This window comes from Parasphingorhabdus sp., from assembly GCF_039939955.1.
GTDB lineage: Bacteria > Pseudomonadota > Alphaproteobacteria > Sphingomonadales > Sphingomonadaceae > Parasphingorhabdus.
The window spans coordinates 345,395-403,065 of record NZ_JBDVHS010000006.1; the positions used below are offsets into that span (position 1 = coordinate 345,395).

A 57,671-nucleotide genomic window follows, 5' to 3' on the forward strand; every position below is an offset into this window, starting at 1 on the left:
AGTCACTGCGCCAGGTGATCGAGAGCGAAATGCTCGGCTCCGGTCCATTTTTCACATGATGCGGGGCCATGACCGGCACGAAGATCGCTTTGCCGGGCGTCAGATGATGGCGCGTGCCATCGGCGGCAAAATCATCCTGCCAGACCAGATTGCGCGGGCCGCCCAGATGATAGCCTTCGTGAATTTCATCAGCAGCAAATCGAGTTTCGCCAGCCGGGAACGTGGTCATCCATTTTTCGCCGCGCAGCTGCAGCAGGATATTATGCTCCGGATCGAAATGATAAGGCGTCACGGCATCGGGTGAAGATACGAAGATAAATCCCTGTGGCATCAGCATCTTACCGGTCTTGGCTTCCAAGATCGGCCGGATTTCGGCGAGTAGCGAGAGCAACAATGCTTCATATTCCGGCATCTGCTCGATATTCTTGAGCACCGCCCAGCTTGACGATTGATCGATCATCCGGATCGTGTCGCCAATGGTCATACCATTGTCTGGAACGTCTTCGGGCTTGATCCCAACCGGCAGGTTGCCGGGATTATATTCGACGCTCTTTGCCGGAAGCGCTTCACCCAGCTGTGCCAGTGCATCCAGCGTTAACAGTTCATGCGACGCCATCGCATGATCGAGCAATCGGGCTTGTTCAGGATAGCAGCTATCGAAATTCTGCCGCGTCTGTTCACCAAAAATCTGTGACTGGAAGTCATTCTGGCCGGATATCTGGTTCATTGCTGCGCCTCCATCGGGTCAACGATCTTGCGCCCTTTGACTTTGCCCATCAACGCCTCCGCAAATCGGACAAGCCGGAAACGCGCGCGCCTTGGCAAGCCGTTCAGTGCTATTGAAAAACGACCAATATGCCGCCGGTCGGTCCACAAGCCATCAATCATCGGATGGCCCTCGGACGCACAGCTATCAACCCAGTCGAGCGTCTCCCTGTCGAGACAGTCGAGATTTTCAATCTGCAGCAAAACGCCGGGTGAATAGCGCGAATAGCTTTCATCAAATGCGGTTTTAAACCCGAAACCGCCCCGCCCCGACAGTAGATTGATCAGCATCGTGATCGGCTTTCCGTCCAGACGCATATCCCGCCGTTCAAGCTGCCCACTTTCCGCAGCCCCGTGCATGGCGCTGCGAAAAAACGCACGGGTGGCATCGGTGCAGTCCAATGCCGAACCGACCTTCCCTTTCCATCCATCGCGCTCCAGCGCCAGAAACTCGTCAATCCAATCATCCAGACCGGTCATATCCTGATGCTGTGAGAATTGGAGGTCACCGGTTTCGCCCAAACGCCTCTGCTTGCGGAGCAGCTCTTTCCGTTTTTTCTTCCGGATTTTGGTGCGATAATATTCCTCCGAGCTACATTCTCCTTCTAGCAAGGCCCGCGCCTTGCTGTGCACCAGATCGCAATGACGCTTTTGCGCACCACAAACTGCTCTTAAGGCCTGATCCAATGGTCCGCCAACTGTCATGCCATTGATATGCAGAAAACCCGGCCAATCGCTGCGATCGAGCGCACGGAGTAACTGTTCCCAGAACAGCCGCTCAAAACCCGTCCGAACCAGCGGCGTCCCGAGGAAACAATTGTGATGCATCCAATTCTGGACATGCGCCACCGGCAAGCGCCCGAAACGATTGATGACACCAAGGGGCAGCAGACCAAGCAATTGCGACTGTCCGGGCTCTCCGGCCCATAGAAGGAATAATTTTATATCGGGATCTTGACCAAATTGGGTCAGTCCAGGACGCAGGAACCAACGCTCGTAGAATATATTCGGTTCGCTCGCCTGCTCGGCAAGGTCGGTCCATGCCTCAACGAGATTGGCGTCAATTTCGGACACCGGATGCAAGATCGCCCGAGGGTCGGATGCAGACGGACCATCACGCATATCGTCGCTTTTGATATCCTTGCCGTCCAACTGTCAGAGCCCCCATCTGTCCATCAATATTGCCATGCTTATACTGATTTCCCGTCTAGCATCCAAATTAGCGCAGAAGAGGTAAAATGTGATTAACAGGGTGCGGTGCACTCTCCACGGGCCATCACCATAAAAAACCCCGCCGAAATCGCTTCCGGCGGGGTCTTGTTTCAAACCAATAAGATCGATGTTCTAGTGAACGCCGCCTTGTGCCGCATAGAGCGCTGCGAGAAGCAGCAGTGCGACAATATTGGTGATCTTGATCATCGGGTTCACGGCTGGACCCGCGGTATCCTTGTAAGGATCACCAACGGTATCGCCGGTCACTGCAGCTTTATGGGCTTCTGAACCCTTGCCGCCGTGATTGCCGTCTTCGATATATTTCTTGGCATTGTCCCAAGCGCCGCCACCTGCTGTCATAGACAGGGCAACGAACAGACCGGAGACGATCACACCAAGCAGCAAGGCACCAAGAGCCGCAAAGCCATTGGCTTGCCCAGCAACCGCCGTGATCGCGAAATATACCACGATTGGAGCGAGTACCGGCAGCAGAGATGGCAGAACCATTTCTTTAATCGCAGCCTTGGTCACCAGATCCACGGTCCGGGCATAGTCCGGACGCGACGTGCCATCCATGATGCCTTTGTCAGCAGCAAATTGTGCGCGAACGTCTTTCACAACGTCACCCGCAGCGCGGCCCACAGCGGTCATGCCCATGGCTCCGAAGAGATATGGCAAGAGCGCGCCGAGCAACAGACCGACAATCACATAAGGATTTTCAAGGCTAAAGCTGACTTCGAGGTTCGGGAAGAACTCCTTCAGATCAGCGGTATAAGCCGAGAACAATACCAGTGCCGCCAGACCGGCAGAACCAATGGCATAGCCCTTGGTCACAGCCTTGGTCGTGTTACCAACAGCATCCAGCGCATCGGTTTTATCCCGCACGCTGTCTTCCAGACCGGACATTTCAGCAATGCCGCCCGCGTTGTCGGTTACCGGACCATAAGCATCCAGCGCCACAACCATACCGGCCAGTGCCAGCATCGAGGTTGCACCAAAGGCGATACCGATCAAACCAGCAAGCTGATAAGCGACGACGATACCAACCACGATGACCAGCGTCGGCAAGGCCGTTGCTTCCATCGAAATTGCCAGTCCCTGGATCACGTTCGTGCCGTGGCCGGTTTCTGATGATTTGGCGATCGACCGCACCGGACGATATTCCGTACCGGTATAATATTCGGTGATCCAGATGATCAGGCCGGTAACAGCCAGACCAACCATCATCGACCAGAACAAGGCCATGCCGGTAAAGCCACCAGAACCATCAAGCGCGGTTCCGATAGGCGTATCCATGTCACCCAACGTCCGCATGGTGACATAATAGATGGCCGGGATCGAAAGGATCGCCGTGGTCAGGAAGCCCTTGTACAGCGCGCCCATGATGTTTGTGCCGCTACCCAGACGGACCATATAGGTGCCGATGATCGACGTAATGATGCAAGCACCACCGACGATAAGAGGCAGAGACATAAGGTCATAGAGCATTGCGCTACCGACGAGGTCACCAAAGAGCAGTGCCAGCAGCACCATCGTGGCACCAACGGTCACAACATAGGTTTCGAACAAGTCAGCCGCCATGCCAGCACAATCGCCAACATTGTCGCCCACGTTATCCGCGATCGTTGCAGGGTTGCGTGGATCATCCTCCGGGATGCCCGCTTCAACCTTGCCGACCAGATCAGCGCCAACGTCAGCCGCTTTGGTAAAGATACCGCCGCCCAAACGCGCAAAGATCGAAATCAGCGAAGCACCGAAGGCCAGAGCAACCAAAGCGTCAATAACCGTACGGTCATTGGCAGCCATGCCCATCTGGGTCGTCAGCACGTAGAAGAAGATCGAGATCGCCAACAGAGCGAGACCGGCAACCAGCATGCCGGTGACTGCACCAGCGCGGAACGCGACGGTGAGACCGGTTTGTAAGCTGTCGCTAGCACCCTGTGCCGTGCGGACATTGGCGCGAACCGAAATGTTCATACCGATATAGCCCGCGACGCCCGAAAGAATGGCGCCCAACAAGAAGCCAACCGTCGAGATCGCCCCCAAGAATATGTAGACCAGAACCGCGACAACGATACCGACGATACCAATTGCGCGATATTGGCGGTTCAAATAGGCTTGTGCACCTTCTTGAATTGCGCCCGCTATAGATTGCATTTTTTCATTGCCGGCAGGTGCATTGAGCACTTGGCGGCTGGTTATAAAGCCATAAACAATGGCGATAAACCCGCATAAAATTGAAATGGTGACAACGGTCATCGCTTCAAATCCCCTCCGTTTGTTATAGTAGAACGCCCCATCAAACGCAGGGCTGTCCCTGTTGGCTATAGGGCGGGGAACGCAAATCGTGCAAGTCTTGATTTTAGCGGTTTTGCCAGTCGCCATTGCGACCGCGCGGAAGATCCAAATCGGAGTGATCAGTCGTGTACAAATCCCAAATTGTCCGGAAGCGTCAACCGCTCGCCATGGCTGTGCAATGACAGCCCCTCTCCCGCACGGCAAATCCCCACGCAAGTGAGCGGAACCGGCAAGACGGTCTCGGGACTGGCGGTGAGCAGAAGCTGATAATCATCGCCACCGGTTGCCGCCTTGAGCCGCGCCGGCTGATCATCACCGACCAGCGATTGAAACGGGCCCGACAGCGGCACTTCCGCCAGATCAATTTCAATATGTACGCCGCTGGCCGCTGCGATCCGCGAAGCGTCGAGCAACAACCCGTCGGAAACATCCATCATCGAGCCAACCAAATTGGAAAGCGCGCGCCCCTCGTCCACCCGCGGGGTTGGACGATTATGGGCTTTGAGCAGCGACGCCGAAATATCAATGTCGGACGCATGCAGCACACCTGTGGCAATTTGTAGTCCCGCCCAAGCATCTCCAATGGTGCCGGTGACATAGACCGCATGACCGGGCTTCGCGTCGCATCGGGTCGGAACAATATGGCCTTTTGCCTCTCCGATAGCGGTCAGGCCAAAAGTTCTGGGTGCAGGGTCGCCCATCGCCACCGTATCGCCGCCAAGCAGAGGTACGGAAAACTCGTCAATCGCCTGCTTCAACCCGTCAACAAAAGCTGCATCCCATGCATCGCCCGCCGTCCGGCCATAGCCAAGAAGAATGCCGAGCGGCTTTGCGCCCTTGGCCGCCAGATCGGAGAGATTCACCGCAACCAGCTTCCACGCCACATCGGCGGGATCGGCGTCGGTTAGAAAATGCACCCCCTCGACCATCATGTCATGGGTCATCACCAGCTTGTGCCGGCCGAAGGGCATCATTGCGACATCGTCCGCTAGACCACGCGCCGCCGGGTGGGTGGTGATGGCTTTCAGCCGGTCAATAAATCCCAATTCGTTCAAGACAGGGCGTGCTCCAGTGCCATTCTGATAGAAGCGTTGGCGCGCTTGCTGACCGCTGCCTGAGGGGCAAATCCATTAAATCCATGCGGTGCGCCAGGGTAGATAGCAAGTTCAACAGAAACGCCCGATGAACGCAGACGATTGGCATAGGCAATATCTTCGTCGAGAAACAGATCGAGGTCGCCGCACATGATATAGGCGGGCGGCAAGCCGGCAAGGTCCTCGGCACGAGCTGCGGCGGCATAGGGGCTGGCCCCATTTTCCTCGGCATAGACCGACCAAGCATGCAGCGAGGTGCTGCGGGTCCATGTCGTTGGCGGGATATCCATATGCCCGGAAGGCGTGTCATGCTGATCATCGAGCATCGGGTAGACCAGCAACTGGAAAGCGATATCGGGACCACCCCGGTCGCGGTTCATCAGCGCGGCGCTTGCCGCCAGCCCGCCGCCAGCGCTCTGACCCGCAAGGATGATCTTGCGCGGATTGCGATTTTTCGCGACCCGTTCGATCACGGCGCAAACGTCCCGGGCCGCAGCCGGTGCGCGATGTTCCGGCGCCATCCGGTAATCGACCGATACCACCGGCGCGAGAGAGGAAAAGTTCTGCGCCGAAAAATCATCGGCGCTGCCCATTACATAGCCGCCACCGTGCAGCCAGATAATCACGCAATCGGGATAGAGAACATCGCGGGCACGATACTCGATCACCGCTACATCCGGATCGTCTTCCAATCCCGGCATATGATATTCGTCTTTTTGGCCGTCATATTCCGGCAGATCGGCCGCCATTTGCGCAAATAGCGCATCCAGCGCGGCGCGGGCGGCCAATATATCGCTTTTCAGAATCTCGAAAAGATAAGGCCCGTCCGCCTCGATCATGTCTCGGAAGGCGGGATCCAGACGGTCTAGAAAATCGGACATTATTTTTCCCCGTAGTGGCCGGGGCTATTGTTCAGCCCCGAACCTGCTTCGCGATGCTATCCAGAAGCCCGTTTACGAAACCGGCATCTTTTTTGCTGAAAAAGGCATGGGCCACATCCAGATATTCGTCAATCACCGTTGCGATTGGTACATCTTCCTGTGCGATCAGTTCAAAACTGCCACAGCGCAATATCTGGACCATCGTCTTGTCGAGACGCCCCAATGTCCAACCGGAGGCCAGTTTCGAGGCAACCAGTTCGTCGATTTCCTGCTGGCGCGATGTTACCCCGATGACGATATCGTCAAAAAAGTCGCGCTCTGCGGGATGATATTGATCATCCTCGATTTCTTGACCGAGCCGGTGGTCGTGGAATTCCTTCAGCAGTTTCGGAACCGGCGTCTTCTCCATCTGGTGCTGGAAAAGTGCCTGAACGGCCGCCAGCCGAGCAGCAGACCGGGATGTCGATTTCGCGGTCATGCTCTTTTCATCCGTGGCGTGCCCAGGAAGTCACCCTTGCCAATCTGGAATCCGCGCTCACGCAACAGATCATAGGCCGTCGTGGCGTGGAAATAGAAATTGGGCTGTGCAAAGCTCAGCAGAAAATTCTCAGCCGTGAAAGGCATCACCATTTCACCGAAGCGGAATTCCATTGGCTGACCGATAAAGCCCGCCATCTCTGCCTCCGTAACCGCTTCCAGTCCGGCTTTGGCTTCATCAAGTTTTGCGTACAAGCCTTCCCAATCGCTTGGTGGTGCTACGAGACTTGGCGTAAACACGCCCTCTCTCACCGCTTCAATCGCGCCAAGAGAATGTTCACGACAGCTTTTCACCTGGTAAGAAAAAGGCTGCATATCTTCGATCAGCCGGGCGCCGATAATCTCTTCCGCTGCTGTGCCTTCATTCTCGCAATGGGCCTTGGCTTTGTCGACCAACGCGCGGACAGAAGCAATGATCTGAAGCTGGCTGGGAATTACGGCATCATATAGAGAAATGGTCATAGGAATTTTCTTTCTGTTATTTTTCAGCGCTGGTCGAGCCGCTTTGCGATACTGGCGGCATGTGCGGGCAAGCCCTCGGCCTCCGCCAAAGCAACTGCCGCCGGACCAATATTGCGCAAAGCTTGTTCATCGCAACGGATGAAGCTGGTTCGTTTCATAAAGTCGGTCACCGAAAGGCCGGACGAAAAACGCGCCCGCCGACCGGTGGGTAGAACATGGTTCGGGCCGGCAACATAGTCACCGACCGCTTCGGGCGTGTGCCGACCCAGAAAGACCGAGCCAGCATGGCGGACCTTTCTAAACAGGGCATCCGGATCGTCGATTGCCAGCTCCAGATGTTCGGCGGCCAGCCGGTCAACAAGGGGCACCGCCTGATCCAGCCGGTCGAGAATGATGATCGCGCCATTGTCATCCCAGCTGGTGGTTGCGGTTGCCGATGTCGCTAGAATTCTCAGCTGTTCAGTTATTTTTTCAGATACTTGATCTGCAAACTTCTGATCATCTGTGAATAATATAGACTGGCTGGTCGGATCATGTTCCGCCTGACTGAGCAGATCGGCGGCGATCCAGTCGGGATCGTTCTTTCCATCAGCCACCACCACAATTTCCGAAGGACCGGCGACCATATCGATACCGACCACACCGAAAACCTGACGCTTCGCCTCAGCTACCCAAGCATTACCAGGGCCGGTGATGACGTCGACCGGTTTGATCTTTTCCGTGCCATAAGCCAAAGCAGCCACGGCCTGCGCGCCGCCAATCCGCCAGATTTCGTCCACTCCAGCCAATTCCGCCGCCGCCAGCACGAGAGGATTAATCTCTCCGCCGGTCGCGGGCGTCATCATGACCAGATGATCAACGCCTGCAGCCTTGGCCGGAATGGCATTCATCAATACCGACGATGGATAGGCTGCCCTGCCTCCGGGAATATAGATGCCCGCGCGCTGAACCGCGTTCCATCGAGCACCAATCTGGACACCTGCGTCGTCAATATAATCCCTATTATCAGGTATTTGCCCTTCATGGTAATCACGAATTCTTAAGGCTGAGAGTTCCAGCGCCACCCGTAAAGGTGCTTCCAACCCTTCCAATGCAGCAGCGGATTCAGTCTTATCCACGCGCCAGCCGGTCTGCTCCAGATCATGCCGGTCAAACTTGCTGGTCAGCCGCAACAGCGCTTCATCGCCATGATCCCGGACATCCTGAATGATCGCCTTCACATCGGCAGAAACATCAGCATCTGCCTCGCGTCTGGCATTGACCAAAGCGTCAAAGGATCCGGCAAAACCGGGATCGCTGATGGCAATGCGCAAGGGCATCAGACCTGCTCCGCCAGCTCGCGGAACCTCTGCACCAATGGCGTCAACTCGGCGCTGCGCATTTTGAACGCTGCGCGGTTGACCACCAACCTGCCGGAAATATCCAATATCCTGTCCGTTTCGACCAGATTATTGGCTTTCAGCGTGCTGCCGGATTCGACCAGATCGACGATATGCCGCGACAGGCCGAGCGAAGGTGCCAGTTCCATCGCGCCATTCAGCTTCACGCATTCCGCCTGAATGCCTTTGCCTTCAAAATAGCGGCTGGTGAGATTGGGATATTTGGTCGCGACCCGAAGATGGGAGATGTTCGCCACTTCTTCGGCATCGTCCTTCGGCTGCGCAACCGACAGGCGGCAGCGGCCAATTCCCAGGTCTACAGGCGCGTATAATTCGCTATAGCCAAATTCTTCGATCACATCAGAACCGACGATGCCGATCTGCGCCGCGCCATGGGCCACGAAGGTCGCAACGTCGAATGCCCGCACCCGAATGATCGACATATGGGGCAGATTCGTCGCGAATTGCAGGCTGCGGTTGGACTTGTCAAAAAAGGCGTCCTCTGGCACAATTCCCGCCTGCTCCAAGAGCGGCAAAGCATCGTCCAGAATCCTCCCTTTCGGAATTGCAAAGATAAGTGGTTTGGCCATGATGGCCGCGGCTTTACGGGTTCGCAGATGAAAGGGCAACGAGTTATGGACATTTTGGACGTTGAAGATATCGCGCAAGGAATGCGTGGTCAGGCGGAACATTGCCTGCGCAATGACGCACCGGTTACAGCCTCTGTCATCATCGCCCAATTGGCGCTCATCGACGGCCCAACCCTCTGCGGTCAGAAAATCGCAAATTGGCGCGGAAAACCGCTGGAAGACGCCATGCCGTTGCGCCTTACCGGTGGCCTCCATCATCTCTATCTAAGCGGCAAAGAACCGCGCCTTGCGGATATATACGAAGGCCGCATTTCCGATCAGGACCAAATCGACGACCTGATCGGTCAGGTCGTCGCCGACCATGACGCCGACCTGCTGCCTTGGTTCGACAGCCCGCCCCAGACCAATGAATCGGGCCGATCGTCCAGTTTCATGGGCGGACTCATGTGGCTGTCGGGTCATGTCGGTCCGCGATTCGAACTGCTCGAACTAGGCGCCAGCGCCGGCGTGAATACGATGATGGGCCGCTATCATTATGATCTAAATGGCATTCAGGCGGGGCCGGAAGACTCCCCGATGCGGATCAAGCCCGAATGGCGCGGTCCCCCTCCCCCGCAGGCGCCGGTCGAGATTGTCAGCGCTCGCGGTTGCGACCAAAATCCTATTGACCTTACCGATGACGAAACCGCTGCACGGCTCAAGGGCTATATCTGGCCGGAAATGCCGGCGCGTTTCGAACGGATGGAAGCCTCGATAGCGCTCGCAAAGCAGAATGCGCCCGATGTTGCCAAAGCCGATGGCGCCGACTGGGTCGAAGATCAGTTGCTTCTGCCCCAGCAAAGCGGCGTCACCCGGGTGTTGATGCATTCGATCGTCTGGCAATATCTGCCGCAGGAAACCAAAGACCGGATCACCGCGGCGATGGAGACTGCTGGCAAAGAAGCGACGACAGACAAGCCGCTGGCATGGATGTCACTGGAAACCAACCGCAAGACCTTCAGCCATGAGCTGATCATCCGCTACTGGCCGGGCGGCCACGAGCCCGCCCTGCTGGGCCGCGCCCACGCCCATGGCGCTTGGGTGGAATGGTTTGAAAACTAGGAAATTGCGCTAAACAATCTAGATTCTGTCCAGTTCTCTGACGGTCTTGTCGGTTTCCACATTGCCGGTATTCAATATCGATTTTGGTTCCAGCAAAAGCACATGGCATTCGCCGTCCAGAGCTTCCGGACAATGTTCGACGCCTTTGGGAACAACGATAAACTCCCCTGCCCCGACATCAACAATGCCGGTACGCAGGCCCATGCGCATCGTGCCTTTGACGACCAGAAACAGCTCGTCTTCTTCATCATGATGATGCCAGTCAAACTTGCCCTCAAATTTGGCGAGCTTCACCTGTGCATCATTGATATCACCGGCGATTTTCGGGGACCAGTGATCGGAGAAGCTGGCAAAGGCATCGGAAAGATTGACCTTCTCGATCACTCGCCGGGCGCCCTCGCCTTGATCGCCATAGCGTGCACCTTGTCGCGCATCAGATCGCCCAGCGCCTTGTTGACCATCCGCTGACGGTTCAGCCGCGAAAGGCCGGCAAATTCGGCGCATTCAATCTCGACTGTGAAATGCGATTCCCCGCTACCATCATCGCCAGCGTGGCCGTGATGACTGGCGCTGTCGTTGATCACGTTCAGCGATATTGGCGCGAGTTCGGCGGTGAGCCTTTTTTCTATCTCGCTGTGGACTGGACCTTTGGGCATCGAATCTCCATATTGCTCGTTCGCCATCGCTATAACCGCTCGCCCCGAGCCTGTCGAAGGGCGTTTCTCGACAAAGGAAAGACGGGCTTCAATAGGCTCAGCTCTCACGGATTTGACAGACACTCCCCCCAAAAGAAAACCCAACCGCTTTCATGGCCGCGTCGAAACCGACGGGCAGCCTTGCGCCATAGAGGGGTGCGAGCAAGACGGGGAATTTCGTGCGCCACCTATCTACGGGGCCCGCGCGCATTATGACGGGCCCGCCGAATATCGATGGCTTTGCCTCGACCATGTGCGCGAGTTTAACCAGAGTTATGACTATTTCGACGGCATGGATCAGGAGCAGATTTTCGACGCCCAACATCCCGTGCGCGGGTGGGACTCGGAACGGCGAATCTATGGTGCTGGGCCCAGCGTGCCACCAGCATGGTCCGATTTTACCGATCCACTGGATGCGATTGGCGCACGATTTGCGGCTGGCATCCAGCGCAATCAACCCTCCGGACCCGCCATCTCTGGCGCGGACCAAAAAGCGCTTAAGACGCTAGGGCTTGGCGACGATGGCTCTCGGTCCATCGGTCGTGGCGATATCCGCCGCGCCTATTCTGCACTGGTCCGCAAATATCATCCCGACCGCAACGGCGGTGATCGCAGCCACGAGAAACAGTTGGCAAAAGTGATTGAGGCCTATACGCAGCTTAAGGAATCACCAGATTTTAGATAGTGGCTTGCGCCTTTTGCATTTCTTAAGGCAACCGAGATTTTTGAAGGACGACGATGACCGACATACCCAATACCGACGGCAGCAACGAAACTGTTTTGAGCGCACCGGACATGACCGTCGATGCACGCGAAGTCTTTGGTGTGGATGTGGATATGCAAATTCCGGCGTTCAGCGAAAAGGACGAACGGGTTCCCGATCTCGATCCATCCTATGTTTTCGACCCGGAAACCACCACGGCCATTCTCGCTGGCTTTGCCTTCAATCGCCGAGTGATGGTCCAGGGCTATCACGGCACCGGAAAATCGACCCATATTGAACAGGTTGCAGCGCGCCTCAACTGGCCCTGTATCCGGATCAACCTCGATGCGCATATCAGCCGTATCGATCTGGTCGGGCGGGATGCCATTGTTTTGAAAGATGGCCAGCAGGTCACCGAATTCCGCGAAGGTCTTCTGCCTTGGGCATTGCAAACGCCTACCGCATTGGTGTTTGACGAATATGATGCCGGTCGCCCGGATGTGATGTTCGTGATCCAGCGGATCTTGGAAGCAGAAGGCAAGCTGACCCTGCTCGACCAAAACCGCGTCATTCGTCCCAACCCGCATTTCCGTCTGTTCGCAACCGCCAATACGGTTGGCCTAGGCGACACCAGCGGACTTTATCATGGCACGCAGCAGATCAACCAGGGCCAGATGGATCGCTGGAATATCGTTGTGACGCTAAACTATCTGCCCGCTGCGACCGAAGCAAAAGTGATCCTGTCCAAGGTTCCGGATGCCGGCGACGAGACCGTAGAAAATATGATCAAGGTCGCAGATTTGACGCGGCAGGGTTTCGTCAATGGCGACATTTCCACGGTGATGAGTCCACGGACCGTGATCAGCTGGGCCCAAAATGCTGCGATCTTCAAAAATATCGGCTTTGCCTTCCGCCTGTCCTTCCTCAACAAATGTGATGAAGCAGAACGGATGCTGGTAGCGGAATATTATCAGCGGGTATTTGGCGAGGACCTGCCGGAAAGCGTGATGGGCAGCTAGTCAGACCGCGGATTTTCCGCGCGCTCCGAAAATTCAGTCAAGATCGCCAATGCGCCCCAGACGGTGAGTGTCGGCAGGACGCGATCGGGGAAATCCACGAGTCCGTCGCTGCTGTCGCTTTCTAGATACCAAGCGATCAGCAGGAAGCCGACCAACATGATGCTGTTCCAGATTCGGCGATGGGTATAGGTCGCCAGCAGGATGCTGCTCACCAACGCCGCGATGACGACTAGCAGAACGACATATTCATCCATCGGAATTTCTGTGATATTGCCGAGGCTGACCCCGATGATCGCGCCGAAGAAAATATTCAGCGCGTTGATTGTCGCTTCATATTCGCGCTGGGTCAGCTTGAACGGATTTCCAATTTTGAACAATTTATCGAGCATCATTCATCCTCCGGAAATATCGGATGACTAGCAAATTATTCATGCTTTCCAAAATTCTTTCTCGTCAAAGCCGTATTATTAATATAATACAGCTGTGGTGAACGAGCAGTCCCCCCTCCCCGAAAGACGACGCCGTCGTTGGTACTGGCCCTTTGGTCAGAACAATGCCGCCGAAACGGCCTTCTACGAACCTTATGGCGATGCCACCCCGCCTCGCTTCGACGAACCCGTCGCACCGCTCAAAAAGCCGCGTGGCAAATGGTGGTGGATCAGCCGCGCTATGGCTACGGGACTATTGGCCGTCATTCTATTGATTGCCTATCTTGCGATTACCGCGCCTCTATCCAAATCACTGCAACCCATCGTGCCACCGCAAATCACTTTATTGACGTCCGATGGCCAACCCTTCGCCCGCAACGGTGCAGTTGTCGACAAGCCTGTCGAGGTCGCAGAGCTTCCCGATCATGTGATGGAAGCCTTCATGGCCATTGAAGACCGGCGCTTCTATTCGCACTGGGGCATCGATCCGCGTGGCCTGGCACGGGCGCTTTGGAGCAATATGACCGGCAACGGCATCACTCAGGGTGGTAGCACCATCACGCAGCAGCTGGCCAAAACCACATTTCTGACCCCGGAACGCAGCCTGACCCGCAAGGCACGGGAAATGCTGATTGCCTTCTGGCTCGAATCCTGGCTCACCAAGGACGAGATATTGGAACGCTATCTGTCGAACGTCTATTTTGGCGACAATGTTTACGGCCTGCGCGCGGCGTCGCTCCATTATTATTACCGACAACCGGAAAATCTGAAGCTGGAGCAAGCGATCATGCTGGCTGGTCTGGTGCAGGCCCCGTCGCGCCTCGCCCCGACACGCAATCCGGAATTGGCCGAAAAGAGAGCCAATCTGGTCAAATCCGCGATGGTCAGTGCAGGCTATCTAAGCCAGAGGGAAGTCGATGAACTCGGCCCCGCAAAGCTCGACGTTCGGGCCAAAAATACTTTGCCCACGGGTACTTATTTTGCCGATTGGGCGATGCCGCAAGCGCGGGCTTTGACCGATTTGAGCTACGAAAAGCTCAACCTGACAACAACCCTTGATGCGTGGTTACAGGATATCGCGCGCCGCGCCGTCTCCCGCGCACCACTCGGCCAAGCACAGGTCGCCTTGGTAGCCATGCGCCCCGATGGAAAGATTGTGGCTATGATCGGCGGCAAGGATTACGCAAAGTCCGCCTTTAACCGGGTCACGCAGGCGAAGCGTCAGCCGGGTTCCACCTTCAAGCTATTCGTGTGGCTAGCAGCATTGCGCGCAGGCATGGATCCGGACGACATGGTCGATGACACACCCATCACCAAGGGCGGCTATCTCCCCAAAAATTCTGGCGAAAAATATCGCGGAAAAATCAGCTTGAAAGAGGCTTTCGGCCGGTCGAGCAATGTCGCGGCCGTTCGGCTTTTCGGACAATTGGGCGACAAAGCCGTAATCCGCGAAGCCCGTAATTTGGGAATTGATTCAGATCTCGCCGAAGATGATCCCAGCCTGGCACTCGGCACCTCCACGATGGACCTGTTGGAACTTACCGCAGCCTATGCAGGCGTCGCGGGCAACCGCTGGCCGGTGCAGCCCTATGCGTTCGAGAAAGCAGAGCAGAGCTGGACCGAATGGCTATTTGATTGGCCAGGACGCTATGATTCCACCACCCACGAAAATATGGAAGCGCTGCTGCGGTCAGCGGTCAACAACGGCACGGGCCGCCAAGCCATGCTGTCGATCCCCAACTATGGCAAAACCGGTACGACCCAGAACAATCGAGATGCCCTGTTTGTCGGCTATGCCGGAGAGGGCGAGAAGCAGTTGGTGGTCGGCGTGTGGATCGGCAATGATGACAATAGCCCACTAAAGGGCATTAGCGGCGGCGGTCTACCTGCACGCATTTGGAAAGACTTCATGCTGCAAGCCGTGCAGGCTAAGAAACCGGTCGGCCGCACCAAGCCCGTGGAGAGGCCCGATCCTGAAGGCCCGATCATTCCGCTCGACCTGCCGGAAGTTCCGGAAATCCCGATTGACATCGGAGATACCGAGGTCCGGATAGACGGAAATTCCACCGTCCGGGTGGGCACGGAAATTGGCGGCATAGCGGTCGATTTCAGGATCGATGGTGACGGTGTCGCGCTTGAACGACGCCGGGAAGAAAATCCTTCGGGGCAGAATCCCTAACGGCATTGCTCTGCCTAACAAAAAAGCGGGAAATTAGGCCTTTGATTCCCCTCACCTTTCCGCTTAATGCTGTTCCCTTCCATGGTTGATCGTTCCAAACTTGATGACTTGAAAGACGTGCTCGGCGGCACGGCGCGGGCTGTTGCTCAAGCGCCAGACGTGGAACTGGCCTATACCGCCGAAGCCCCGTCTCAATCTGGCGAGCATTTCAAAGTGCCAATGCCGGCACGCGACCTACCACCTGCGCAAGTTGCAGAAGCGCGGGGCTTTGCCGACAGTTTCTCGCTGAAATTGCGCCATCATGACGAAGCGACACACCGCAAGAACGCGCCACAGGAAGCGGTAGCGCGCGCCTGTTTCGACGCACTCGAACAGGTTCGCACCGACGCGCTGGGATCGCGCAACATGGCGGGCGCGAAAGATAATTTGGACGCGGCACTGGAAATGCGCATGCGATCCGATCCCATTGCGCGCGCGCAGAATCGCGATGAAGTACCGATTTCTACCGCCCTCGCCCTGCTTGCACGGGAAAAGCTGACCGGACAGGCGCCACCACAAGCCACGGTCAAGGGTATCGACATGCTGCGTGCATGGATTGAGGAAAGCGCCGGCGCTGACCTAGACGGCCTCAACCTGACACTCGACGACCAGAATAGTTTCGCCCAATTGTCGACGCAGCTGTTGCAACATCTTGATCTGATCAAAAGCGACGATGAATCCGAAGCCGACGACAGCGAAGATGATAGCGAAGACGAAAGTGACGATAGCCAGGATGACGGCGCTGACGAAGAAGCGACCGGCGATCAGGGCGAGTCCGAAATGCGCTCTGAACCATCAGACGATGATAGCCAGGACGGCGAAAGCGAACAAAATGCCGAAGAGCTGGAAGAAGGCGCCGAAGAGGAAATGGGAGACGCCGGCGACGATGGCATGATGCCGGTGCGTCCAAACCGGGCGATGTCGGACCTGCCCCCCGGCTTCAACTATGCGCCATGGACCGAAAAATATGACGAGGTCGTCAGCGCCACCGAACTGTGCGACGAAGAGGAACTGACACGACTCCGCGCCTTTCTCGACCAGCAGCTGACCAATTTGCAGGGCGCGGTGACCAAGCTCGCCAACCGCCTGCAACGCCGTCTGATGGCACAACAAAACCGCAGCTGGGATTTCGATCAGGAAGAAGGCATGCTGGATGCCGCCCGGCTCGCCCGCGTGGTCAGTAATCCTTCGCACAGCCTGTCTTACAAGATCGAACGCGAGACCGATTTCCGCGACACGGTCGTGACTCTGCTGATCGATAACAGCGGTTCGATGCGCGGACGGCCGATTTCAATTGCCGCGATATCCGCCGATATCATGGCCCGGACGCTGGAACGCTGCGGCGTCAAAACCGAGATACTCGGCTTCACCACCCGCGCCTGGAAAGGCGGCCAGACCCGTGAGGACTGGCTCGCGGCGGATCGCCCGGCCAATCCCGGACGGCTCAACGACCTGCGCCATATCGTTTACAAGAAAGCCGACGAGCCTTGGCGCCACGCCAAGAAAAATCTTGGTCTGATGATGCGCGAAGGCCTGCTCAAGGAAAATATCGACGGCGAAGCCTTGCTTTGGGCGCATAACCGCTTGATCGCCCGCCCCGAAGAACGCCGCATATTGATGGTGATCTCAGATGGCGCGCCGGTTGATGACAGCACCCTCTCGGTCAATCACGGCGCTTATCTGGAAAACCATCTGCGCAAGGTGATCGAATGGATCGAAAGCCGTTCGCCAGTACAGCTGGTCGCCATTGGCATCGGCCATGATGTGACGCGCTATTATAAAAGAGCCGTGACCATCATGGACGCCGAACAACTGGGTGGCACGATGGTCGAGCAATTGGCCGGACTATTTGACGAGGATTGAGCGAATGAACGTAACCGAAGCCGTCACCTCCCGCCGGTCCGTCCGCCAGTTTCTGGATAAGCCGGTCGACCAGTCGACTCTCGAACGCGTTCTAGAGACGGCACAGCGGGCACCTTCCGGCGGCAATACCCAGCCGTGGAGCGCGGTTGTCGTTGGCGGCGATGCGCTCAAGGAGATCACCGCCAAGATCAAGGAGAAAGCCAAAGCCGCGCCCATGGGCGAGAATTTGGAATATGCCATCTATCCCAAGGATATCGACGGTCGCTACGAAGAGCAACGCCGCGCGGTCGGCAAGGGGATGTTTGACGCCGTCGGTCTGGAGCGGGGCGACACCGCCGGACGGGTTGCCCAAATGGCGAAAAACTGGGATAGCTTCGGCGCGCCGGTGCAATTGTTCACCTATACCAAGAAATATATGGGCCCGCCGCAATGGTCGGACATGGGCATGTGGCTGCAAACCGTGATGCTGTTGCTACGCGAAGAGGGACTGGATAGCTGCGCGCAGGAAATTTGGGCGATGTACGGCACCTATATGCGGGAATTGCTCGGCATCGATGACGATCATATCTTCTTTTGCGGCATGGCCATTGGCTATCGGGATCCGGACGCGCCGATCAACAATTTCGATGTGCCTCGTATTTCGATCGGCGAGGCGATAAAGTTTCAAGGTTTTTAACCAGAGAAACCCCTGTTTTTCAGAGAATATTTCCAAAAACGTCCCGCAATGTGACAACAGTCACTGAATTTGCGTGCTAAGTTGATAATTTGCTTTCGCAGACTCGGACTCTCGCGCTAACCGATACAGCCATAGGAATGTTCTGAGTCGCAAACGTCGCTGTTCTGGCCTGAGGAGTCCGGACAACACAGAAACATTTTGGGGGAAAACATCGTGCGCCGACCAGGGCTTAGCACTACATTAATTGCACTGGGCTTGTTATCAAGTCCGGTGACAGCTTTGGCGCAAGACACTTCCATTTCATTACGCGACAGCTTCCCAATCGGAAACAGCGAAGGCGTTCTATGTCAGGTGCAAGACCGCAGTATCGAAAACAAGGCCAAAGCCGGCATGTTCGACCGCAGCTGGGCAGTGGTTTGTCGCGATTCAGCTAAGCCGGTTGGATTTGTCTATTCGTCCCGTTCGTCTGAGCAGAAGCTGCTCGACCGTATCACACCCAATCGCGACGAACCGATAAACTGCGCTGACAATCCATCACAAGCATCGCTAAGCGGCTTTCGTCACACCGAATGCCGACTCTCGACGGAACCGGTCGCTTATTCGCTGATCCGCGGTCAGCAAGATGGTGTTTCCTATGTCGCCGAAGGTCTGGCCGCATATGACAGTGCAACATTGCTAGCCCTCCAATCGATTTTGAATGACTCGATTGCCGAAGGAAGAATAGATGTCGCATCGACATCGGTCGAAGATCCCTTCGCTTTTGCGCGGGTGCAAGCCGCTACGCTCAAGCCTTATCAGGCCTTATCGGAAGGCTACCGCCGGAATCTTAGTGGCGACTATGCGGAAGCGGCAGCCTTTTTTGAAACATTACAACAACGCACATCCGGCATGGAAGGGGAGGAAATCAACCCCGACGAATATTTGATGAATAGAGCGTTGCAAAAGTCCAATTTGGGTGAATTTGCCGAAGCAGATGAACTATTTGAACAAGCCAGAACATTGGGTAGCGAAGACCCGCAAATCGAGAGGCTTCTAAGAAATTTTGAAGCCATGCATCTGCTCAATCAAGGCCGGTTCAATGCTGCAATTGATCGTCTAAACACCCCGCTTAAGACATCCCTTGTCGAGCAAATCGCGCGCTCCGACGGTTTAGAAATTACCGCTCCGATTTCTAGCCGGATCAATGGCAGCGTCCATACTCGCGGCTTGCTGAGCTTTGTCGATGAACAGAAATTGAGTGCTCCGGAACGGACCGAGATTATCGATGCCCAGGCGCTACAACTTTTAGGCACGGCGCAGCGCATAAATGGAGATTCTCCGGCCGCGCGTATTTCGCTGGTCTCGGCCTACAACCGCGCTATCGCTGTTCGGGACGGACGGGTCACATCAACGACCCGTATGAGAGCCCAAATACTCGCCGAGCTGGCTTTGATTTCGGAAGCCAAGGGTGATTTCGGCGAGGCGGAACAATTGCTCCGCGATGGATTGAACTTGTTGAGCATCCAATATCCTGCAACACGCGCCGTAAATGGTGCCAAGGCTCGTCTCGCGGCCTTTTTGTTGCGGCGCGGACAAGAAGCTGAAGCGCGCCAACTCTATGATCAAGTTGTGGACAGTTCCCTGGGCAAGCGCAGCGCGATTTCCGGCATGACCAATCAACTGGCGCCCTATTTTGCAATGTTGGCCGCAGATGAAACGGCTGCAGATCAATTTTTCAAAGCCGCGCAGATATTGATCCGTCCGGGCGTTGCCGAAACCCAAGCCATGCTTTCACGTGAGCTTAGCGGGGGCACTAACGAAGCCGCGCGCCTATTCCGTCAATCCACCAATCTAACTCGCAGTATCGAGCGATTGCGGATCCGTTTTTCGGCACTGAACCAAAGCGAGCAGACGCCTTCCATCAGAAAACAAAGCGATGATCTTGCAACAGAAATTGAAGCACTCGAAAAAGACCAGCAGTTAACGCTGGTCCGGCTTTCGGAATTCCCGCAATATCGGGCAGTTTCAGATAGTTTCCTTAGCCTCGACGAATTGCGCGCCGCCATGCAACCGGACGAAGCCTATATGCGCATGGCAATTGTCGGCAGTGATATTTTCATGTTCTATACGGATCAAGCGGAGGCAAAAACCTATCGGGTTCCTTTGAAAGCACAAGCGCTTGACGGAAGGGTCGACACAATCCGCGCTTCAGTATCGGTTTTCGAAAACGGGCAATATGTCACCTATCCGTTCGATATTGAGGCAGCGCGCGCGCTATATTCAGATCTGTTCACGCCGGTATCCAACCAGCTTGCGAGCAAAGACCATCTGATATTCGAACCCGATGGCGCGATGCTCAGATTGCCGATTAATCTGCTCGTGACCGATGATGCATCGGTTTCGCAATATCTTGTTAGGACCGAATCCATTGATGCCGACTTCTTTGATTTTTCCGATGTCAAATGGCTTGGAAGAGATGTAGATATCAGCACTGCCGTATCCGCCCGATCATTCGCGGATGCTCGCAAAGCTCCTCAATCCAAAGCTTCACGGCAATATTTAGGGCTCGGCAAAAACCAGTCGATATTTGCAAGCACCACGATCTCGGGAATCCGGGGTAGTTCCCAGAATATGAGCGCCAATTGCGAATGGCCTCTGAACCAGTGGAACAATCCGATATCTGATAGCGAGCTGCAGGAAGCACGATCCCTCATCGGAGCAGAAAATTCGAATGTAATAACCGGATCGGCCTTTACCGATACTGCAATATTGGCGAACGAGAATATTCGTGATTATCGCATTTTGCACTTTGCGACCCATGGTCTCGTCACCGCGCCGAATCCGTCCTGTCCGGCAAAACCCGCGCTGCTGACGTCCTTCGGAGAGCAGGGCTCGGACGGCCTCTTGGCCTTTGACGAAATTTTTGACCTCAAGCTGGATGCGGATATCGTCATCCTCTCGGCCTGTGATACCGCCGGCAAAGCCAGCATCGCAGCAACGCGCGAAGCTGGTGTCAGCAGTGGCGGCGGGACCGCTCTTGATGGTCTGGTTCGATCATTCATCGGAGCGGGCGGTCGATCAGTGCTGGCCAGCCACTGGCCAGCCCCAGATGATTTCCGCGCGACGGAAAGGCTGATCAACGGCCTGTTTAGTGACGGTCGAGGCCGTTCGATTACCGGAGCGCTCAGGAATTCCCAACGGGATTTGATGAATGATCCGGCCACGTCGCATCCCTATTATTGGGCTGGTTTCTCGTTAATCGGTGACGGTGCCCGGCCATTTTTGCCAGGCGTCAATGAATTGATGTCGGAGACAGAAAGCTCCGTCCCGACGACGCAAGCGGCTCTGAAATAATGACAGAGGTCACCACGTCAACGGACCCGGTAGCCAATAACCGCGATGTCAAAGAGGAAGCCAAAGGCGTTCTGCAATCGATGCGACGCCTTTTCGATCAGCTCGGCCCGATCCGCATCGGATCCACGGTCTTGTTCATGATCCTCGCGCTGCTGGTTGCTCGCTACAGTTGGGGCACACCCCTGATCCAGGAAGCCGAACGCGCGCTATATGATTTGCGCGCCTCTGTCTTCGCGCCAGAAGTTGAAAAAGACGAAAATATCGTCATGATCGTCTATAATGAAGACACGTTGAAGCTGACGGGCCAGCGCTCTCCAGTCGATCGAACGATTTTAGCGCAGGCGCTCGAGACCATCGACGCGGCGAACCCCAAATCCATCGGTATCGATATTCTGTTCACCATGCCGCAGGATGATGATGACCAGCTCATCTCAACCTTCAAGAGCATGAAGACACCCACGTTTCTCGCTTATGCCGATCCGATTGAAAATCCTGAGATTACTTATGCTGAGCATGAGTTTCTTCAGCAATTTTTTGACAATGCCCGCACCGAAAACGTACAGCCCACCAATATCAAGCTCGAGACCGACAGCGATGGCGTCCAGCGCCGGTGGACCCCGCATAAACCCGGTGCGCCGCCGTTCATGGCCATTGCACTGACCAGTCCCAACCCGAAATTTGCGGAAAATGACGGTTCCATTCGTTATCATGTACCGGCAACAACGGACGTGCCAGTCTTCGACAAATTCCCGATCGAAAGTTTCGCTGATCCAGCCATTGCAGACATGCTTGGTGCTTTCATCGCTGACAAACACGTACTGATTGGCGGCGACTTTATCGATCGCGACCGTTTTGAAACTCCTGTTGGTGGCTTGGCAGACATCCAGGGGGATGACGGCAAGATGATCGGGCTGGAAGTGCACGCGCATATGCTTGCCCAGTTGATCAATGATGATCTTCCGACCCCCATTCCAACTTGGACCTTGTGGCTGGGCGCTCTGATCGTTGCGATATGCGGCGGTATTTCTGCTCTCATTGTAGGAAATGCCGCGAAGGTTGGCTTTATCCTCCTTGGCCAGTTCGTGTTTTTCCTTGTCTTTCCCTTTCTGTTGCAAAATATCGGCATCGACACACTTTCCTTGCCTGCCTTTGGTTGGGGAGTCGGCTGGATTCTCGGCTATGCGTCCGTCGGTTCGGCCGCGCGAACGATCAATTCCAAGCAGCGAGCATTTGCGCAAAGCGCGCTCGGCAAATATCTACCCAAATCAATCGCGAGCGAGATACTCAAAGATCCTGAAAAGCTGGCGCTTCATGGCGAAAAGCGGAAGATTTTCGCGGTATTCACCGATCTTGAAGGCTTTACCAAACTCACTCACGCGATCGAACCGGAAATGGTCGCCTTTTTGCTCAACGACTATCTCGACCGGCTGAGCGAAGTCGCACTGGAATATGGTGGCACGATCGACAAATTTGTTGGCGACGCTCTCGTCACGTTCTGGGGGGCGCCCCTTGCCTATCCGGATGATGGAGAACGAGCGGTCAAGGCAGCCTATGCATTATACGAAGCGGGCGAAGAATTTCGCAAAAACGTCCCTGAAGGCGTGCCTCCCATCGGCAGGACGCGAGTAGGCATGCACTATGGTGATGCCATTGTCGGTAATTTCGGCGGTGAAGGCAGAATCCAATATACGGCACTGGGCGACGCGATGAATACGGCAGCACGGTTGGAAGCGGCCAACAAAGCGCTGGATACAAAGGTCTTGCTGAGCCGGGAAGCAATGGAGCGGACCGGGCTCGATTGGTACCGCCCAATGGGCCGGATCACGCTGCGCGGGCGCTCTACACCGGTAGACGTATTCGAACCGGTACCCGACTGGAAAGAGGAAGACCGTGCCGCAGTGACCGCAGTCATAGCAGCCCATGAAAAGGGTGATACAGATTCCACTCAGGCACTGGATGCCATGACCAAGCAATATGACGAGGACGATGGCCTCGCCAATTTGCTCAAACGACTGAAGAAGACAAAAAATGGAGAAAGCTATGCACTTGGATAAACATCGTCCGGCAAGTTCCGGCAGAACCCTCTCCCGCTTCGCGAAAGCGGCTCTTGGCACGCTTCTACTGATCGGCGCTGGTGGCGCTGCGATCGCGCAGAATATGGTGGTGCGCTCGACTGGGCCGTCGGCCAGCAGCTATCCAGCCGGCAAAAAAATGGCAAATGACGCAAAAATTTCGTTGAGAGCCCAAGATCAGGTGACCATCCTGACCAAATCCGGCACGCGGGTTCTCAAAGGGCCCGGAACCTTTTCGCTTGCGCAAGGTAGCAGTTCCACATCGAGTGCATCGCGCCGACTGTCGAGATTCATTACCAATCGCGGCAGTAGCCGGGCAAGAACCGGAGCGGTTCGAGCGGCAGGAAGCGTTGCAGTTACAACCCCGAACAATCCCAATCTCTGGTTTCTTGATATGACCAAGGGAGGCAAATTCTGTGTCGCCAATCCCAATGGACTGGTCGTCTGGCGACCTGACTATACCGGTTCTGCAACCGCTTCGATTGTCGAACCGACAAATGGCAATGTCACCGAAATCGCTTGGAGAAAAGGCAATCCGCTGAAGGCGTGGCCAAAGGCCGTTCTGCCCGTCACCGACGGTGCCAGCTATCGACTGCTGGGATCAAATATCTCGCAATCTGTTGAGGTGAATTTTGTGGTCCTGAAGAACCAGCCGACGGACCTTGATGATGCAGCGTCTATGCTGATCGAAAATGGCTGCACTGGTCAATTGGATCTGCTGGTCGAAACACTCAACTTGAACAACGAAGAAACAGAAGATCAGGGTTAGCTTTTGCTTCTTGTCCGCCTCCGGGAATAACCATGGGCGGCAGAAAACGATAAAGCGATGATTCCGCGGTGCACGTCGGGATCATCGCAAAACGGGGATATATATGGCGCACATAGGAACTATGTTTCGGACGGCTGTCTTGGCGGCAGGCATTGCCATGCTCGCGTCAAGCCTTCCGGCCTGGGGACAATCGTCCGTCGCTACCCCAACCAGAGAAGAAATCCAACGTGGCGTCATTGATGAGGCGCTAAAAGGCGAAGCCCGATCATTGACCATTGATGGGCAAATCGAACGATCCGCCTGCCCTCTAGCGGGACCAGAATTTTCCGACGTTCGTTTCACGTTGAAGTCGGTTGATTTTACCGGCTTGTCTTCCGTCGATCCCGCATCCCTAAACTCGTCTTACAATGCTTATATCGGGCAAGAAGTTCCTGTTGCCGTCGTGTGCGATATCCGCGACCGGGCAGCGACCCTATTGCGTAGCAAAGGCTATTTGGCAGCTGTACAAGTGCCGCCTCAGACAATTGATCAAGGCATCGTCCGTTTCGATGTGTTGATGGCCCGCATGACGTCCGTACAGGTTCGGGGCGATGCCGGGCCCTCCGAAGGCCTCCTGCAAAAATATATCGAAAAACTTGCCAAGCAACCGCTTTTCAATATCAATGATGCGGACCGCTATCTGCTGCTCGCACGCGATATACCCGGGCTGGATGTGCGGCTTTCACTCCGGCCGGTTTCAGCTGAATCCGGCGGGCAGCCGGGTGACGTGGTCGGCGAGTTTAATGTTGTGCGCACACCGGTCTATGCCGACATCAATATCCAAAATTTCGGATCTGAAACCGTTGGCCGTTTCGGCGGACTGGCTCGCCTCAGGTTCAACGGGATCACGGGACTGGGCGATGAAACCGTGATCAGCGGCTACTCTACTCCGGATTTCAAAGAACAGCAGGTTTTGCAGGCCAGTCACGAATTCCGCGTTGGCAGCGAAGGCCTGAAGTTTGGTGCCAATTTCACCTATGCGTGGACAAAGCCGGATATTCTAGGCGGGGTAGACATCCAGTCCGAAACGCTAGTTGCCGGGGGCTATGCGAGCTATCCGTTCATCCGCAAACAGTCCCGCAATATCTTCGGGACAATCGGACTCGACTATATCAAGCAGCGGACCGATATTTTGGGAATCCGCACCAATGAAGACCGATTGAGCGTCGCCTATGCGCGCATGGACTTCAACCAGATCGAACCGGGAAGCATTTCCGGACGCGGCGGCTATTCGGCTTTTGAACCCAAATGGGGCATCGGCGGCTCGCTGAAAATCCGGCAAGGGCTCGATATCTTGGGTGCCAGCCAAGGCTGCGGTCCGGCCTTCGTCAACTGCATCGGGCAAACGGTCTTTCCGACCCGCGCTGACGGCGATCCGACCGCCTTTGTCGTCAGGGGCCAGGCAAAAATCGATTACCGCCCCACCCCGCAACTGGCATTCACACTGAAACCCCGGCTACAATATTCACCGGACGCGCTATTCTCCTATGAAGAAATGTCGGGAGGCAACTATACCACCGGCCGTGGCTATGATCCCGGAACGATCATCGGCGACAGCGGCTATGGTTTGCAGACCGAAGTCAGCTATGGCTCATTGCTGCCCAGTTCACCTGATGGTATCGCAATTCAACCCTATCTGTTTTTTGATATGATGGGCGTCTGGAACAAAAATTTTCCGGGTGATCCCCAGACACTATATTCGGCCGGTGGCGGGTTACGCGCGACCATTGGTCGGCAGGCCAGCCTGGACCTGACTGCCGTTGTACCTCTGAAACGGGCTGCATTTCAAACCCGCCGCGATAGCGCCCGGGCCTTGCTGACGTTGACCGTGCAGCTCGCGCCGTGGAAGCCCAGATGATCACACCAATTTTCGCCCCAAGGACATCATCATGATGATCGAAACGCAAACCGGAAGTCAGAAACCGGTCCCAAGCATCGCCGGAAAAATGCGGTGGCTGTCAGGCAGTTCGATGGCCGCAGCCGCATTCCTGCTGGCGTCGACGGCGCAACCAGCGCACGGCCAAGCCATTGCGCCCATTGACGGCCAAGCATTTCAGGCTGGTGCCACCAGTCCGACCGGAGGCGTGGTATTTTCCAGTCCGCGCACAACCAATCTCGATCAACTCGATATCTCGCTGAGCGAAGTGGTCATAAACTGGACGCCGCTTGATACGGCTTCACCGAGCTTCGATGCTAACGGGCTGGTCAACAATCCGATCAACATATTGCCAAGCGGCCGAACGCTTCGATTCACCTCCAATGGCTTAGACTATACGGTTCTAAACCGTATATTACCGGCTGCATCCGCAGATGGCAGGCCGGTGCAGTTCAATGGCATCGTTGAGAGTTTTATCGACACGGCGGCGACCACGGCGGGCGGGAATGTCTGGTTCTATAGTCCAGGCGGTATCATTGCCGGCGCTACCAGCCGTTTTGATGTCGGCAGTCTGGTCTTAACGACCAACGATATCGATACCGACAGAGGCCTTTTTGGCTCCAACGACGAGATCCGGTTCCGTGGCGTTGCAGATAGCAAATCACGCGTAGAAATCATGGCAGGCGCGCAGATAAACGCGCTCAACAATGGCAGCAGCTATGTTGCCATGGTGGCACCACGGGTCGTTCAGGGCGGCACCGTCACGGTCGACGGATCGGTAGCCTATGTCGCTGCCGAGCAGGCAGACCTGACGATCAACAACGGGCTGTTCGATATTTCGATCGGCATGGGAACATCAGATGCCAATGGCGTCGTTCACAGCGGGACCACCACCGGCCCTTCTTCAAGCCCGACTTCCGACGGCCGTGGCAATATCACCAATGCCGATGCACAGGCCATCTATGCGGTTGCCATAGCCAAAAATGATGCACTGACCATGTTGGTCGGCGGCAACATCGGCTATCAGCCCGCTGCCAGCGCCTCGGTCGTCAATGGCACCATAGTGCTAAGCGCGGGCGCCAACGTGGCGACTACCGGTGACCAGACCGCTGCCGGTTTTGCTTTTGACAAAACAGCAGTGGATTCCGATTCAAATATTCAAATAGAAAATGCTGCTTTCGGTTCATCCACCTCCGCCTTTGCCACCAATGGCATCAGCGCAGTCACGACCTCCGCGACCGATTCCATCGTCACCAACAACATAGTCGGCACGCAGGATCTTTCCCTCGAAGCGAGAAAGCGGATCGATATCGACGCCCTTGGTGGCGGTATGATCAGCACTAGCGGCAATGTGACCTTGCGCGCCGGAGCCGATGGTACCGGCGGCGCAATCAATATCAATGTCGATCAGGCAGGAGCCGCCAGCACAACATCGAACGGATTTCTGACGACCGGCAATCTCATCGTGGATACGAGCGCCACCGGATTGGATGACCATGGCTCCACCCGCAATAATGGCGGCACCGGAATCGGACAGGACGCAGTCGCTGGCGATATCAATATGGAAATCGGCAGCGCCGGTAATTTTGTCGTCAGTGGGACTGCGGAATTTACCGCTAACGCCCAGGGCGGCAAAGGAGACGTCCAAAACGGAACCGCTTGGGGCGGAGATATCAATCTGATCGCCCGGAATGGCGGTACATTTACGTCCAGCCAGACCTCATTTTCCACAAAAGCCGTAGGCAATACCAGCAATGCGAGCAACGCGGCCGGCGGTGATGCTTTTCTTCATGTCGATGATGCTACCATCAATATCACCGGCCTGACATCCATCAACACCGCCGCAATCGGCGGAAATGGCACCGGTTTGACCGGCACCGGAAGCGCGCAAGGCGGCGCGATTGACTTCCGAGTGGAAGGCTCCGGCGGCGTGCTGGCGCTGGCCGATGTCGACATCGATGCGAGCGGTACAATTGCGTCCGACAGCAACAATGTCATCGGTACGGGCGGCAGCGGTTCCGGTGGCGATGTTGGTTTTGATATGCGCGACGGCTCGTTCACGACCGGAGACATTTCCATCCATCTCGATGGCTCAGGCGGCAGCGGCGGAGCTTTAACCAGCTCGCCAGCTCCGGCGATATCGACATTCTCAAGCTTACGAGCCGCACCCGCTGCTTTTGCTGCACCTGCTGCTTTTTCAGCGCTTGCTGCCACCGTATCGGCTGGCGACGGCGGCGACGGGCAAGGCGGAAACGTTGCCTTCGATCTAAACGGTGGCAATACAACGGTTGCCAATCTCGATGTTACAGCCAACGGCTTCGGCGGTGACGGAACCGATGGTGATATTGCCGACGGCACTTCGGGTGGGGCGGGTGGCACGGGGACCGGTGGTACGGCTACATTTAACGGCACAAGTGGCACTTTAAACGTCACCGAAACCTTGACCGTGTCCGCGTTCGGCAACAATCAAGATCTGGCTCCATTCGGCGCCACCGGGGCGGGCGGTGACGGTACCGGCTCCGATGGCGGCGCTGGTGGTGCCGGAATCGGAGGGACCGCCATCTTCAACTTGGACGGGACCGCAACCATTACAGCGGACACGATTATTGTCAGCGCAAGCGCTGACGGCGGTTCGGGCGGTACCTCGACCTCTACAATCGATGGACTTGGCGCATTAATTCCGGCGGGCGTTGGCGGTGTCGGAGGGAACGCCACGGGCGGCGATGCTACGTTTAACAATACAGCTGGCACGCTTAATTTTGCTCAACTTTCCGTAACATCGGTGGGAACTGGCGGTGGTGGCGGCAATGTTGGCTTAACAATCGGCGACGCGGACAATACTGGCGGGGCGGGTGGCATCGGAACCGGTGGCAATGCCACCATCAACATCAATCAGAACGATCTCAATGATGCAGCCTATGTAGTTGATGCCAGCGGCATTGGCGGCGCGGGTGGAGATGGCCTGGACGGCGGAAACGGCGGTGCAGCTTTTGGCGGAGTCGCTGTAATCAATATCAATAACGTTAGCGCCCAGCTGGACGATCCGACGATCGTTGCCAATGCAACAGGCGGTGCGGGTAGTGCGGGAAGTCGGAACTTCGACAGTAATATAGTCGGTAACAGCGGAAATGGCGGCAACGCAACGGCTGGGACAGCGCGCTTGGAAGTCACAGGTGCTAACGGGAACATCGATTTGGATGTGCTGACGCTCGAGGCCAACGCAACGGGTGGAGGCGGTGCCGTTGGCTACTACATAATTGGGCCCGGAATTGACGGAGGTGATGGCGGATCAGGTGGCGATGCAACGGGCGGGACGGTGGAAATCGTTGCAAGGACGGGAGCGGTTGTAAATATCACCAACGGCACTTTTGCGCTGACCAGCACCGGCACGGCAGGCAATGCTGGTGCGGGCGGAAACTCCTATGATAGCACCGCTGGCGATGGCGGAAGTGGCGGCGACGCTACCGGAGGAACGGCTCGTCTATTGGCCCAAGGCGCCACGATTACGGGCAATGATATCTCAATCACCACCACGGGGCAGGCAACCAATGGCGGTGACGGTGGAATTTTTGGCGCCTCCGGTACCCTCGGTCTCAGCGGAGCTAGCGGTAGCGGAATCGGCGGCACCGGCGTTATCGAAGTGCAAGAGGGTAGTCCTGGCATAATCACCGTTGGCGATGTTAGCGTGTTGGCGGGTGGCTATAATGGAGGAGATGTTCTCGGCACTCCAACCGGTTCCGGCGGGCGCTTCGAAATTACAGACACGTCGATCGACCCTGCAGGTTTGATCACGCTGGCGTCACTCAATGTGCAGGCAACAAGCACTTCCGGTCTACCGATTAGCGGATTTTTCGCGACCGGCAACAGCGGTGCCATCGCCATTACCGGTGATCTGACGGTCAATGTCGGCGGCAATATCGAATATGATTTCGATGGCGATGGCCAGATGACGGTCGGCGGCAATGCTAGCCTGACCAGCGATCAAAATATCCTCATCGATCACACAAATAACACGATACCGGTAAATTCCATCGACGTCACAGGCAGTTTCGATGCCACCGCGCAAGGCGATTTCATCAGCACCGCCGGTTCTATGATCAACGCCGCAAATACGGTCTTTGTGCGTGCAGAGCAAAATGCCACCATTGCCGATATCGCGGGCGTGGAGTCTGTGAATATTTCTGCCCAATTTGCTGTAAATGTGAATAATGCGGCGGTGACCGGAACGCCGACCACATTGTCAACGTTCGTCCTCGGACCGGAAATGCTGATTGATGCCGGGTTCGATTCACTGGGCACTTACGACCCGAACTATAATGCTACCATAACGGGCGAAGTGACCTCCACGGGATTCATCACAATAAATGCCGGCGGAAGCGCGATATTCTCGTCTGGTAGCAACACGGTTTCGGACCATGGCCTAACGGTACAGACCGGAGATGACATCATCATCCAGACCGGCGCGAGCCTTGTTGCGGGTGACAATGCCGCGGTAGCGCCTAACGCTGCCATGCCGTTTCTGGACTCCAATAATCTCTTCTTGCAAGCGGGCAGCCTGACGCAGCTCACGACCGTCACAAATACGCCAATCGCGTCTATTGTTGCCGCTGGCGATATTGATGCCAATGATTTCGCGGTCGTGATGACGGCAAATGCAATTGATGGCCTGGGCGGTACAATCACCGCCAGCTCGATCAGCGCGGATATCAACGATGCACCTGCCAATGGTGTAACCCCGAGCGACGACAACGCCCTGCTGAGCGCACAATGTGTCGAGGGTAATATTTGTCTCGGAACGCTCAACGCGGCCAATCTTGTCTACGTTGGTCAAGTGAGTAACAATGATGTGATCCAGGCAGTGGTAGAGAGCGGCTCCGTTGCAGCCGACCAGATATTGGTAACGACCCGCCGCGATATTGTCATGGGAACGACCGGCATAGCAACAACGCTGGACGCTACAACCGTGCTCGCTCTGCAAAGCAGTGAAGGCAATGTAGACCTCGCCGACGTTTCCACGACAAGCGATGCCATAACCATAGAAGCCGCTGGCAGCCTGCTCGGGACAGCCGCCCTCGACAGTAGCAATGACATCGGCATCACAGTCGGTATCAATATTAATGCAGACTCGATCACCACCGACGGACAATTGACGCAAGTCGCAACCGTGGGTGGGGCGAATGAAACAAATTATGCCGTGCCCGGTAGCATCACCGTCGGCACTTATACGCAGGGTGCCGCGGTCCGTTTTCAGGTGACGGCGGGCAATGATATAAGTTTCAATCAGATCACCGTAGCTAATCAGGATATCAATCTGATCGCTGGCGATACGGACCCAGGCGATGTGTTCCTCGGCACCACTACGGGTGCCAATGCCATTCTTCTAACCGGCGACAATGTCGGCTTCCAGTCTCTGACATCCAGCCTCGGTACGACATTAACCGCCAGCGATGGTGACGTTTCCGGCGGGTCTGTTGATGCCGGAACATTCATTGATATCGATTCTATCGGAGGGGCTATAAACGCAACCGGAGCGCTCGATGCACCGGTGATCAATCTCAATGCTCTTCTGGATGTGACAGCTACCAGCTTAGCCGGTGATATGATTGATGTGCAGGGCGCCATCGTTTCCGTACAGAGTGCCGGTGCAACGGGCGATCTGACGATCTTGGGTGATGATGTCTTTGTCGCGACTGCCACAGCGGGCGCTATAGACCTGACCGCAAACATCCAAGATGTCCGGTTTGGATCGTTAAATGCAACAAATGATGTGAATATCTTCGCCTCTAGCGGCAACATAATCCAACAATCCGGGCCAGGCGATATCACCGCCGGTGGCAATATTGATCTTTTCGGACTGACCTCCGTTCAAACCGGAGACCTTGATGCAGGCGGTGATATCAGCGGCGGCGGCGGCGATATTAGCCTTTTGTCAGCGAACGCAACCGGATCTCTCGATCTAACGTCCGATTTGGGTATTGAACTATCTGGTGATTCCTCTGCCGGTGGCGCGATGACACTGACTGCCGATGGCAACGATATTACAGCTACGGCCCTAACCGCCGGTGCTGCCATGACGCTTGATGCAAGCGGCGACATATCCTTTGCGGAAGCAACAAGCTCTACCACCATCGATATGGATGCAGGTGGCAACATAAATGGCGGCGATCTGGATGGGGCCGATGCGCTCAATATCACTGGTGATACTATCACGATTGGCGATGCACAATCGGACGATATTAATTTGGTCAGCAACAGCGACATATTGTTCGACAGCATCACTTCCCCCAATGCCATTTCTCTGACCGCAGCCAACGGCACCATCGGTACAGGCACCGGCGGTGCAGGCGATATTGAAAGCGAAGATAATATTGATCTGACCGCGCAGACGATTGACGTTGGTGATATAATATCGGGTGGTTCCGTGACCGCCGAAACGACCGCAGGTAACGCCAGCTTCGGCACGGTGGATGCCACCAATGACATTAGCGTGACAACCGCCGGAACCTCGACAATGGCGAACAGCATCAGCGGCGGTGACACCAGCATCACAGGCACATCCGTCACCCTGAACAATAGCAGCGTTGGCGGCGATCTGGCCCTCGACGCCACGGCGGGTAACGTCGAAGTCACTTCTGCGGCTACGGTTGGCGGCGCGATTGATCTGGAGGCCGCCGGCGATGTCGGCTTTGCCGATCTCAATGCACAGGGTGGCACGTTCACTGTCGATGCAGGGGGCAATATCACCTTTACCGACGCCGCTAGCAGCGGTGACATGACATTCAACGCCGACGGCAACATGAATGGCGGATCGGCAACAACAGCCGCCTCCCTCACAATAGACGCCGGCGGCTCGGTAGACTTAGACGACGCCAATGGCGATGACGAACTGTCCATCACCGGCAACACCATCGCGCTTAACTCAGCAAGTGGCGGGGACATTGATATCGATAGTGATGGCACAATCACCTTCGCCTCACTGGATACATCGGGAAGCGTCGAGATGAGCAGTAATGCTGGCGCTCTTACCGGCGGCGACATTGACGCAGACGGCGCGGTTTCAATCGAGACCAATGATGACATTGTCCTTGATGCTGTTTCAAGCGGCGACAATATTGAAATTACAGCAAATGGCGGTGGTGACATAACCGTCGGGTCGCTGGACAGCGCCACCAATGTCAGCGCCCAGACGCAAGGAGCATTTACCGCTGACGCCGTGACTGCATCGCAGACGGGTCAGGGCCAAGTCGACATCGCTGCCGACAGTGGAATTGAAATCGATGACGTTTCCGGCAATGATATTTTCCTGACGGCCGCCAACGGCTTGGTCGATGTGACAAATAACGTTGACGCCGCCAATGTCATCGTCGCCTCCGGTGAGGGCGTTTCGCTTGTGTCACAGCAAGATATGGCCGTCATTGCAGAAGCCACCGATGGCGACATCGCTTTGAGCTCATCGGGAAATCTGGATGTTCAAGATGCGCAAGCTAATGGTGATATTGTCATTGCGGCGGGCGGTTCGGCAACCATCAACACGATATCCAACGTCCCTGCCCCAGCCCCTATCAGCTTCGTTTCACAGCAAAATGCGATAGCATTGACCGTTGCGGTCGGCGGCGACATTTTCATCAGCGCGGTGGATGACGTGATCATAAACAGCTTAGTCGATGCGGCCAATGATCTGCAAATTACCGCCGGTGGTTTGATCGATATTCAAGCACCGACGCTGGGCACCAATATTCTGACAGAGAGCGCTGATCTGAACATAGGTCCGGACGGTGGCTTGGGCCAGACCAACCGGACCGGCGACATTCAGATATTCTCGGATGGCACGACACAGATGGTGTTGGGCGGTGCCAATGACCCGACCGGTGTTTTCTCTATTAGCAACGATCAGTTCAGCCGCATCCATTCGGGCGGCGATCTCACGATCACCGCCTTGTCGACCGGACTGGGCGGATTCGATATGATTGTGCAGGATCTCAACATCCTCGTTGCCGACAATATCAGCGGTATCCAACCAGCCAATGTTGGACCAAACAACAGTCTGAATCTGCTATCCAACCAATCTATGACCGTTACCGGGCTAGTTGATTTCAGCAATGCCAACAGCAATTCCGGTCTGAATTTATCCGCCAGCCAGGATCTGTATATCGACGCCGCAACTGCTATCATCCAGATGACCGATGCAAACGGCAGCTTCTCGGGCAGTGGTAGTCTCTCAATCTCTGCATTCAATATCTATGCCATGACCAATCTGGCGCTGGATGCCATTGCCGGTCTCAGCACCGCCGATATCGACAGTCGTCTGGCCGACAATGATGGGGTCAATCTTCCGGATGGTTTGATCCGGGCCGACAATGTCCAAATTGACGTTGCCGACAACCTGTTGATCCAGAACACGGGCAATGGGACCGACTTTGCCGATCGCCGCGGGATCAACGCTGGCAGCCTGTTGATTTCAGGACAGTCAACAGGCGTCGCCAATATTGTCATAAATGCCGTTGTTGGCGGTGCAAGCGGCGTGGATACACTGCCGGCCACCGATGTTGCGATTGACTTTGATCCCGCTTCCACAATCAATGGCTGTGCCATCAATAACCCGGCCAGTTGCGGGCCACTGCCTCCCACTCCGCCGACTGAACCAGAACCTGGCGTTGATACATCCCAGCCGAACAATCCGGTGCAGGATGTGATTGACGAAGAGATCACACCGGAACGCTATCCGGTAGACCCGCTCGCAACCGATTTGATCATACTCAAAGATATTGAGGACCGGGTGGACGAACCGCTGATCGACGAACCGGTTACCGGCGCAGGCAATGATGATCTGTGGGTTGGCGGAGAGGCAGAAGAAGAGGACGAGGAAGATAAAGAACTCGAACCGGCAGAATGATCCCGATGATCAATTGATCTGTTGACCTTTTGCGCGGAAAGCCATTAGGCGATGGATGATGAATGATACCGCCGCACATCCGCTGAAACTGTTCAACAGCCTGACTCGCCAAATGGAAGAGTTCGTGCCCGTCCATGAAGGCGAAGCGCGCGTCTATACCTGCGGCCCGACCGTCTATAACTTTCAGCATATCGGCAATATGCGCGCCTATATTTTCGCTGATCTACTGGGTCGGACGCTCAGCTGGAAGGGCTATAAGCTCACCCATATCATCAATATCACCGATGTCGGCCATCTGACCTCCGACGCCGACGCTGGCGACGACAAGATGGAAAAGGCCGCTGCGCAATCCGGAAAGTCCGCTTGGGACATCGCCAAATATTATACCGATGCCTATTGGCAGGATATCGATCGCCTCAACATCCGGCAGCCAGCAAAATGGGCGATTGCCACCGATCATGTCGAAGAGATGATCGCCTTCGGCAAAAGCATCGCCGACAAACATTGCTATAAGCTGGATAGCGGACTTTATTTTGATGTCAGCACCGTGCCCGATTATGGTCGGCTCGCTGGGACGCAAAGCGATGATATTGAAGGTCGGATCGACACGGTCGAAGGCAAACGCAATCCACAGGATTTTGCCATCTGGCGCAAGACGCCCGCCGGCGAAACCCGGCAGATGGAATGGGATAGCCCTTGGGGCAAGGGGGCTCCAGGCTGGCATCTCGAATGCTCGCAGATGAGCATCAAATATCTCGGCGAAACATTTGATATTCACACTGGCGGTATCGACCATCGCGAGATTCACCACCCCAATGAAATCGCGCAAAACCAGGCCCATAATTGCTCGGAACATAGCGGTGCCAATATCTGGATGCACAATAATTTCCTGATCGATCGGGCTGGCAAGATGTCCAAATCCAGCGGTGATTTTCTGCGCCTTCAGGTTCTGATCGACCGGAGCTTCCATCCCCTCGCCTATCGCATGATGTGCCTGCAGGCGCATTACCGGAGCGAGCTGGAATTCAGCTGGGACAATCTGGTTGCGGCATTGACCCGGTTGAAGCGTATCGTGATGGGCGTGGAACGGCTGCTGGAGAAAGCAGACGGCCAGTCGGCGGTGATAGAACATCCTGCCCTTGTCGAGTTGCGGGACAAATTCGATGCCGCACTCAGCGAAGATTTGAACAGTTCGAAATCATTGCCGCTGCTGGAAGACTTGCTCACTCGCAAGAAACTGCCTGCTGATCAAAGGGTCACCTTGCTCTCCGATATGGATGCAATTTTGGGTCTGGAACTCAACAGCTTGACGCGTACCGCATTGCGCGTTCGCCCCAAAGATGCTGCACTTGATGAAGCGAACATCGAGGCAAAACTCGACCAGCGCCAGAAAGCCAAAGCGGAGAAAGATTTCGCGGCAGCTGATGCCATTCGCGATGAACTTACTGCACAAGGCGTGGAATTGATGGACGGCGACGCACTGCGCTGGGACTGGAAGATATAAACTTTTGCTTTGGTACCCGCGCGCAGACGCGGGACCGGCATTGCAACGCTTAGATCGGAGTGTGGTTTCCGGTCATTGCACGAATGACTTTTTAGGAGACCGATCTATGAGCACCAAACCAAAAGCCGCTATGGCTTCCCTCGTTCGCCCTATGGTCGAACCGCATTGCGGCGATCTCGATGTCACATGGTTCACCAGCACCGAAGAAGCAATGGAGATCGCGCCGCATGCCGACATTGGTTGGTTTGACATGTATGACAAGGATAAGATGGCAGCGATCATTGGCGCAGCAACCAACTTAAAATGGCTCAACAGCATCTATGCGGGCGTCGAACATTTCCCGCTCGATCAGCTTAAGGCACAGGGCACAATCCTGACCAACGGCGCCGGCCTGAACAGCGCGCCCATTGCTGAATTTGCGGTGATGCAAATGCTGATGGCGGCCAAGCGCAGCGATATTATCATCGACAATCAGCGCCAGCACAATTGGCTGGAGACACCACCGGGCACCACCGAGATTGACGGCAGCAAGGCGCTGATCATCGGCTATGGCGGCATCGGGCAGCAGATTGCGAAGAAGCTCTCCGGCTTTGAGGTCGAGGTGACCGCTGTCCGGCGCACCGCCACAGGAGAACCCAATGTCATCGGGCTCGACGACTGGCGCGACCGGCTTGGCGAGTTTGACTGGGTCTTTATCTCCGCGCCGGCAACGGGCGAAACCAAACATTTGATGGGCGCGGCCGAATTTGCAGCGATGAAGTCATCGGCATGGCTGGTGAATGTCGCGCGTGGATCATTGGTTGATCAGGATGCGCTGCTCGAAGCCTTGAACAGCAAAGCCATCGGCGGGGCAGCGCTCGACGTTGCCGATCCGGAGCCCTTGCCAGCCGATCATCCGCTCTGGGATGCTCCCAATTGCATCATTACCATGCATCTGTCCGGCCAGGCACAAACCCTGATGTTTCAACGGGCTGCGGCACGATTTGTGGAGAATCTAAAACGCTTTCAAAATGGCGAAAAGATGATTGCCGTTGCCGATTTTGATCGTGGATATTGAGGCGTGACTTGCAGCCATATTTAGCATATCAAACAATAATATAGGGGTAAGGGTGAGTCTCTTTCTTGAGGAGAAAGAAACCAGCTCTGGGGTCGCTACCGTTCCATCGTAGACCAACTGATCATGACGATCAGGGAAGGACCCATATGACCAAAGCATCCGATCTCTTTGTAGAATGTCTGGAAAACGAAGGCGTTGAATATCTGTTCGGCGTTCCCGGTGAAGAAAATCTCGACATGCTCGACAGCCTTTCGCGGTCGAAGAAAATCCAACTCATTCTCACCCGGCACGAACAGGGCGCTGGCTTCATGGCCGCGACCTATGGCCGCCATACCGGCAAGACCGGCGTGTGCATGGCGACGTTGGGGCCCGGCGCGACCAATCTGGTGACCGCAGCGGCCTATGCACAATTGGGCGGCATGCCGATCCTGATGGTGACCGGCCAGAAACCAATCAAGAAATCCAAACAGGGCCGTTTCCAGATTCTCGACGTCGTTGACATGATGGGCCCGATTACCAAATTCACGCATCAGCTGGCCTCTGCGGATAATATCCCGAGCCGCGTGCGCGAAGCCATTCGTCTCGCCGAAGAAGAAAAGCCCGGCGCGACCCATATCGAGTTTCCGGAAGATATTGCCGATGAGGAAACCGATTCCACTCCGATCACGCCTAGCCTGACCCGACGCCCCGTCGCCGAGGCAAAGGCCGTGCGCGCGGCAACCAAGAAAATCGAAAATGCCAAATCTCCGATCATCGTCATCGGCGGCGGGGCCAACCGGACAACCACCGGCCGGATGCTCACGCAATTTATCGAAAAAACCGGCATCCCCTTTGTCACCACTCAACTGGGCAAGGGCGTGGTTGACGAAACCCACAAGGAATTCATGGGCTGTGCGGCGCTATCGGCGAATGATTTCGTCCACCGGGCAATTGAATCCGCCGACCTGATCATCAATGTTGGTCATGATGTCATAGAAAAACCACCGTTTTTCATGGCTCCAGGCGGCACGGAAGTCATCCATGTATCGATGAACAGCGCCGAAGTGGATCCGGTCTATTTCCCGCAGATCGAAGTGATCGGCGATATCGGCAACGCCATCTGGCAAATGAAGGAAGACATTGTCCCATCCGGCAGCTGGAATTTCGACGCCATGTACAAGGCGCGGCGGGCTGAGGAAGAGCATACAGCATCAATGGATGACGATATGCGTTACCCCATCTATCCCCCCCATTTGGTAAAGGAAGTGCGCGAGGCGATGCCGGCCGACGGGATTATCTGTCTCGACAATGGTGTTTATAAAATCTGGTTTGCCCGCAACTACAATGCGCGTGAAGCCAATACGGTATTGCTCGACAATGCATTGGCCACGATGGGCGCCGGCCTGCCCTCTGCCATGGCATCGGCCATGGTCTATCCCGACCGCAAGGTGATGGCGATATGCGGTGACGGCGGCTTCATGATGAACAGCCAGGAAATGGAAACCGCTGTTCGGTTAAAGCTCAATATCACCGTGCTCATTCTCAATGACAGCAGCTACGGCATGATCCGTTGGAAACAGGCGAATATGGGCTTTAAGGACTGGGGTTTGACCTATGGCAACCCTGATTTTGTCAAATATGCGGAAAGCTACGGGGCCAATGGCCATCGTATCACCAGCGCCAAAAATCTAACGGAAACGATAGACCAATGTCTGAATAGCGAAGGTGTTCATCTGATTGATTGCCCCGTCGATTATTCTGACAATGATCGCATTTTGAATCACGAGATTAAGGAACTCAGCGCCAAGGCTTGAGTGAGGCACCTATGACCAAGTTACAAGACGTCTACCCGCTTTATCTAAACAATGAAGCGGCACAGCCCAATACGGACCTGGAGGTCACCGACAAATATACCAATGAAGTCGCTTTCCGGACAGCATTGGCAACACCCGATGTGATCGAAGAAGCCATCGCAGGGGCCGTTGCTGCTGCTGAGCCCATGGCCAAAATGGCAAGCTACGAGCGGCAAAATGTGCTGCAGCATTGTGTGGATCGGTTCAAAGAGCGGTTCGATGAACTGGCCTATTCCTTGTGCATAGAAGCGGGCAAGCCGATCAAGGATGCAGAGGGCGAAGTCGGACGTCTGATTGATACATTCCGCATCGCCGCAGAGGAATCCGTGCGCAACTATGGCGAGGTTCAACCGCTGGATATTGCCGAGCGGGCCAAAGGCTATATGGGCATGTGGAAACGGGTTCCCATTGGCCCGTGCAGTTTCATTTCGCCGTTTAATTTTCCGTTGAACCTGGCGGCGCACAAGATTGCACCAGCGATTGCGGTCGGCTGTCCGTTCATCATGAAACCAGCCAGCAAAACACCGCTGGGTGCGATCATCATGGGTGAGATTCTGGCTGAAACCAATCTACCGAAAGGCGCCTTTTCCATATTGCCTGCCAGCCGTGACGGTGCAGATCTGTTCACCGTTGATGAGCGGTTGAAACTGCTTTCCTTCACCGGATCGCCGGGCGTTGGCTGGGACTTGAAAGCGAAAGCCGGCAAGAAACCGGTTATCTTGGAACTGGGCGGCAATGCAGCCGTCATTGTCGATCATGATGCCGATCTCGATGATGCGTTGGAACGGATCATCTTTGGTGCCTTTTATCAATCCGGCCAAAGCTGCATCGGCGTGCAACGGATCATCATCCATGAATCCATCTATGACAGATTCAAAGATATGCTGGTGGCCAAGACCAAGACGCTGGTCGCGGGTGACCCGAAAGACCGCAACACATTCATCGGGCCGATGATTTCAGAAGGCGAGGCAAAACGCCTCCATGGCTGGATCGACAGCGCAGTCGCGGGCGGCGCGACCCTGTTGTGCGGCGGCAATCGCAGCGGCAATATGCTGGAGGCAACTTTGCTGGAGAATGTGGATAGCAACGCAGAGGCCAATCGAGAGGAAGCCTTTGGTCCGCTCGCCCTGCTCTCCAAATTCAGCGACTTTGGCGCGGCGATGGAAGAGGTCAACGACAGCAAATTCGGTTTACAGGCCGGGATTTTCACGCGCGATTTGTTCAAAACACTCGATGCCTGGGATGACCTAGATGTCGGCGGCGTGGTGATCAATGACGTGCCATCCTATCGGGTCGACAACATGCCTTATGGCGGCGTCAAGGACAGCGGTTTGGGGCGTGAAGGCATAAGATTTGCGATGGAAGACATGACCGAGATCCGCAATCTGGTGATCCGGCGCACAGCCGGTTAATCGATCCACCCGAAAAGCCGGGAAAGCCCTAAGAAATAAACAAAATTGGGTGATTTTTTGTTGCATTGCCTACCGGTTGAGGGATAGGTAAGTTCATCGTTTGGATAGAACGATAGGGTCGCATTGTGCTGCATAAGAGGACCGGTTTTAAAACCGGATTGGGCAACGATGCAAACGGAGAAAAAATTCTCGTGGGGAGTTGGCTGGCCAGTATTGGCCGCTAGCCTATTCTGTTCGGCGCTCGTCGGTACAGCGTTGTTCATTTCGACTATCGCAAGCCCCGCTCCCGTAGAAGCAGCAACAGATATTCACAGCGGCACCTATCTGGGTGTGGCGACTTGTGGCGGGTCAACCTGCCACGGACGGCAAGAAGCCGATGGCGAAATTGTCAGACAAGATGAAATCATGCGCTGGCAGGAAGAATCCACGCCCGGCGGTGCGCATAGCCGGGCTTTTCGGGTCCTCCGCGAACCGCGTAGCATCGCGATAGCCAAGCGGCTCGGCATCAAGGACGCGGCATCGGCGTCCGAATGTCTTGGCTGTCACAGCACCGCCGCAGCGGCCAAGGGCCCGAGATTTCAACTCAATGATGGCGTAGGCTGTGAATCCTGCCATGGCGCCTCCTCCGAGTGGCTATCCAGCCATTATGCGGTCGGCGCGAGCCATGCCCGCAATGTTTCACAAGGGTTGATACCCCTAGACAATCCCAAGGCCCGGGCCAGCGTCTGCCTCGACTGCCATTTCGGCAGCGCCAAAACAGGTCAATTTGTCGATCACCGGATCATGGCTGCCGGTCATCCACGCATTTCCTTCGAGATGGACCTGTTTTCCACCCTGCAGCAGCATCATGACGAGGATGTCGACTATATCCGCCGCAAGGGACGCACCAACAGCGTCCAATTCTGGGCTGTGGGTCAGGCAATGGCGCTGGAACGATCGCTCAATCTATTCACCAAACCGGCTTTGGCCACCGAAGGCATTTTCCCTGAATTTTATTTCTACGACTGCCATAGCTGCCACCGCCGGATTTATGACGAAGCGTCGGCGCGCCCAACATCCGTCGACAATCCCAACCGGGCCATTCCGGAAGGTATGCCGCCCTATAATGATGAGAATATGATCATGCTCAGCGCCGCCATCAAAGTGGCTGCGCCGGATATCGCCAGCGAGTTCGATAGCCGGTCCAAAGCATTTCATGGAGCCATGGCGCAAGGACGAGGCCCGGCCGTTCAGGAAGCCGCCCGATTGCGCCAATATGCGATACAGCTGGCGGATCGCTTCTCCCATGCCAGCTTTGGCCGCAACCAGACATTCCAGATCATGGAGACCATCGCCGGTCAGGCAACATCGCCACGCTTCACCGACTATGAAGGCAGCGTGCAGGCGGTCATGGCGGTCGACACCTTGCTCAACGGATTGGTGAACAGCGGTCAGGTCAGCGAAACCGCCGCTGCCAGCCTGCGCGGACAAATCAATGTCGCCTATTCCGCCGTCGCCGACCCCAATGGCTATGAACCCCTAAAATTTCGTCGGGCACTAGGCAGTGCCGTCCGCACAATCCGGTCGCTCAAATAGAGATATGGCAATGCGCAAACCCTTTTTGACCTCTGCCATTTCTGCTGCGGCGCTGATCCTCACATCCTGTGGGGGCGGTGGCGGTGACAGCAATGATTTTGGCGGGACGCCCTCACCTTCTCCGGCTCCTTCGCCAACGCCGACGCCAACGGGCAGCCTGTTCACTCCGCCAGCACAGCGCGCTTTGACGGTTACCGATGTGCAACAGATTATCGCCCAAGCAGTCGGTGAGGCACAGGCCCGAAATCTTCCTTCGGTCATCGCCGTGGTCGACCGTGTCGGCAATGTGCTGGCCGTGTTCGACATGAACGGTTCGAACAACGGGTCGACCGAGATCACCATTAGCAACCGGCAGATTGGCGGCTTGGCCAACAGCGCGGACCTAATCGGACTGCAGGGCCAGCAGGTGCCAGCCGCGGCGGCCGCTATCGCAAAGGCGGTCACCGGCGCCTATCTTTCCAGCGGTGGTAACGCTTTTTCCACGCGAACGGCTAGCCAGATCGTACAAGAACATTTCCCGCCAGCACCGACCACCGTTGGCCTAGAAAGCGGGCCGCTGTTTGGCGTACAGTTCAGTCAGCTTCCTTGCTCGGACCTGTCGCAGCGTTTCAACTCCGCAGGTGGAGCGGGATCGCTGATCGGCCCGAAAAGGTCACCACTGGGTCTGGCAGCGGACCCCGGTGGCTTTCCCTTGTACAAAGATGGCGTCGTTGTTGGCGGCATCGGTGTGATGGGTGATGGCGACTATGGTTTTGATGCCAATATTCTCGATATTGACAATGATGACGAAGAAGCCGTGGCCCTCGCCGGAATTCAAGGCTTTGCGCCCCCCGCTTCAATAGCGGCGAACCGGATATCGGTGGACGGCACATCCTTGCGGTTCAGCGACATGGTGGTCTCTGACCTGTCGCCACTCCAGAATAATTTTGCCGCCATCAACACCACGGTTGGCAATCTGCTCGCCATTCAGGGCTATTCCACCAATGCGATTGTGGCCGGTACAGCTTATGGCACCGAAGCATCCGGCATCCGGGCTGCAACCGCAGCCGAATTCACCAATTCCGACGCGTTCATCCTGACCGATGGTACGGGGACCAACCGGTTCCCAATTCGGGGCGGTACCGATAGCGCTGCAGTTGCCAGCCCGCTAACGGCAACCGAAGTGCGCGCCGTCCTGGAAGAGGCTTTCAACGTTCTTAGCCGTTCGCGGGCGCAAATCCGCCAACCGCTGGATAGCCGCATGCAGGCGACCGTCAGTGTGGTCGACACCCATGGTCAGATTTTGGGCATTGTGCGCTCGCCCGATGGTCCGATTTTCGGCACTGATGTTTCGTTGCAAAAAGCCAGAACAGCGGCCTTTTTCTCCAACGCCATCGCCGGCCAGCAATTGCTTGCTACACCAACATTTGCGCCCTTCGCCAATGTACCCGCCTATGTGCAACGCACCCGCATTTTTCTAGCCGATCCCAACGCCTTGACCGGCACGGTGGCTTTTGCCGACCGTTCGGGCGGCAATCTCTCCAGACCCTATTTCCCCGATGGCGAAATCGGTCGTCCACCCGGCCCGCTATCGGTTGAACAATCGACGCGGTTCAGCCCTTTTGCTGTCGGCTTGCAGCTTGATCTGGTCTTCCCCAATATCGTGCAACATGTGGGGCACGTCCGGTCCGGCGGCGCAAGTGCCGATACCGCGCAACAATGCACGCAATTGCCAACAATCGCTGGCACCGGCGGGCAAAATCGTCTGTCTAACGGAATCCAGATTTTCCCGGGCAGCGTGCCAATCTATCGCGGTGACACGCTGATCGGTGGCATCGGTGTTTCCGGCGACGGTATTGATCAAGACGACATGGTCAGTTTTCTGGGACTGCATAATGCCGGACAGCGCGTTGGCAGTATCGGCAACGCACCGCAAGCGATCCGGGCCGACAATGTGGTCGTCGACCTCGGCAATGCCAATGTCCGGTTACGCTATGTCAATTGTCCCTTTGCTCCGTTTCTCGACAGCAACGAACAAAATGTTTGCGAGGGGCTGTAAGACGGATGTTGGATCTCGCCAATTCCTTCATGCCGATTTTGGCGGTCCTATCTGGTCAGGTTGATCAGATGGAGGCACAACAGGCCTCGGTCGAGGACATGGAAGCCTCTTTGACCGCCTTGCTGGCAGGTGAGAAATTTGGCGGAACAGCGTCAAAACCGGTCAGTTTTGTATCAAAAATGGGCATGGGCGGCCCCGATCCAGACACAAAGCCGGCGGAAGAAGGCGAGATTAGCGCAGCCGATGCGCCAAACCCAAAAGATGCTTCCATGTCTTCCATTTCCGATCAGTCCGAAGCGCCAGAACCGCTAGAAATGGACGTTGAAAGCCTGACAGCCGATGACGCTCTGATCGATGGTCGCCGCCGCCCGGGTGTCCAGCAAGAATTGCCGGATCGGGTGATCCAGAACAATCCCGGCGCGGTCAATGCACCCCCGCCAGAAGCCTTTCCAACCGACGAATTTCCAGTCCCCGATCGCTGGCGCATCCTGCAGAGTCTATGCCCCGCCAAGGGCGGTGATCAAGCAATCTATACGCTGTTCGGCGCTTTGCGAGACAACTGCCGCAGCACGCTCAATCCCTATGCCCAGAATGTGCTCAAGGGTGACAAGCCAATACCGGCGGACAAAAAGCCGGGTTTTCTAAAGGGTGACGACTGGTTCTTTGTGGCCAATGTGATTTCCGATACAGTTGTCGAACCACGCAGTTTTCCGATCCCCGTCGGGGTCCAGACCACCGAACGATCCAATAGTATCGACGTATTCGGGCGCTCCGGTTCCGAAGTCTATGCCCAAACGTTCATCACCGGCTTTGCTCTGATCAAGGGCTCAACCGCCTATAAACCGCCCGACGTGGAATATCGGCTGACGCTGGCAACACAGGTCAATCATGTAAATGTCCCGGAACGCCGGGTATTGTTCGTCGAACCGTCAAAACCCTCGCACCGGACCGACTGGTTTGTCGGCGTGCAGGAAGCGTTTTTCGACTATCATATCCGCAACACGTCGGCGCGCTATGACTTTGACAGTTTCCGCATTGGTATTCAGCCGATGCAGGCCGATTTCCGCGGCTTCCTGTTTCAGGACAACCAGCTTGGTTTCCGCCTGTTCGGTACCCGCGACAACAACCGGATCCAGTATAATCTCGGTGCCTTCGTCCAGCTGGAAAAAGACACCAATTCCGGTCTCAATGACATCACCCAGACCCCGCGAGAAAGCTATATTTTCTTCGCCAATCTGTACCGGCAGGATCTGCCCTTCGTCGGCCTGACCAGCCAGTTTAGCCTGACCTATAATATGAACCGCGAAAAGTCCGACGTCGAGATTGATGATAACGGCTTCCCGGTTCGTCCCGCATTGCTCGGAGACATCCGGGGCCGTGCCTATGATGTCGTCTATCCGGGCTACGCCTTTGACGGACGGATCGGCCGGATCAATCTCACCGGCCAAGCATATGGTGCCTTTGGTGAGGACCGGAACAGTTTCTTCACCAGCGAACCGACCAAGATCGCGGCCTATTTCGGTGCTTTGGAAGCCAGCTATGATGTTGATTTCCTGCGCTTTCGCGCCTCCGGCCTTTTCGCGAGCGGCGACGGCAATCCCTATAACAATACCGAAGCCGGCTTTGATGCGATATTCGAAAACCCGATTTTCGCCGGAGCAGATACGAGCTATTGGATCCGCCAGACCATCCCGTTCGCGGGCGGCGGCAGGGTCATCTCGATCAACGGTCGCAATGGTATCCTCAACAGCCTCCGTTCCTCCAAGGAGCAGGGGCAGAGCAATTTTAACAACCCCGGCACGATATTGGCGGGCATTGGCGCTGACGCTGATCTAACTCCCGATTTCCGGCTGTCTGCCAATGCCAATCATCTTTGGTTCCACAAGACCGAGAGCCTAGAAGCGTTGCGGGTTGAGGGATCAATTCCGAAAGATATCGGCTGGGATTTGAGCATGGCAGCAATCTATCGGCCAAAAGCCACGCAAAATATCGTATTCCGCTTGTCGGGCGCTGCTTTGATACCGGGAGAAGGCTTCCGCGATCTATTCGACCAGACGGACAAACGGGACTTTCACTATTCGATTCTGTTCAACGCGATATTGGCTTTCTGATGCGCTGGCCAACCGTCATGACCAGCAATAGCAAATGGATCCTCGCAGGATTGGGGGCCTTGGCCCTGACCGTCACGCCAGCCTCCTTGTTGCTCGCTGCGGGCAAAGAAAAGCCACAGAAAATCGATTATAGTTTCACCCCGCCTGCCCCGCAAAACCAGACCTGGGATGAAGCGCAAGTCAAGAGCAGTGGTTGCCAGAGCTGCCACACGGACAGCGACCAGAAGACCATGCACGAAACGCCCGCCGTTGTGCTGGGTTGTGTCGATTGTCACGGTGGTGATGCTTCGGTCGTCGGTGACAACAAATGGGGCAAAAACAGCATTGCCTATATGGACGCGCTGACCAAGGCGCACGTCCTACCCAAATATCCCGAAAGCTGGCACTGGCCCTCTTCGGCTAATCCCAAGCGCAGCTATGGTCTGCTGAACAAGGAATCGCCGGAATTCGTCCGTTTCGTCAATCCTTCGGACTATCGGGTTGCGCGGGAATCCTGTGGTGCCTGCCACATGGAAATCATAGAGGCGTCGGAACGGTCGCTGATGGCAACCGGCGCCATGCTCTGGGGTGGCGCGGCCTATAATAATGGTATTGTGCCGTTCAAAAATTACGTGTTTGGCGAGGCCTATACCCGCAAGGGTGAACCAGCGACCATCAAGTCTCCCGGCAATCCCCATGGCACGGTAACAGACGCTGAAAAGAAACGCGGCGCACTGCCCATTCTTTACCCCTTACCAACCTGGCACACAGTGCCGCCAGGAGATATTTTCCGCGTGTTCGAACGTGGTGGCCGTAATGTGAACACACAGTTCCCGGAAATCGGACTGCCCAATATCGGCGGTATCATCCAGCGGCTGGAAGAGCCGGGCCGCCCCGACCTCAAGCAATCAAACCGTGGTCCAGGAACCGGCCTGCGGGTTGCGATTCCGGTGCTCAACATCCACAAAACGCGGCTCAATGATCCGTTCATGTGGTTCATGGGAACCAACGACCAGCCGGGCGACTATCGTCAGTCTGGCTGCGCCGGTTGTCATGTCGTCTACGCCAATGACCGCGAACCACGGCATAGTTCGATCTGGGCTAAATATGGCCGCGACGGACAGACGCAGACCAGCGATCCGACGATCAGAAATCTGAAAGAAGGCGAACATCGCTTTGGTGGCTATGGCACCTATGATGCTTCTCATGGCGCAAAAGACTATCATGGGGAGCAAGACGAGCATGGCGATGATCATGCTGTTGAAACGGACCCCGCCAAGCGCGAAAAAGGCCATCCGATACAACATGCCTTCACCCGGGCCATCCCGACCGCACAATGCATGAATTGCCACATGCACCAGCCGAATATCTTTCTGAATAGCTATCTCGGCTACACTATGTGGGACTATGAATCTGACGCGCCCTATATGTGGCCCGGCCCGGACAACAAGACGCCCAAGCCAGAAGGCATGAGCGACGCAGAATATCAGGCAAAATATAAGCAGCAAAAATATCCGGATGCCGAGGAAGTTCGCAAAATCCTCGACCGGAACCCCGAAGGCGCAGCGCCCAAGGGTCTTTGGGCCGACATTGATTTCCTGCGCAATGTTTATGACATCAACGGCGAAGCCAAAGATACGCAATTTGCCGACTATCACGGACATGGCTGGAACTTCCGGGCGATCCTGAAACGCGACCGGGACGGCAATCTGCTCAACGCAGAGGGTAACCAGGCAAGCTACAGCACCGATAGCGAGAATATCGTTGCTCATGACGACCCGGAGAAATTCCGCAAGGAAGACGAAGCGAAATTTGTCGAACCGGGGATCAATCCCGGCAAATCAGTCCATATGATGAGCATCCATGCTGAAGTCGGCATGCAATGCGCCGACTGCCATTTCGCACAGGATAGCCATGGCAATGGCCTGATTTACGGCGAAGTCGCCAATGCGGTAGAAATCAACTGCAAGGATTGCCACGGCACAGCGGACGCTTATCCGACATTGATGACCAGCAATCTCGCAGCGCGGCCAAAGGGTAGCAATCTTGGCCTGCTGCGCAACGCCAACGGCGAGCGACGCTTCGAATGGTTCGAGAATCCCGAAGGCGAACGAGTCCTAATCCAGCGTTCCATCGTTGACCCTGAACTCAGCTGGCAAGTCAGTCTCGTCAAAAATAGCGTGAATCGATCACATCCCAATTTCAATCTCAAGGCGGCGCGAGCAAAGCTTATGTCCAAAACCGGCTCAGAAACCGGAAAATATGCATTTGGTAGCGGCGTTGCGAAAGAAGATCGGGCCCATAAAGACGAGAATATGGTCTGCTTCACCTGTCACCTGAGCTGGACGACAAGCTGCGGTGGCTGCCATCTACCTATCGAAGCGAACTGGCAGGCCGACAGCCACAAATATGAAGGTGGGACAACACGGAACTATGCCACCTATAACCCGCAAGTCGCCCGGGATCAGATGTTCCAGCTGGGTCGTCACCAGACCAGCAAGGGCAATGTCATTGCGCCAGTTCGCTCCACCTCGGCGCTGGTCCTGTCCTCGACCAATATCAACCGGGAACGCATCTACGTTCAGCAGCCCCCGATTTCCGGGATCGGCTTCTCATCGCAAGCCTTCGCGCCGCATTTCCCGCACACTGTGCGCAAGACCGAGACCAAGCAATGCTCTGATTGTCACGTCAGCGAAGCGAATGACAACAATGCGATCATGGCGCAAACGCTATTGCAGGGCACGAATTTCGTGAATTTCATCGGCCTCCATGCTTGGGTTGGCCTTGAAAAAGGCTTTGAGGCCGTCCGGGTTACAGAATGGGATGAACCTCAGGCCGTGATCGGCTCATATCTCCAAAAATATGCTTATCCAGATTATTGGAGAATGCATGTTGAGAATAACGACCGCGAACTGATCGACTGGGTCCGCGGCGAGCGGCTCGACGGAAACCTTTCCGGCGAAACCAAGGCACTCGAGGAGTTCAAAAATGTCGTTCAGGGCACCGGCGATGCAGTTCGCTGTCTGCAATTGCGCGGCGAATATATGTTTGTCGCAGAGGGCAAAGGCGGTTTCCGCGCCTATGATGTAGCCTCTATCGGCAACAAGGGCTTTTCCGAGCGCATCGTCAAGGCTCCCTTCTCGTCGCTGGGCCATGATACCCATGTTGATAGCAAGAACGCGACCTGCATGGCACTGGCGACCAACCAACCAATTGCACCGACGCGCAACACCAAGGAACTCCGCGAGATTAACGATGAACAAGCCTTCCATCCTATCTACGATTATGCGGTAGTCACAGATAGCGAAGAAGGCCTGATCCTGGTCAACGTCAACACCTTGGCCGATGGTGAGTTCCGCAACAATTTCTTCAAACGCAGCCTGACCTGGAATGAAGGCGGTGTGCTTAACGGAGCCCGCCATATCACCCTTGCCGGTCACTATGCCTATATTACGACGGACAATGGATTGACTCTGATCGATCTGGACAAGCCGCTGGAGCCTCGCCACGTCGTCACAATTCCGCTGACCGACGCTCGGGCATCGGCCCTGCAATTCCGTTATCTCTGGGTAACCGATGCCGACGGCGTGAAGCTGTTTGACGTCACCGACATGGAAAACCCCATTGCTGTTCCATCCGGTACGATTCCTCTACGCAACGCCCAGCGCCTCTATCTCGCCCGCACCTATGCTTATATCGCGGCCAAGGACGAAGGCTTGGTCATCGCTAATATCACACGACCGGAAGCACCTACCATTTACCGGAAAGAAACCTTTGGCGGCACAATGAACGATGCCGAGGACGTGATCGTTGGATCCACCAATGCGACGCTGTTTGCCTATGTGGCGGATGGGCGCAATGGCTTGAAGGTCATCCAGTTGACCACGCCCGATAGCCAGAAAAACTATTATGGATTCTCACCTGCACCGAAGCCCGAACTCATCGCCTTTGCCCGCACGCCGAAACCGGCGCTGGCATTGTCAAAGGGGCTAGATCGGGACCGCGCGGTCGACGAAACCGGTGGGCAGATGGCGGTTTTCGGACGATTGGGATCCCGGCCTTTCACCCGCAGCGAGATGCAGCGCTTCTACCTGAACAGCAAGGGCAAGCCCTATTTCGTCAACGATGAGCCTGACATAGCAGACTGGATCGGACCGGTTCCAGCGATGCTCGCCGCCAAACCATAGGAATGGACGGAGGCCGGGGCTGTTCATCAGCGCCAGCCCCCTGCCCCCTTTAAGCCACTAGGGGGAATTGCACGTCTTGCGCCTTTGATCGCGAGGCCTGAACTGGATTGATACTATCCAATCAACAATTGCCGTCGATCGCACGACCTGCCAATGCGCCGACAGCGCCACCTATAATCGTGCCTTCCGTCTTGTCCCCTCGACCTGCAATTTCGTTACCAAGCAAACCACCGGCGATGGCACCGATTATCGTACCGCCCGTTCCACGATCACAACCTCGATAACGGCGGTTATCAGAATATCGGTTGTCACGATAACGACGTTGATCACGGTACACACGCCGGTCACGATAGCGACGATCACCGCGATATGTATCACCACGACGATATTCGCGATATCCCCTGCTGCGGACCTGTTCGTAATATCCACCATTGGCATAGCCGCCGCGCGCCTCTGCCGGCGTAGCTAAGGCCATTGTTGCAACGGCTACGGTTAAAATTGCCAAACTTCCAAATATTTTGCTGATCATTGCCTTTACTCCCTAAGGGCGTTTCGAAGCCCAAGTCAGTTGTTGCCCAACCCTTGCCGGACTAGCGATCCTGTCTTGACCAAAGACTGAATGCTGATTTTATCTCAGGTTCATATTGGGGAGCCAATTCCTGAATGAATAATCTGGCGACCAAGCGACTAGCTTTTTAGGCCATTGCTGCTTTCCATCCCGTCCGATAGCAAATGGCAAAATTAACGAAGAGGAAGAGCGATGAAATTGAATGGCAAGACTGCCGCAATCACGGGCGGTACAGCAGGCATTGGGCGCGGCATTGCCGAGGCGTTTCTCGCGGAAGGCGCCAATGTCGCTTTGATGGCGCGCAATCCCGACAAAGGCGCCAAAGCCATTGCCGAACTGGACGTCGGAGACCGCGCGATATTCATTGCCGGCGACGTGATGGAACAGGATCAAGTCGAGGGCTTCATTGACCAGACCACCGCCCATTTCGGTTCGATCGACATTCTCGTCAACAATGCTGGCGGTGCCGGCGATCTGGCTCCGCTGGTCGACCTGACCGATGAAGCCTTTGATCAGGCGATGAAGTGGAACATCTATTCCACCTTCTGGGCGACCCGCCGGGCGCTCAAACCGATGATCGCCCAAAAATGGGGCCGCATCATCAACATCAGCTCGACCGAGGGCAAGATGGGCAAGCCGACCTTTGCCCCTTATACGATCGCCAAACATGGCATCAACGGCATGACCAAGGCGGTGGCGCAGGAAGTCGGCACGTCGGGAGTCACGGTCAATTCCATCTGCCCCGGCCTGATCCTGACCGACCTGATCATGGAAGGCGGTCCGGCGACGGCCGAAGGTCTGGGCATGACATTCGACGAGATGATCGACATGTTCTCCCAGGAGAGCGCCCTCAAGCGGCCTGGCAAGGTCGAGGAAGTCGCCGCCGTGGCAGTGCTGCTGGCGTCCGAAGCCGGCGCTGGCATGACCGGAGGAACCTTAAGCGTCGACGGCGGAACCGCCCAATATTGACTCTCCTTTCCTAGTCAGGCCCGCCCAACCCAAGGGCTTGCCGAACCACTAGATCAAGTGCGACCACCGCGTTTCTTTCCCTTGTCCAGTCTCAAGGGAGCGCCTCTGCGCGCGCCAGCATCATATGCTCTAAATCTCAATACCAAATATTAGTATTTTTTCCCATTATTCAGCTTTCGCTCATTTAGCCGATAAGCGCGATATCAATCAAACTATTGTTATATATAGATTTTCCTAAACTGGCACGCCCTATGCAATGCTATTGGCATCTTCGCAAAACAATTTGTGAAGCAACAGATTAAACCAAAAAGGAATTTCAAAATGACCAACGTAAACATCAACAACCAAGTCGCCGCCGCTTTTGCCGCTTTCATCTCGGCCACCATTTTCCTGACCGCTTCGATCGGCCCGGCAGTGAACAACAGCGCATCTTTGGTGATCTGATCACCAGAGATGCCCCAAACGACACCCCCTAACCCGCCTCCCCGGCCTTGCGCGATAGATACCAGGCCAGCGCGAAGAATAGCATCAACAATCCATCGATCATCGCCCCGTAAAATACCGGACCAACCGCCACTCTGCCCTGCATATAGAGGAGCGTGACGGGCAGGAAGAAGGAGAGCTTCTCCAATATTGCGATCGGGATTAGCGCGCGATAGCGAAACGGATCGATCGCGATCATCACAAAAATCAGCTGAAACACCAAAGCCAGCCCGACAAAGCCGTAATAATATTCCGGCTGCGGTCCCGCCTCGGCAAATAATCCGGGGATCAGGGCAAAAAAGCCCCATGCGGCGGCCAGGCCAAAAATGATTCGCACAAATTTCATCGCAACACTCCTACGAACTTTACAAAGTTTACAGTGTTAAAGGAAAAATTCCTTCTCCTCCCAAAAACGTGATTTCTATCTTTTTTTACAAAAGCTTGGGCAGGCTTGATGGCAAGATAGTTCATCAACCACCGCCTAGCATGAACCGATCATGTAGGACAGATGCCGATCCGAAAAATCGCAAGAGTGGATGGTAAATGCGACCAGCCATGATATTGTAGAAGCCATGAAACAATATCGCGACACTATCGGTTGGGGCGCCATCATCGTGGCGGCGCTGCACTTCCTGCCTATCCCCATCCTGCCCGCACTACCGCCGATGCTATCATCGTCGATGTTCCTGCTCTTGCCCGGTCTTGGCCCGGTGCTGATGATGATCGCACCGATGCTGCTCTTTGCCGCTGGCATCGGGCTGGTGAAAGGATGGGACGGTGGACGGAAACTGTTCGTCATCTGGGCCGCTCTCTCAGGATTGGCAGCGATTGGCGGCTTTCAATATAGCCCGAGCGATTCCATCGTCGATCTGGCGGTCATTGCGGCCTGTCTGGTTGTCGTCCTATGGGGCGACTGGCGCCAATTGCTGCCGCCGCCGGGGCGTTGAAGCAAGGGCGATATCCTGAAATAAGCTGAAGATGGCGATCACAAAAAAGGGGTGCAGAACGCCCAACTGGCTTCCTGCACCCCTGTGATTTTAAGGCCTAGGCCTAAAGTGTGATTAGCCTTCTGCCATCTTGCCGTCGACGCTCCAGATGCCGGCACCACGTGCGGCAATGAAGAGGAAGATGAAGCAATAGAGCGCAAGAAGCTCGCCGCCGTTGGAAATCGGGAACAGGCCCTGCGTGCCGTGCACCAGCCAATAGCCAACCGCCGACATGCCGCTGGCGATAAATGCGGCCGGACGGGTGAACAGTCCGATCACAATCAACGCGCCACCGATTAGTTCAATGCCAGCTGCGCCATAGGTCATGGCGTTCATCGGATATTCGAAAGCAATCGGGAAGCCGAAGAATTTGTGCACACCATGCGCCATGAATGCCAAGCCCGCGACGATCCGCAGCAACGCATATGTATGTTCGGTATAACCATCTAGAAATTTCATCATTTTTCCACTCCCCTAATTGTGTACAAATGAGACTAACTCGCGAAGCCCCTAGCGTCAATGCAGGAGATGATGCGCCCGCGGCAACGATGTGTTTCTGTTTTTGTTGTTGTGTTGGGGGGGGGGGCGATTGAGAAGAGAGTCCGACTAAGCCAATCGTCATCCTAAATTTGTTTCAGAATCCATTCCGGCAAAGTGCCCATCCTCGAGAGATACTGAGACAAGTTCAGGATAACGAAAGAAGACATTGATGCGCCCTACCTTAATGTCCAAAGGTCGAGGAAAGAGAGATAGTTGGAGTAGTTTATCACCAAATTCTGTGATTTAGTCGATGTGACCTGCTTTTCGTAATAGTTCAGCCTGCCCATCGTCCAATGCCCGATGCGACAAAAACTCCCGGTATCCAAATTTCAGTCCAAGTTGATGCATCAATTCTCGATCTGTTTCAGAATATAGAATAGCAATTCCTTTTGGCGCCAAAATATCTCTCGCACCTCCATTTCTCCGAATTCGTTTCATATAATCATCTTGAGCGGCAATCGCGGCGACTTGAATCCTTGAAACCGGGAGGCCAAGACAATTTTCGAACAATGTCGCTAGGCGCTTTGTCCCCTTTCCACTGGAGATAATCCGTTGCCGTAATTCATCGCCTATTAGCGACCAAAAATTGGGCGTATATTCAAAGTCGGATGCGAGCCACCAGATGTTTTTCGTTCCCGCAGCTGAAAATTGTGTCTTCGCATCTCGATTAGGACGATCACGCAAATAGGGTCGCCTCGCCCTTGCTAATCCAACTGCACATTTTGCCGAACTCTCATTAACCCTCAACAATATGCAAAATTGTTCGAAAGCCTCAGGCGGTATCATCCAACCAGAACCTCCCCCGGTTGTTGATTTCACATCGACTTCGATATCTCCAATCAAGAGATCTAGGACCACACCTTTTGGCACTTGAAGCCAATCCCGAAGCAATATTTCGAACTTCGTTCCAAGGTAAGTTTTCTCGGTCTTCTCAAGATCACTGAAAAAGAACCGCCCCGTCCTTGCAGTATCAATCACTTCATCGATTGCAGACCTAAAAAAGCTTCGCAGCTTTTCTTCAAATAATTCTTTGCCACCTACAGCATCAAGAAGTTCGGTTTCCAATGCAGAAAGATCGGAATAGTCTTGGTGATCCGCCGCCAACGGACGATATCCGTTATCGGAGAATAGGTTAGGCAACCGCTCGAACCGGAAAAAGCTTCTGGACCGCGAGTGCAATTTTTAAATTATTGGCGACAGCCTTCGCGACTGGCGGCGGGAAGGCGTTGCCGACTTGCCGGTAGCTGGCAGTTTTTTTGCCGTGGAATTGCCAGTCATCGGGAAAGCCCTGAATGCGGGCGACCATTCTGACCGTGAGGCGGGGCGTCCCGATAAAATCGCGCTCGGGGGCATCGTTGCCAAGGCTTTTACCTTCAACACCGAGCGAAGCCCATGCCTTGCGGGCCCGAGTCGGACCAAGGTCGGGCCCGCCATGTTTTTTGGAGCCACCAACAATCGTCGGCGCGATATCATCGCAAGCATCAGCCCATTTACGTGCACCGCGCCAGCCATTGGCAGCCATCAAGTCGTATAGTGTTTCGCCAACGGATAACGGATTATGCGGATGAGGCGTAGGCCAGTCGAAGGCCTCAACAAGGTCGTTCCGAATAGCAACGATGACAACGCGCGGACGCAGTTGCGGGACCCCGTAATCGGATGCATTGAACAAGCGCCAGTCGACATAGTAACCGAGTTTTTTTAACTGTGCCTTGAGTTCCAGTCGGTAATCCTCAAACACTGCAGAGAGAAAACCGCGAACATTCTCGATCATTACCGCCTTGGGGCGAATTTCATCTATCAGGCGTAGCGCCGCGGGAAACAGGTTGCGCTCATCGCGCTCACCTAGCTGTTTGCCAGCTACTGAAAAAGGTGGACAAGGCAACCCGGCGGTGAGTAATTCCGTGCCCGCAAAGGGCCGACCATCAAACCCGTTCATGTCTTCACAGCGGACGTCCCATTGTGGGCGATTCAATCTGAGCGTAGCCGCGCAATCGGCGTCAATCTCGACCAGTGCATTGTGACGAAAACCCGCTTGTTCCAGCCCCAAAGCCTGTCCGCCTGCCCCTGCGCAAAATTCGATGGATTGCATGTTTAACTCCTGCTTTTACGCAGATTATGTTCTTTGTTTGTTCACGTCAAGATTTATCAATCTCTTGAAAAGCTACTGACCCCCTACTCCGCAGCAACCCCTGCTTCTGCAAACATATCCGGCCCGTCATCCGTCGCGACGTCGTCCTCATTCGCGACCTTGCCTTTGCGCTGGTCAAAGCTGGACCAGACGTCGTTCCACTCGCCCTTGGTCGCGCCTTTTGAATATTCGGTGGCGCGGGCTTCGAAGAAATTGGCATGCTCGACACCGTTGAGCAGTGGCGCGAGCCATGGCAGCGGGTGATCGTCGATCATGTAGATCGGCTGGAAGCCCAGCTGTCCCAGACGCCAGTCGGCGATATAGCGGATATATTTCTTAATCTCTTTGGCGGTCATGCCGGTCACTGGACCGTCGCTAAATGCCAGATCGATAAAGGCATCTTCCAACCGCACGGTTTTCTGACAGCAGTCGATAATATCATCGCGCACCGATTTGGTCAGGCAATCGCGTTCCTGCACAAATGTGTGGAACATCTTGATAATGCCTTCGCAGTGTAGGCTTTCATCGCGGACCGACCAGGACACAATCTGCCCCATGCCCTTCATCTTGTTAAAGCGCGGGAAGTTCATCAGCATCGCGAAGCTGGCGAACAGCTGCAGGCCTTCGGTAAAGCCGCCGAACATCGCCAGCGTCTTGGCAATATCCTCGTCATTTTCGACGCCGAATGTGCCCATATAGTCGTGCTTGTCCTTCATCGCTTCATATTCGAGGAACATCGAATATTCGCTTTCCGGCATGCCGATCGTGTCGAGCAGATGCGAATAAGCGGCGATATGGACGGTTTCCATGTTGCTGAACGCGGTCAGCATCATCTTGACTTCAGTCGGTTTGAACACGCGGCCATATTTATCGTGATAGCAATCCTGCACCTCGACATCGGCTTGCGTGAAGAAGCGGAAGATTTGCGTGAGCAGGTTGCGCTCGTGATCGGTCAGCTTCTGCGCCCAATCGCGGCAATCCTCGCCCAAGGGCACTTCTTCCGGCATCCAGTGAATCTGCTGCTGCCGCTTCCAGAATTCATAGGCCCATGGATATTCAAAGGGCTTGTAGGTCTTGCGTGCTTCCAGAAGTGACATATTAACTCGTTCTCCGCTTCACAATTATCTAAATCCGCTCGATCCAGAATATGAGGGGTGTCACTACGAACAGCCCCAAAAAGCCCCAGATCAATTTTTTCCGTCCCGCTTGCTCGACCGCCATAGCGTCGGTTAACGGTGTGGTCTTCCATGCACGCCAGCTTCGACGCTGCTCGAAAAATTCTTCACGACCGCTTGCGATATAATCAGCATTGCTCTGAGCGATATATTCCGCGTTTCGAACGGCGTTCAAGCCGCGCAGAACCCAATATCCACTAAAGACCGCAAAAAATATCCACATC

At 55.4% G+C, this 57,671-nt stretch carries 41 protein-coding genes (1 of these 41 cut by a window edge); 22 read left to right on the forward strand and 19 right to left on the reverse strand.

Annotated elements, in window-relative coordinates; genetic code table 11:
* The 9 genes from ABJG22_RS12855 to hisG form a co-directional block, all read right to left on the reverse strand.
* On the reverse strand, positions 1-727 hold the 5' portion of the coding sequence (locus tag ABJG22_RS12855) for a transcriptional regulator (RefSeq protein ID WP_348020667.1). It extends 143 nt beyond the left edge of the window; the window shows 727 of its 870 coding nt (coding positions 1-727); it begins with the start codon at positions 725-727; its stop codon lies off the left edge, out of view.
* A complete protein-coding gene (locus tag ABJG22_RS12860; RefSeq protein WP_348020668.1) occupies positions 724-1,917 on the reverse strand; it encodes a GNAT family N-acetyltransferase in 1,194 nt (397 codons plus the stop codon). The genes ABJG22_RS12855 and ABJG22_RS12860 overlap by 4 nt, the downstream gene beginning before the upstream one ends.
* Positions 1,918-2,109: 192 nt before the next feature.
* Entirely contained in the window at positions 2,110-4,236 is a 2,127-nt protein-coding gene (locus ABJG22_RS12865) for a sodium-translocating pyrophosphatase (RefSeq protein ID WP_348020669.1), read from the reverse strand.
* A gap of 158 nt (positions 4,237-4,394) precedes the next feature.
* Positions 4,395-5,330, reverse strand: coding sequence for a thiamine-phosphate kinase (gene thiL, locus ABJG22_RS12870; protein ID WP_348020670.1), 936 nt, complete (start codon positions 5,328-5,330; stop codon positions 4,395-4,397).
* Positions 5,327-6,250: an alpha/beta hydrolase gene (locus ABJG22_RS12875; RefSeq protein ID WP_348020671.1), complete on the reverse strand. Its 924-nt coding sequence runs from the start codon at positions 6,248-6,250 to the stop codon at positions 5,327-5,329. Before ABJG22_RS12875 ends, thiL begins: the two co-directional genes overlap by 4 nt.
* Positions 6,251-6,281: 31 nt before the next feature.
* Positions 6,282-6,728, reverse strand: coding sequence for a transcription antitermination factor NusB (gene nusB, locus ABJG22_RS12880; protein ID WP_348020672.1), 447 nt, complete (start codon positions 6,726-6,728; stop codon positions 6,282-6,284).
* A complete protein-coding gene (locus ABJG22_RS12885; RefSeq protein WP_348020673.1) occupies positions 6,725-7,249 on the reverse strand; it encodes a DUF1993 domain-containing protein in 525 nt (174 codons plus the stop codon). The genes nusB and ABJG22_RS12885 overlap by 4 nt, the downstream gene beginning before the upstream one ends.
* Positions 7,250-7,272: 23 nt before the next feature.
* Positions 7,273-8,568 carry a histidinol dehydrogenase gene (gene hisD / locus ABJG22_RS12890; RefSeq protein WP_348020674.1) on the reverse strand — a complete coding sequence of 432 codons (1,296 nt, stop codon included), beginning with the start codon at positions 8,566-8,568 and terminating at the stop codon, positions 7,273-7,275.
* Positions 8,568-9,218, reverse strand: coding sequence for an ATP phosphoribosyltransferase (hisG, locus tag ABJG22_RS12895; RefSeq protein ID WP_348020675.1), 651 nt, complete (start codon positions 9,216-9,218; stop codon positions 8,568-8,570). Before hisG ends, hisD begins: the two co-directional genes overlap by 1 nt.
* A 45-nt stretch (positions 9,219-9,263) precedes the next feature.
* On the opposite strand from hisG, the gene ABJG22_RS12900 reads away from it, so the two are divergent.
* Entirely contained in the window at positions 9,264-10,319 is a 1,056-nt protein-coding gene (locus ABJG22_RS12900; protein ID WP_348020676.1) for a DUF2332 domain-containing protein, read from the forward strand.
* 18 nt (positions 10,320-10,337) lie between these two features.
* Here ABJG22_RS12900 and ABJG22_RS12905 read toward each other — a convergent pair whose 3' ends face one another.
* Both ABJG22_RS12905 and ABJG22_RS12910 read right to left on the reverse strand, forming a co-directional pair.
* Complete coding sequence (locus ABJG22_RS12905) at positions 10,338-10,703, reverse strand: cupin domain-containing protein (RefSeq protein ID WP_348020677.1); 366 nt, start codon at positions 10,701-10,703, stop codon at positions 10,338-10,340.
* Positions 10,700-11,002, reverse strand: coding sequence for a BolA family protein (locus ABJG22_RS12910; RefSeq protein WP_348020921.1), 303 nt, complete (start codon positions 11,000-11,002; stop codon positions 10,700-10,702). Before ABJG22_RS12910 ends, ABJG22_RS12905 begins: the two co-directional genes overlap by 4 nt.
* A gap of 85 nt (positions 11,003-11,087) precedes the next feature.
* Here ABJG22_RS12910 and ABJG22_RS12915 point away from each other — a divergent pair, with 85 nt between their 5' ends.
* Both ABJG22_RS12915 and cobS read left to right on the forward strand, forming a co-directional pair.
* A complete protein-coding gene (locus tag ABJG22_RS12915) occupies positions 11,088-11,699 on the forward strand; it encodes a J domain-containing protein (protein ID WP_348020678.1) in 612 nt (203 codons plus the stop codon).
* 53 nt (positions 11,700-11,752) lie between these two features.
* Positions 11,753-12,736: a cobaltochelatase subunit CobS gene (cobS, locus tag ABJG22_RS12920; RefSeq protein WP_348020679.1), complete on the forward strand. Its 984-nt coding sequence runs from the start codon at positions 11,753-11,755 to the stop codon at positions 12,734-12,736.
* Here cobS and ABJG22_RS12925 read toward each other — a convergent pair.
* On the reverse strand, positions 12,733-13,128 hold the full coding sequence (locus ABJG22_RS12925; protein WP_348020680.1) for a hypothetical protein: 396 nt from the start codon (positions 13,126-13,128) through the stop codon (positions 12,733-12,735). The two genes, cobS and ABJG22_RS12925, sit on opposite strands and share 4 nt — an antisense overlap.
* Before the next feature lie 94 nt (positions 13,129-13,222).
* On the opposite strand from ABJG22_RS12925, the gene ABJG22_RS12930 reads away from it, so the two are divergent.
* From ABJG22_RS12930 to ABJG22_RS13005, 16 genes are all read left to right on the forward strand, one after another.
* Entirely contained in the window at positions 13,223-15,343 is a 2,121-nt protein-coding gene (locus ABJG22_RS12930; protein ID WP_348020681.1) for a transglycosylase domain-containing protein, read from the forward strand.
* Between the two features lie 81 nt (positions 15,344-15,424).
* Positions 15,425-17,245, forward strand: a complete 1,821-nt coding sequence (cobT, locus tag ABJG22_RS12935) for a cobaltochelatase subunit CobT (protein ID WP_348020682.1) — start codon at positions 15,425-15,427, stop codon at positions 17,243-17,245.
* Positions 17,246-17,249: 4 nt separating this feature from the next.
* Positions 17,250-17,921, forward strand: coding sequence for a nitroreductase (locus ABJG22_RS12940; protein ID WP_348020683.1), 672 nt, complete (start codon positions 17,250-17,252; stop codon positions 17,919-17,921).
* A 270-nt stretch (positions 17,922-18,191) separates the two neighbouring features.
* The gene (locus tag ABJG22_RS12945; RefSeq protein ID WP_348020684.1) at positions 18,192-21,254 is read left to right on the forward strand and encodes a CHAT domain-containing protein; all 3,063 of its coding nucleotides are present in this window, start codon (positions 18,192-18,194) and stop codon (positions 21,252-21,254) included.
* Positions 21,254-23,308 carry an adenylate/guanylate cyclase domain-containing protein gene (locus ABJG22_RS12950; protein WP_348020685.1) on the forward strand — a complete coding sequence of 685 codons (2,055 nt, stop codon included), beginning with the start codon at positions 21,254-21,256 and terminating at the stop codon, positions 23,306-23,308. The genes ABJG22_RS12945 and ABJG22_RS12950 overlap by 1 nt, the downstream gene beginning before the upstream one ends.
* Positions 23,295-24,095, forward strand: coding sequence for a hypothetical protein (locus ABJG22_RS12955; RefSeq protein ID WP_348020686.1), 801 nt, complete (start codon positions 23,295-23,297; stop codon positions 24,093-24,095). The genes ABJG22_RS12950 and ABJG22_RS12955 overlap by 14 nt, the downstream gene beginning before the upstream one ends.
* 121 nt (positions 24,096-24,216) lie before the next feature.
* On the forward strand, positions 24,217-25,992 hold the full coding sequence (locus ABJG22_RS12960; protein ID WP_348020687.1) for a ShlB/FhaC/HecB family hemolysin secretion/activation protein: 1,776 nt from the start codon (positions 24,217-24,219) through the stop codon (positions 25,990-25,992).
* A gap of 31 nt (positions 25,993-26,023) precedes the next feature.
* The gene (locus ABJG22_RS12965; protein ID WP_348020688.1) at positions 26,024-34,903 is read left to right on the forward strand and encodes a hypothetical protein; all 8,880 of its coding nucleotides are present in this window, start codon (positions 26,024-26,026) and stop codon (positions 34,901-34,903) included.
* Positions 34,904-34,961: 58 nt separating this feature from the next.
* Positions 34,962-36,407, forward strand: coding sequence for a cysteine--tRNA ligase (gene cysS, locus ABJG22_RS12970; RefSeq protein ID WP_348020922.1), 1,446 nt, complete (start codon positions 34,962-34,964; stop codon positions 36,405-36,407).
* A gap of 106 nt (positions 36,408-36,513) precedes the next feature.
* Positions 36,514-37,464, forward strand: a complete 951-nt coding sequence (locus ABJG22_RS12975; protein ID WP_348020689.1) for a D-2-hydroxyacid dehydrogenase — start codon at positions 36,514-36,516, stop codon at positions 37,462-37,464.
* A 146-nt stretch (positions 37,465-37,610) separates the two neighbouring features.
* On the forward strand, positions 37,611-39,257 hold the full coding sequence (locus ABJG22_RS12980; RefSeq protein ID WP_348020690.1) for an acetolactate synthase large subunit: 1,647 nt from the start codon (positions 37,611-37,613) through the stop codon (positions 39,255-39,257).
* An 11-nt stretch (positions 39,258-39,268) separates the two neighbouring features.
* A complete protein-coding gene (locus tag ABJG22_RS12985) occupies positions 39,269-40,708 on the forward strand; it encodes an aldehyde dehydrogenase family protein (RefSeq protein WP_348020691.1) in 1,440 nt (479 codons plus the stop codon).
* A gap of 168 nt (positions 40,709-40,876) precedes the next feature.
* Positions 40,877-42,283: a multiheme c-type cytochrome gene (locus tag ABJG22_RS12990; RefSeq protein ID WP_348020692.1), complete on the forward strand. Its 1,407-nt coding sequence runs from the start codon at positions 40,877-40,879 to the stop codon at positions 42,281-42,283.
* Positions 42,284-42,293: 10 nt separating this feature from the next.
* On the forward strand, positions 42,294-44,321 hold the full coding sequence (locus ABJG22_RS12995; RefSeq protein WP_348020693.1) for a heme-binding protein: 2,028 nt from the start codon (positions 42,294-42,296) through the stop codon (positions 44,319-44,321).
* Between the two features lie 5 nt (positions 44,322-44,326).
* On the forward strand, positions 44,327-46,432 hold the full coding sequence (locus ABJG22_RS13000) for a hypothetical protein (protein WP_348020694.1): 2,106 nt from the start codon (positions 44,327-44,329) through the stop codon (positions 46,430-46,432).
* A gap of 17 nt (positions 46,433-46,449) precedes the next feature.
* Positions 46,450-50,598, forward strand: coding sequence for a hypothetical protein (locus ABJG22_RS13005; protein WP_348020695.1), 4,149 nt, complete (start codon positions 46,450-46,452; stop codon positions 50,596-50,598).
* Positions 50,599-50,719: 121 nt separating this feature from the next.
* Here ABJG22_RS13005 and ABJG22_RS13010 read toward each other — a convergent pair whose 3' ends face one another.
* The gene (locus tag ABJG22_RS13010; protein ID WP_348020696.1) at positions 50,720-51,127 is read right to left on the reverse strand and encodes a glycine zipper 2TM domain-containing protein; all 408 of its coding nucleotides are present in this window, start codon (positions 51,125-51,127) and stop codon (positions 50,720-50,722) included.
* A 231-nt stretch (positions 51,128-51,358) separates the two neighbouring features.
* On the opposite strand from ABJG22_RS13010, the gene ABJG22_RS13015 reads away from it, so the two are divergent.
* Both ABJG22_RS13015 and ABJG22_RS13020 read left to right on the forward strand, forming a co-directional pair.
* A complete protein-coding gene (locus ABJG22_RS13015) occupies positions 51,359-52,135 on the forward strand; it encodes an SDR family NAD(P)-dependent oxidoreductase (RefSeq protein ID WP_348020697.1) in 777 nt (258 codons plus the stop codon).
* Positions 52,136-52,456: 321 nt separating this feature from the next.
* Positions 52,457-52,579 (forward strand): hypothetical protein, encoded by a 123-nt coding sequence (locus ABJG22_RS13020; protein WP_348020698.1) that lies wholly within the window; start codon positions 52,457-52,459, stop codon positions 52,577-52,579.
* 28 nt (positions 52,580-52,607) lie between these two features.
* Here the strand turns inward: ABJG22_RS13020 and ABJG22_RS13025 are convergent, their stop codons facing one another.
* Positions 52,608-52,964, reverse strand: a complete 357-nt coding sequence (locus ABJG22_RS13025; RefSeq protein WP_348020699.1) for a hypothetical protein — start codon at positions 52,962-52,964, stop codon at positions 52,608-52,610.
* 190 nt (positions 52,965-53,154) lie between these two features.
* On the opposite strand from ABJG22_RS13025, the gene ABJG22_RS13030 reads away from it, so the two are divergent.
* A complete protein-coding gene (locus ABJG22_RS13030; RefSeq protein ID WP_348020700.1) occupies positions 53,155-53,565 on the forward strand; it encodes a hypothetical protein in 411 nt (136 codons plus the stop codon).
* 114 nt (positions 53,566-53,679) lie between these two features.
* Here the strand turns inward: ABJG22_RS13030 and ABJG22_RS13035 are convergent, their stop codons facing one another.
* The 5 genes from ABJG22_RS13035 to ABJG22_RS13055 all read right to left on the reverse strand — a co-directional run bounded on the left by ABJG22_RS13035 (position 53,680) and on the right by ABJG22_RS13055 (position 57,670).
* Positions 53,680-54,066: a DoxX family protein gene (locus ABJG22_RS13035; RefSeq protein WP_348020701.1), complete on the reverse strand. Its 387-nt coding sequence runs from the start codon at positions 54,064-54,066 to the stop codon at positions 53,680-53,682.
* Positions 54,067-54,387: 321 nt separating this feature from the next.
* Positions 54,388-55,248 (reverse strand): NaeI family type II restriction endonuclease, encoded by an 861-nt coding sequence (locus ABJG22_RS13040; protein WP_348020702.1) that lies wholly within the window; start codon positions 55,246-55,248, stop codon positions 54,388-54,390.
* Positions 55,249-55,276: 28 nt separating this feature from the next.
* Positions 55,277-56,233 carry a DNA cytosine methyltransferase gene (locus tag ABJG22_RS13045; protein ID WP_348020703.1) on the reverse strand — a complete coding sequence of 319 codons (957 nt, stop codon included), beginning with the start codon at positions 56,231-56,233 and terminating at the stop codon, positions 55,277-55,279.
* 83 nt (positions 56,234-56,316) lie between these two features.
* Positions 56,317-57,369 carry a ribonucleotide-diphosphate reductase subunit beta gene (locus tag ABJG22_RS13050; protein WP_348020704.1) on the reverse strand — a complete coding sequence of 351 codons (1,053 nt, stop codon included), beginning with the start codon at positions 57,367-57,369 and terminating at the stop codon, positions 56,317-56,319.
* A gap of 28 nt (positions 57,370-57,397) precedes the next feature.
* Complete coding sequence (locus ABJG22_RS13055) at positions 57,398-57,670, reverse strand: hypothetical protein (RefSeq protein ID WP_348020705.1); 273 nt, start codon at positions 57,668-57,670, stop codon at positions 57,398-57,400.
* Position 57,671: the final 1 nt, after the last annotated feature.

What these genes read in the sequence shown, in the direction of transcription:
- ABJG22_RS12865 (WP_348020669.1), bottom strand. Translation starts at nt 4,236, where the DNA reads ATGACCGTTGTCACCATTTCAATTTTATGCGGGTTTATCGCCATTGTT.
- ABJG22_RS12875 (WP_348020671.1), bottom strand. Translation starts at nt 6,250, where the DNA reads ATGTCCGATTTTCTAGACCGTCTGGATCCCGCCTTCCGAGACATGATC.
- nusB (WP_348020672.1), bottom strand. Translation starts at nt 6,728, where the DNA reads ATGACCGCGAAATCGACATCCCGGTCTGCTGCTCGGCTGGCGGCCGTT.
- ABJG22_RS12885 (WP_348020673.1), bottom strand. Translation starts at nt 7,249, where the DNA reads ATGACCATTTCTCTATATGATGCCGTAATTCCCAGCCAGCTTCAGATC.
- hisD (WP_348020674.1), bottom strand. Translation starts at nt 8,568, where the DNA reads ATGCCCTTGCGCATTGCCATCAGCGATCCCGGTTTTGCCGGATCCTTT.
- hisG (WP_348020675.1), bottom strand. Translation starts at nt 9,218, where the DNA reads ATGGCCAAACCACTTATCTTTGCAATTCCGAAAGGGAGGATTCTGGAC.
- ABJG22_RS12900 (WP_348020676.1), top strand. Translation starts at nt 9,264, where the DNA reads ATGGACATTTTGGACGTTGAAGATATCGCGCAAGGAATGCGTGGTCAG.
- ABJG22_RS12910 (WP_348020921.1), bottom strand. Translation starts at nt 11,002, where the DNA reads ATGGCGAACGAGCAATATGGAGATTCGATGCCCAAAGGTCCAGTCCAC.
- cobS (WP_348020679.1), top strand. Translation starts at nt 11,753, where the DNA reads ATGACCGACATACCCAATACCGACGGCAGCAACGAAACTGTTTTGAGC.
- ABJG22_RS12925 (WP_348020680.1), bottom strand. Translation starts at nt 13,128, where the DNA reads ATGATGCTCGATAAATTGTTCAAAATTGGAAATCCGTTCAAGCTGACC.
- cobT (WP_348020682.1), top strand. Translation starts at nt 15,425, where the DNA reads ATGGTTGATCGTTCCAAACTTGATGACTTGAAAGACGTGCTCGGCGGC.
- ABJG22_RS12940 (WP_348020683.1), top strand. Translation starts at nt 17,250, where the DNA reads ATGAACGTAACCGAAGCCGTCACCTCCCGCCGGTCCGTCCGCCAGTTT.
- ABJG22_RS12950 (WP_348020685.1), top strand. Translation starts at nt 21,254, where the DNA reads ATGACAGAGGTCACCACGTCAACGGACCCGGTAGCCAATAACCGCGAT.
- ABJG22_RS12955 (WP_348020686.1), top strand. Translation starts at nt 23,295, where the DNA reads ATGCACTTGGATAAACATCGTCCGGCAAGTTCCGGCAGAACCCTCTCC.
- ABJG22_RS12960 (WP_348020687.1), top strand. Translation starts at nt 24,217, where the DNA reads ATGTTTCGGACGGCTGTCTTGGCGGCAGGCATTGCCATGCTCGCGTCA.
- ABJG22_RS12965 (WP_348020688.1), top strand. Translation starts at nt 26,024, where the DNA reads ATGATGATCGAAACGCAAACCGGAAGTCAGAAACCGGTCCCAAGCATC.
- cysS (WP_348020922.1), top strand. Translation starts at nt 34,962, where the DNA reads ATGAATGATACCGCCGCACATCCGCTGAAACTGTTCAACAGCCTGACT.
- ABJG22_RS12975 (WP_348020689.1), top strand. Translation starts at nt 36,514, where the DNA reads ATGAGCACCAAACCAAAAGCCGCTATGGCTTCCCTCGTTCGCCCTATG.
- ABJG22_RS12980 (WP_348020690.1), top strand. Translation starts at nt 37,611, where the DNA reads ATGACCAAAGCATCCGATCTCTTTGTAGAATGTCTGGAAAACGAAGGC.
- ABJG22_RS12985 (WP_348020691.1), top strand. Translation starts at nt 39,269, where the DNA reads ATGACCAAGTTACAAGACGTCTACCCGCTTTATCTAAACAATGAAGCG.
- ABJG22_RS12990 (WP_348020692.1), top strand. Translation starts at nt 40,877, where the DNA reads ATGCAAACGGAGAAAAAATTCTCGTGGGGAGTTGGCTGGCCAGTATTG.
- ABJG22_RS12995 (WP_348020693.1), top strand. Translation starts at nt 42,294, where the DNA reads ATGCGCAAACCCTTTTTGACCTCTGCCATTTCTGCTGCGGCGCTGATC.
- ABJG22_RS13000 (WP_348020694.1), top strand. Translation starts at nt 44,327, where the DNA reads ATGTTGGATCTCGCCAATTCCTTCATGCCGATTTTGGCGGTCCTATCT.
- ABJG22_RS13005 (WP_348020695.1), top strand. Translation starts at nt 46,450, where the DNA reads ATGACCAGCAATAGCAAATGGATCCTCGCAGGATTGGGGGCCTTGGCC.
- ABJG22_RS13010 (WP_348020696.1), bottom strand. Translation starts at nt 51,127, where the DNA reads ATGATCAGCAAAATATTTGGAAGTTTGGCAATTTTAACCGTAGCCGTT.
- ABJG22_RS13015 (WP_348020697.1), top strand. Translation starts at nt 51,359, where the DNA reads ATGAAATTGAATGGCAAGACTGCCGCAATCACGGGCGGTACAGCAGGC.
- ABJG22_RS13020 (WP_348020698.1), top strand. Translation starts at nt 52,457, where the DNA reads ATGACCAACGTAAACATCAACAACCAAGTCGCCGCCGCTTTTGCCGCT.
- ABJG22_RS13025 (WP_348020699.1), bottom strand. Translation starts at nt 52,964, where the DNA reads ATGAAATTTGTGCGAATCATTTTTGGCCTGGCCGCCGCATGGGGCTTT.
- ABJG22_RS13030 (WP_348020700.1), top strand. Translation starts at nt 53,155, where the DNA reads ATGGTAAATGCGACCAGCCATGATATTGTAGAAGCCATGAAACAATAT.
- ABJG22_RS13035 (WP_348020701.1), bottom strand. Translation starts at nt 54,066, where the DNA reads ATGATGAAATTTCTAGATGGTTATACCGAACATACATATGCGTTGCTG.
- ABJG22_RS13045 (WP_348020703.1), bottom strand. Translation starts at nt 56,233, where the DNA reads ATGCAATCCATCGAATTTTGCGCAGGGGCAGGCGGACAGGCTTTGGGG.
- ABJG22_RS13050 (WP_348020704.1), bottom strand. Translation starts at nt 57,369, where the DNA reads ATGTCACTTCTGGAAGCACGCAAGACCTACAAGCCCTTTGAATATCCA.
- ABJG22_RS13055 (WP_348020705.1), bottom strand. Translation starts at nt 57,670, where the DNA reads ATGTGGATATTTTTTGCGGTCTTTAGTGGATATTGGGTTCTGCGCGGC.